We start from the raw sequence: 57,671 nt of genomic DNA on the forward strand, positions 1-57,671 counted from the left end.
TTAATGGTATCCAGCCATTGTTCTGCTAGTTCAGATACGCTGGCAATAACCTTGAGTTGCTTGCAAACTTGGGCTCCACAAAACGTTGAATTTAAAATGGTAAAGTCAGCAATCAAATTTAGTGGTTGTAAGCAAAAAGAATACTTAGCTGCTTTGAACCAACCTTTAACTGAAAATTTTCTGCTTGAAATGGGTTTTGGTTATGCCAAAGGCGCACATTATTGGGGTATGTTTAATCAAGAAATCTCCGTTAAAGAATTTTCTTTTATTCCTAGGTATCAATTTGGCCATGATATTAGCATTGGGTTCGGTGTGATTGCCCAATCACAAACTGAGTTTAAAACCAGCCAAGGATTTGAATTTAATTTACCTAAAAACACAGAGTGGCTGCTCAATACACGTACGGATGGTTTTGCTAATAATCATTATTGGGAATGGACCGCTTCAAGCCAAAAATGGAGCGCTTCAAATGACCTAGGAGGGCTGTTAGAAAACGGCGCTACAAATAATAAGATTGGCTTAAGTTACAATGGGTATTTTTAAAACATGGAAACCACAGATTTAAACCGCACCCCCTGCCGTACTTTCCTTATTCAAATGCCGTGCATCGCAGAATCGTAATATTGTTTTTTTATCTGTTCCATTTACTTGAGTAATACATGTATTTTGAAAGTCTGACAGTGGTGACATAGCGTCATCAACGATCAAGTGTTGCTTAATCAGTTCACGCAGTACTAAGCCATGAGTCATAACAACTAGACTCCCTTGCATGTTCTTATAGGTCTCCAAAACAAATTTCCACACAAGATTAACTCGCTCTATAAACTGGTGCTGGGTTTCACCGTTGGGTGGGGCATAACTTTCATCAAAAATGTCAGCATCAATATCTGCATAAGCCTTGCCCCGTAAATCGCCAAAACTTCTTTCCCTAAGCAACGGTTGTAGGCTAAACGAAGATTGTTGTATTGCATGAAGGGGGGCTGCTGTTTGTTGGGTGCGTATATAGTCACTGCAGATTATATTCTCTACAGAAATATCCTGAAACGCCTGAGCAAGTTGCTTGGCTTGTTGGTGTCCCAGATTTGAAAGAGGGGTATCAGGCGTTTGTAGAATTCTATCTCTGTTGCCGTTTGTTTGGCCGTGGCGGATCAGATAGATAGACATCAAGCAAATACCACTGTTTTGCTCTTGTGAATAATCACACGATCTTCTAGATGGTAACGCACACCATTAGCTAATGCGGTTTTTTCACAGTTTTTACCTTTACGCACCATGTCGGCTGACGTATCGCTATGGCTAATACGCATAACTTCTTGTTCGATAATTGGGCCTTCATCTAAATCGCTAGTCACATAATGGCAGGTGGCTCCGATTAACTTAACGCCACGGTTATAAGCTTGCAAATAAGGTTTAGCACCGGCAAAAGAAGGTAAAAAGCTGTGATGAATATTAATTGCTTTGCCCGCTAACTTCTTGCAAAGGTGATCGGGGATAATCTGCATAAATCTAGCAAGAACGGTTAAATCAGCTTGATAGGCTTCTATGAGTTTCTCTACCTCAGCAAAGGCCTTTTCTTTTGGTTGGTCTTTAAAATCTACCCAGTGAAAGGGAATATTGTGCCAGTCTGCAAATTGTTTCATTTGCGGATGATTAGAAATAATACAAGGAATATCGCAGTGTAATTCACCACTGTGCCAGCGGTGTAAAATATCCATTAAGCAATGAGATTCGTGGCTTGCCAACATCACTACTTTTTGTTTTTTGTGTGAATCAGCAATTTTCCAATGCATTTGAAATTTTTCAGCAATAGGCTCAAAAGATTGCTTTATGTTTTGCAAACTCATACTCATTGATTCGGCTTTGATCTCGTGGCGCATAAAAAATCGCCCCGTTTGCTGATCAGTATGATGGTTAGCCTCGACGATAGTGGCATTTTGTTGAGCCAAAAACTGACTTACTGCTGCGACTAACCCTATTTGATCTGGGCAATCAATGACTAACCTAAACGTTTGTTGCATAACTCATAAAACCTTGATTTACATTACTGCTCATTGTTACCCGCTAAAGCCAATGGGGTAAAGAACAAAAATGGCTATATCAGAATAAACCCAATATTTGCCAGTTGTATGTTAGCTCAGTCAGCATGAAGTAAGCGCTCAAACTCAGACTGTTCTAAAGGCAAACAATTTAGCCAATGGCCATGTATGCCTAATATGATAAGACACGCCTTTGTTACCTGATACTGATTCGTATAGATGAAACTCCGCGTTTCGCCAGGTAAATGCTGGTTCGATTAAAGCTGCTGGTGGGTTCACCGAGCACTTTCTGGCAAGAGTAAGGTGTGCAATATAATCTTGTTTAGGTAGTTGCAAACCTATTGAATTAGCTATTTGAGACAGATTCTTTACAAGTTGTAGATGTTCTTTTTGAGTTTCTTTGCAGCCCAACCAAAGGGCTTTTGGTTTTGACCAATAACCTACTTGGTTAAGCGAAATATCAAAAGTGTGTATCTCAGAAATATGCTCGACGGCCTCACATAATGCGTCAAGCTGTTTAGGGGAAACCTGGCCTAAAAATGCTAACGTGACATGAAAATTAGCAGCAGGTACTGGTGCATTAAAGTGAGGGAAGGCTTTATTACGCCAAGCCTGTATCGCTAACTTAGTGTTAACGTCGGGTGATAAACCAAAAAATGCCCGCATACTGTCACCCCTTATGTTTGTTATAATATTATGTAGATACTCTACGCAACATTTTATTTAAACCCAAAGAGATTTTATTTGTTACCTGTTCAACATATTTTAGCTGCGCTACATAAACAACTAATTAACGGTGATGCCATAGTTGTGGCTCCCCCCGGTGCGGGAAAGTCTACGTGTTTGCCTTTGTCCCTACTTAAATTAGATGCGTTTAAAGATAAAAAAATCATTCTATTACAACCAAGGCGTATCGCTGTTAGAAATATTGCCGCATATTTAGCCAGCCAATTAGGTGAGTCTGTTGGACAAACGGTAGGTTATCGCATAAGAGGTGAGGTGAAGGTAAGCGCTAACACACGCTTGGAAATAGTTACTGAAGGTATTCTAACCCGAATGTTACAAAATCAACCTGATTTACCTGATGTAGGTTTAGTGATTTTTGATGAATTTCATGAACGCAGTGTACACGCCGATTTTTCACTGGCACTGTGTATTGAAGTGCAACAAACACTTCGAGACGATTTACGTTTATTAGTGATGTCGGCTACGCTTGATGTTGCAGCGCTAATAGAATTGTTACCCGCAGCTAAATTGTTAGAGTCTAAGGGTAAAAGTTATCCAGTTGATATTATTTATCAGCCCGACAATTCAAAGCTACCTCTGTTTGAAAAAATCAGTCGGCTGGTTATCCAGGTTTTTCCTAATCATCAGCATGACTGTTTGGTGTTTTTACCCGGTGCTTTTGAGATTAACAAAGCCGCAGAGCGTTTGAGCCAGCATTTCGCAGATGAAGTTGAGGTCTTTAAATTATTCTCTGAATTATCTAAAAGTGAACAGCAGCGCGCATTGTTACCCCACCCAGCAGGCAAACGAAAAATTGTCTTAGCGACCAATATTGCTGAAACCAGTTTAACCATAGAAGGCATTGAATTTGTCATCGACAGTGGTGTTGAGAAAAAAGCTATTTTTCAACTGAATCGCGGTATTAACCACCTGCAAAGCCAAAAAATATCCCAAGCATCGGCTACTCAGAGGGCCGGAAGAGCAGGGCGACTTGCCGCCGGCAGTTGTTATAGGCTCTGGAGTAAAGAGCAGCACGGTAGGTTAGCTCAACAAATTATGCCCGAGATCATGCATAGTGATATGAGTAGTTTTATTTTGGAAAGTGCAGTTTGGGGGGCAGAGGTTAAGGCGCTTGCGTTGCAAGACCATCCCAGTGATGCGCAACTATCTCAAGGCTTTGCACTTTTAAGCCAGCTTGAATTATTTGATAACAACAATAAATTGACTGCTTTAGGGCGCAAAGCACATGGTTTAGGTTGCCACCCCAGTCTCGCTGTTATGTTAGTGAAAAGTAAGCAGTTGAGCCCAGAACATTTGAGTATGGCCTGTGCTATAGCGGCATTAATAGAAAACAAAGACCCCATGGGCAGACACGCTAGTGGGGCTAGCTTATCTGCCCGATTACATTTTGTTCTACAGCAAAAAAATCATGTTATTTGGCAAGCAATTCGCCAATGGCATGCAAAACTGGCGTCTAGACTTTTGGCTTGGCCAATCGAGGATACAGCTGTGTTAATAGGTTTTGCTTACCCGCAATGGTTGGCAAAACAGAGAAAAGATGAACGATATCAGCTGGTAAATGGAAGTGGTGCGATATTGTATCAAGATGATGCGTTAACCATACAACCTTGGTTAGCTGTCGCCAATATGCAAACTAACGATCGACAACAAGACAATGCCCAAATCCGTTATGCGGAGTCGTTAACGCTGTTGCAGCTTGAACAACATTTTGATTATTTGATTGAAAAAAATGAGCGAGTTGACTGGGATCCTCAAAACCAAAGAATAGTATCAGAACTTCAAAAAACTTTAGGCAAGATAGTTATCCATAAACAACCCATCAAACGGCCTTCTGAAAAGCATATTTTGAGTATTTGGCAAGATGTAATACATGACAAAGGTATAACAAATCTTCCTTTCAATGACGAAGTGCAGCAACTTATTTATCGTGTTCAATTTGCGGCGAGTTTTTCTGGTGCAATAGCATTTCCAGATTTCACTGAATCAGGATTACTCACATCCATTGATAGTTGGCTGATGCCCTACTTACGGGATACATTGACTTGGCAACAATTTTCTCAATGTGATTTTCTTCAACAACTGCTAAATGAATTGGATTACGCACAGCAACAATATTTGGACAAACAGTTTCCTAAAAGATTAGCGTTACCTAGTGGCACGAGTGCGCAGTTGACTTATAGCGCCGACAAAACTGTGATGTTATCAGTACGTATGACTGAACTATATGGCTTGAAGCTTCACCCAACGGTTGCACAACAACAAATTCCTATTATTGTTGAGTTACTTTCTCCTGCAGGCCGACCCATACAAACTACCCAAGATCTGCCGAGATTTTGGCAAGGAAGTTACAAAGAAGTACAAAAAGATATGAAAGGCCGTTATCCTCGCCATTTCTGGCCAGATGATCCGGCGAATGCACAAGCCACAACGCGCACAAAAAAAGGATGAACAGTAAACCATGAGCAGTAAATCATGAGTAAAATCCCCGCAGGCAAACCTAAAGCTGCAGCGGTAAAAACAAAATCAACCACCAACGCATCGAAGGTGTCGAGATGGATACTGTTTAACCCTTTTAGCTGGTTTTGGCGACATTGGGGCAAGTTACTGTCTATTTTTATCCTAGTGATTGCAGCTTATACCGTGTATCTCGATGCACAAATTAGCGCAAAATTTGCCGGCAATAAGTGGCAAGTCCCAGCCCAAATCTATGCCCGTCCGATGTTTTTGAGTCTAAAACAAGAAATAAGCATCAAAGAGATTGAAGAAGAATTACAACTCTTGGGGTATAGAAGAGTGACCCGTGCTGATAGTTCAGGCGAATACCAATTATTGAGAAACAGTATTCGTATCCAACGTCGTAAATTTGATTTCTCTCATGGCACAGAAGATTTACGTAACATTGAAATAAGTTTCAAAGATGCGCGCATCAGTCAAATACAAGATCTCAATAGTCGTCAAAGTATCAATAATATCTACCTCGAACCATGGCTTGTCACTCGCTTGGTCAGCAGCGGTCGGGAAGATCGTATGTTGGTACAAATCAACGATGTCCCGCCTATTTTGACTCAGGCATTAGTCGCAGTGGAAGATCAAAATTTTTATCAGCACTTTGGTGTGGCGCCGCTTTCTATCTTGCGGGCTCTAATGGCCAATATTTCGGCGGGACGGACCGTTCAAGGCGGCAGTACCCTCACTCAGCAGTTGGTGAAAAACCTGTTTTTAACCCGCGAAAAATCGTTGGTACGTAAAGCTAAAGAAGCCATGATGGCGCTGATCATAGAAGTCAGATACAACAAAGATGTGATTCTCGAGGCCTATTTAAACGAAGTGTTTTTGGGGCAAAACGGTGATACGGGTGTGTATGGGTTTGGTTTAGCCAGTTATTTTTATTATGATCGCCCCTTAAATGAACTGAGGATTGACGAAATTGCCACATTGGTAGGCATTATCAAAGGCCCTTCATATTACAATCCTCGTAAATACACAGAGCGAGCCCTAAAAAGGCGCAATATAGTGTTGCGTTCGATGTTTGAAAGTAATCAATTGTCACCCAATGAATATCAAGATTTAGTTACGCTGCCCATTAAACTAGCTAGCGGCGCGAGTTTGAAGAAGGGTAAACATCCGGCTTTTATGGATCAAGTACGACGTGAACTACGTTTGGTATTGGATAATCCAGATATTCGCCAATCGGGTTTAAAAGTGTTTACGACTTTAGACTCAAACGCACAGATGAAGGCCGAGCGTGCAGTCTCTGAGGGAGTGGCAACACAGGAAAAACGTATAGGCAATAGCGGATTTGAGGCAGCCATGATAGTGACCGATATTGATTCTGGGGAAATTCGTTCCATTGTAGGTGGGCGCAATGTTGATTACGCAGGTTTTAATAGGGCGCTTGATGCCAAACGCTCTATTGGTTCATTGATTAAACCGGCTATTTATCTTACTGCCCTAGAGCAGGCTGCAGACTATAATTTAGCCACACATTTAATAGATGAACCCATAAAGCTAAAAAGCACCTATGGAAAAATGTGGGAGCCACAAAATTCAGATAAAAAATTCCGAGGTGAAGTGCCCTTGTTGACTGCTTTGAGTCGGTCGCTGAACGTACCCACTGTCTCGTTAGGTATGGATTTAGGGTTAGGCAATATTGCTGATACTATCTGGCGCTTAGGGGTAGAAGAAGAACTCGACTTGTATCCTGCACTTACCTTGGGAGCGGTAAATTTTTCGCCGCTGCAAGTGAACCAAATGTATCAAACTATCGCTAATAATGGCCGCTACATCCCATTACATTCTATTACTGCGATTATGTCTGCAGATGATCATTTATTATGGCACTTTGATGTTGTCGAAGAACAACGAGTAGATGAACAAGCGACTTACTTACTTAATTATGCACTCCACAAAGTGACACTGGAAGGTACAGCAAAAGACGTTCGAGCAAAATTTCCTGATATTAATATGGCTGGAAAAACCGGTACTACCGATGATTATCGCGATAGCTGGTTTAGTGGTTTTGACAAAAATATTCTGGTGACCAGTTGGATCGGCAAAGATAACAACCAACCGGTTAATTTAAGTGGTGCCAGTGGCGCTATGCAATTATTTATTGCTTATCAGCAACAACAAGAGCCTAAGTCATTGGTGAGGCGTTTCCCCGATGGTCTGGGTATTGCTCATTTTGACAATGCAACAGGTCACTTAAGCAAAGCAGGATGTGCTGACACCTTTAGTGTGCCAGCCATCACCTCAGCATTACCCCCAGTGCCTAGTAAATGTTTTGGCAAATCTACTGTGCCAGATAAACCCAAAAGTTTGTGGGAAAAAATATTTGGTTAGCCGTTGTTATATGTAGTGTGGAGTGGTGAATTGTATACACGTTTATTAAGCATTATTTGCTGATTAAAAAGTGCAATACACTGCTCCAACATTCTGTTTTATGGTAATTATCTATTATATAACTTACCGCGTTTACCTCTTAAGGTGTCTCCAGCAATATTGGCAGTTTACTGCCGCGAGTGTGACTTTTGAACTCACACCCGTGTAAGGCTTTGCCACGAAACAGCACACCTTAGTATTGGTGCAATGCATAACCCCCTTTTAAGTGTCCGACATGTTCAAATCCTAAGCGCAGTAGAGTCTGCGCCGCCAATTGAGAACGGCTACCAGTTCGACAAACTAATACTAATGGTTGTTGTTTATTATGTTTATGCTGGTGTACAAATTCTACTAATTGAGTCAAGGGCACATTATTTTTGAAGTGCTTGTCGTGCCCAAGTGTGTATTCATAAGACTCTCGAAGGTCGATTAATATAATATTATTAGGTTGTGCCAAAGCCTCGGTCAAACTACGACTAGTATATTCACGCACTAATATTTTATGGCAATCACCGATTAAAGCGCCACACATAATTTCACTACCTGATTGGTCAATAATATGTGTGTCCATTAATGTTTTTTGAATCAAGAATTTTTCGATGTTTATTTGGTGAGTTATAACTTGTGCAAGTAACGAGTTGCGTGATATTTCTGCGGTAATACTCGTAGTAAATTCATTGTTATAATCATGGCTGGGGCAAATAAGGCTATCAGTGCCGATAAGTGCTTTTAATAACTGCAAGCTAGAATACATTGCCGTTGCACTACTAGTTGAAAAATTCGTTCTACCAAGACTACCCATCAAGATCAAATCGCCACAAAACGCATAGTGAACAAGCAAGTCGTCGGTTGAGGCCTTAACCGGGTCACAAAGTAATAGGCTAGTGCTATCAGTGGTATGGCCGGGAGTGTTTAATTTAATTAGCCACTTATCACCTAAGACAATATAGGGGTAGTGTTTACCATGAACGATCGTTGTGTTTGAGTTAACTGGCCATCCAAGCATGTCTGTTTGTTGCTGGGCCAAATAATCATCAGCAAGACTTCCACGACAAGACTGGTGATCGCCATGGCCATGAGTGTCGATAACGGCAACTAAATTAAGCCCCTGACAGGTCAGTAGTGTTTTTAAACGCTCGGTTAACTCGGGTAACGGGTCGATAAATATTGCAGACTGCGTTTTTTTATCCACATACAACCAGCTGCAGCTTCCGCCTACCTTAAATTGTAATAAACCTTCTAGTGCTGTTTTCTCAGTAATGATATTTGTGTCTGTGGTTAAACAGCTTTGTCCTAATGCTTGAGCTGCAAAAACTATCCGAGTACAAGCTTCGTCAATTTGCTGTTGTGTCATCGCTGGGCCAAAAGACATTCTAATTGCTGATTCACTTTGCCATACAGGAAGCCCCATAGCATCTAATACAAAACTGCGGGCTACCTTTGAACTGCAAGCAGAGCCAGAGCTGACACGTATATTCGCAGCGTCAAATAAATCCATGATTTCTTTAGAGCTGAATCCAGGGATAGCAAAGTTAATAGTAGTCGGTACTGAATTTTCGAAACTATGATTAAACACAATTTCGGGGAATGCTTGGGTTAAGGCTGCGGCAATTTGCTGGCGAAATATATGAAGCGTCTTTAACGTGGTAAAAATAGTTTTACTGTTCCCGTTGAGCATACTAAATATAACATTTAATGCCGCTAAACCTGGCAAGTTTTCAGTACCTGAGCGCAAACCACTTTCTTGGCCGCCACCGGCAATAAAGGGGGTGAATAGCGAATTTTCTTTAACGTACATAAAGCCGATGCCTTTAGGCGCATAAAGTTTATGGCCACTAAATACTGCATAGTCAATACTGGTATTGGCCAGGTTTAAATCTGTTTTACCTAATGCTTGCACACAATCAACCATCCACGCAGTATCTTTATTATTGGCACGTATGGTCTGGTCCAGTAAATGGATGTCTTGATACACCCCGGTTTCGTTATTAACCGCCATGGTGCAAATCATCAAGGCATTGGGTACCTCTTTTGCTATGAAGTCCATATCAAGCTGACCCACTTCATTCACCGGAATTGCTTTTACCTCGGCGTTTATTTCAAGAATTTTATTCCAGTGTTTGAGCGACTCAGGTACTGCTTTATGTTCAGTTGCCCCATATAAAAGGCAATATTCTTTACTGCTATCAAGGCTTTTTTTAGCATGATGTAAGGCCGATAAAATAGCAGTTTGAATTCCTTCAGTCGCACCACTGGTAAAGATAACGTTACCATCGCCAGCACCGATAATGTTTTTTGCTTGTTGACGTGTTTCATCTATTATTCGTTTAGCTTGTAGCCCGGTTATATGGCTGCTACTAGGGTTGCCAAAGAGTGTTTCCATTGTTGCTAAAGCTGCCGACGCCGCTTGAGGTAATACCTGAGTAGTTGCATTTGCATCTAGATAAATTAGGCTGAGTGGCTGCTTTAGGCCGTTAGGTAAATTAATCATAAAACTCTCTCACATTATTTTGTTAATCGTTGCAGCAAACTGAATAGATTTAACAATTTAAAACACGATAGAATTTTTTCACGTCTCTAAAGGTTTTTCTTTGCGTATTATCTTTTAAAGAAGTTAATTTGTAGTATTTTTTTTCTAATTTTCATTGTAATTTAGAAAAACATTATTTAGTTGCCGAGAGGCAGCTAAATTTTTATATCAGTATGATTAGATATGAAGGTAAATATTCGATGGCAAATTAATCAACAGCTCATATATTGAATGACTTTCCAAAATATGTTGCGTTAATAGTAGGTAGACTTCTATTACAAGGCAGAATTGACCGCTGCCTTTTTATAGGAAATTACCAAGCCCACCTTGTGGCCGGAAACACTTTTTTGACAATAGTAATCCATCATTTTCTATTTGTGTGCTCGGGAAGACCTAAGCGCGGTTTTACCAATATTTGACAGAGTAAAAAACTAAATCCACTCAGGGTTAAAGCATTGAGGTCGTGCACCTGAATGATAAGCAGCTTTTTGAACTTTAAAGGATTGATTGTAAGTGATTTATGCTTCAATTAAGAACTGTTGGCTTAACTGCTTATCCACACGAAACTACATGAAATATTATTATCTTTGTGTCCCAAGTTGAAAACGTTTAAGCACGCTATTAGTAATTATTGTTATGAGGATTATGGCTACGATATGTCTAAACAGAGTATCAGTAAGTTGTTTGCCCCATTTTATACTTCTAAACGAGACCAAGGAGGCAGCAGCTTAGGGGCTTCTCGAGTGTATAGCGAAGCGATACAAAGGTTAGGTGGACATATAACAACCAGCAGTGAAGTAGGCTAGGGATTGAAATACAATATTGAATTTCGCATTAATGAAACTGAATGTGTGGGCGAAGTCGTGATGTAAAACTACAGCTTTGACTCAATGTTGAAACTACCGGTCCGACACTTTCATGTCGGAGGTTTATTAGTGACTCATGCCCCAAACGTATAGCAGGCTCGACGGATGATTGAGGCATCATTCTATTCTTTTTTATTTTCCAAATTTTTTATTTGCAAGCTTTTTTGTAACTGTTTTTGAAAAAGGTTTGAATCGATAACGAGCTTAATTTTCAACATTATTTCATTCACATATTGTTGTGCAGCATACTCTTTCGAAAAAGCGATATAAACGGGTGTTTCATGCTCTAAATATGTCATCACAGCAATTTTTCTTGAAACCCTATTTGTTTAATCAAGGATTACCCAATAAATTCATTTCCTACCACTAAATCTATTCTTTTCATATTTAGTATTTTAATTGCAGAATTAAAGCCTACCACCTCAATCACCCTGTTCTTTCCTTGAGTCATCATGTTATGAAAAGGTTCATTCAATTGCATTGAACGCACCGTGGCATAGTTAATTTCAACAAAGGATTATTCACATCATCTAAATCAATATTATCGTCTTTTCGTTTGAATAATAGAGTTTTGAAAGTCATGAGAGGCGAATTAGTTTAGCCCAAAAATAACACTCTTTCTTCACTGTATCGTGCCCCAAATAAAGCATCAATCTTACCATTTTGGACTTCTTTTAATGCTCTTGCCCAAGGCATAAGAACGCTATCAATTTTAATGTCAGATTGACTTTCCACTAAAATAAATAGTGTGTGAATAACACCCTGAGGATTTTTTTCGTCATCCAAGTATTAAAAGGGTGGAATACTTGGAGTGGCAATAGTGAACGAATTTCCTCAGAAAAGCAGGTAGATTGTATCGCTGCCCAAATAACTAAACTAGCAATTGTGAGTAATTTAACTCTAAAAGATAAATAGTCAAACAGCTTCATCCGAATCACCCATATGAAGTATTTGTATGGATTTCCTTAAGAGTTTCAAGTTTTTGGTGGTAGTTTTTAATCCTACAAAATACTACACCTTGGCCAATCTTTTGGAACAACAAAAGAATTCGAGGTATGGGGAGGCTAAAAGATGACTATGTGTCAGTTAAACCAAAACGTCTGTGGGGGAGGATATTTGCTTAAGGTTGTTTCTTAATTACAATTGATTGGGGTGTTTTTTGATCTTCTTGCTGATATTTTCCAGGTAAATGGGAGCCTTTATTTATCCTGTCTTGGATAAAACCACTAATGGGTGGAGGTTGTGAACAGTCAATCTGACCACCAAATAAACCTAATAATGCTGCGGCTGTTTGTTTACTGGTACTACTGCAATCGGCGCGCACTTTTAGGGTGTCTCTTAGCTTTTCACCTTCTGTCATAAAAGGATCTTTGACTTCTGCATTGATTACCGGTGAATTTTTATGTTGCTGGTAATACCGGGATGCCTGTTCTGCTACCCTATTTAGTTGTTGTTGTTGAAAACTGTTTAGGTGACGTCTTGCCATGCTTGTTGCAGCAGTGTGGATATCTGAACTATGTGTTGATGTACTCTGTATTTCTATAATATTAATGTCATCATCTTGCTCAGGCTCTTCTAGTATTTCTGCTTCGCGTTTGGACGCGGGTACTTGAGTTTGTGGTGATATTGGAATTGTTTGTAATGCTGGCTCTGTTATAGGTTCCATTTGAATATCCACAGGTGATTCGACGACGGGAATGTTTTCTTCTGGCTCAACAGGTTGAGGGTTTTCGTCCTCACTTGATTCAAGAGCGGGTTCCTGAGTTTTTGGGAGGGAATCAAATATTACTGTTGCTTGAATGCTCTTTGATTTTTTCTGTGGCGCGTCTGATACCGAAGGAAACATAACCGACTGAGCAACCACGTAAATGACAATCAGATGAAGAAATACTGATATATATATAAACTTATTTTTTTTAAACACTGCTGCTTGCGCATGTCCTTAATGGATGTTTAGGGTTAAGTAGAGTACTCGGTATGAAATTAGTTCAAAATGCTAATGCTGCCTATATCCAGCATCAACAACAGCCCATGGTTAATTTGAAAACAATATTTTCATGGCGCTACTTTTAGAGTCAGTAACCAATACGTCTGACTCGCTATCAAAAAAGATACTTTGAGTGACTTTTTCCATCACATTACGTTCGTTTTCATTTACGGCAGTTACAATGGTTATTTTGCCTAGATTTTCCATACCCATCTTCCCTAGCATAGCGATAGCTATGACATCTTCTCGGGTCAGTGCTACGCCAGAAATATTGGTGTAGTCGAACAGGATTTTTTTATATTGATTAATTACATCATTGTAGTCTTTACTTTGAAGCATAAATATCAAATCTAAGGCGGTAAGATTACCCTCTATCGTAATGCAAGTAATGTTTTCAGTAATAGAAATGTCGTACTGCATTTTCTTATTATCCACCGTGTTAATTGCACAAGGATAAACCAGAACTTAGTTTTTCGCATTGATAGATTTGCTTCAAACCGAGATTATGTGTTGCTGAAAAGGTATGTTTTGAATTTGCGCACCAAGTTGATCCTATTTTGACCTAATGCACCAATAAAGCGCAAAGAAATGTGGTTAACAGTCTCCTTGACGCATTAACTATATGATTTTGTTGATAAAAAAACATGGCATAGGTTTTGTTGTAGTTTTATTGAATACTTGCAAAACATAACAATAAACTGGGAGCTACACCATGAAATTAGTTACTGCGATCGTCAAGCCTTTCAAGCTTGATGATGTGCGAGAAGCCATCTCTGAAATTGGCATAGACGGTTTGACGGTTACCGAAGTGAAAGGCTTTGGACGTCAAAAAGGTCACACTGAATTATATCGTGGCGCGGAATATCAAGTAGACTTTTTACCAAAAGTGAAACTTGAAGTAGCCGTTCAAGACGAACATGTGGAGCGTCTAGTTGAAGCCATTGTTGGCGCAGCTAAAACCGGAAAGATCGGTGACGGTAAAGTATTCGTGTATGACTTAGAGCATGCCGTTCGTATTCGTACTGGTGAAACAGATGGCGAAGCCATTTAGATTTTGAGGAGAGTAACGTGGAAATAACATTTGAGTTGGGCTACGCCCTAGATACCTTTTATTTTTTGATGTGTGGTGCGTTAGTTATGTGGATGGCAGCTGGCTTTACAATGCTAGAAGCCGGTTTAGTTAGAGCAAAAAATACGACAGAAATATTAACTAAAAATGTCGCGCTTTATTCAATTGCTTGCATCATGTACATGGTCTGTGGTTATTGGATTATGTACGGTGGTGATGGAGGAATAAGCACTGCTACTCCATTTTTGGAAGGAATTTTAGCTGATGGTGCAACGGGTGTAACTGCAGATGCAGCTACTTACGCACCTGCTTCTGATTTCTTTTTCCAAGTGGTATTTGTGGCTACTGCTATGTCTATCGTATCTGGTGCAGTTGCAGAGCGTATGAAGCTTTGGGCATTTTTAGCCTTTACAGTGGTTCTAACTGGCTTTATTTATCCTATGTCAGGGTCTTGGACGTGGGGTGGCGATTCGGTGTTCGGTTTGTATACCTTAGGCGATATGGGTTTCTCTGATTTTGCGGGTTCGGGTATTGTGCACATGGCCGGTGCTTCTGCAGCTCTTGCTGGCGTATTGTTGCTAGGCTCACGTAAGGGCAAATATTCAGCAGATGGTAAAGTAAATGCTATCCCTGGTGCTAACTTACCTATGGCAACCTTAGGTACCTTTATCTTATGGATGGGTTGGTTTGGTTTTAATGGTGGTTCAGTGCTAGCACTAGCCAGTGTTGAAAGCGCTAACGCTGTTGCAGTGGTATTCTTAAATACTAATGCTGCCGCAGCTGGTGGTTTAGTTTCTGCTCTCATTTTAGCACGTATTTTGTTTAAGAAAGCTGACCTAACCATGGCCTTAAATGGCGCTTTGGCAGGCTTAGTTGCTATTACAGCTGAGCCTTCTACACCTAGTCCTATCCAAGCTACGTTATTCGGTGCTTTGGGTGGTATTTTAGTTGTGTTTAGTATCCTTGCTTTTGATAAATTGAAAATTGATGATCCAGTAGGTGCTATCTCCGTTCATGGCGTAGTTGGTTTGTTAGGTCTGTTATTAGTACCTTTCACAAACCCTGAAGCGGCTACTTTCAGTGGTCAGTTGTTAGGTGCCGCCACTATATTTGTTTGGGTATTTGGTATTAGCTTTATAGTCTGGGCAATATTGAAAGCTGTGATAGGTATCCGTGTCACCGAGGAAGAAGAGTTCGAAGGCGTAGATATGAGTGAGTGTGGCTTAGAAGCTTACCCAGACTTCACTGTTTCACGCAATTAATCATTATTTGTTAAGGTTAAGAGGCGAATAAAAGATAAGTTAGCTGTAAAAATCACGTTAATTTAACTTATCGACTAGATATTTATTAGCCCCGCATTCGCGGGGCTTTTTTATTTTGGAATAACGTGTTTTGAGTCACTTTTCCGAGGTTACAATTATATTGTTGAGGGGCACTATCTTATAAATATTATGAGTCTTTTTTGCCTTCTAAAGACTAAATTAGGAATGCCAAATATAAAAAGGGTCATTGTCGTATGTATTTTTGTATGCGGCTAACACTTCACAACTCGTTTCTTTGTGCAATCTCATTGAATAATCAAGTTCCAACAGTTTTACTCAGTGCATTGAACTACAAAATCAGAGTATCCTAATTACATTATTAACCTTAAATTCGTGGCCAATGAAAATATCTATATTAATGAGTCTGTTAACCCTGATGTTAGGTAGCTCTCAAAGTTTTGCTTATGACCGAATAACGGGCGAACCTTTTGCCTCTCGTTCTGAAGTGATTGCCCAAAACGCTATGGTGGCTACCAGTCAGCCATTAGCCACTCAGGTAGGTTTGGAAATCCTTAGACAGGGCGGTAATGCCATAGATGCTGCTATTGCAGCCAATGCCATGCTAGGACTAGTTGAGCCAACTGGCAGCGGAATAGGTGGTGATTTGTTCGCTATTGTTTGGGATGCAAAAACCCAGAAACTATATGGACTCAATGCATCGGGGCGCTCACCAAAGTCGCTCACCTTAGAGCATTTTAAGTTACAAGGGCTAGACAGTATTCCTTCCCATGGGCCTTTGCCCGTATCTGTTCCCGGTGTGGTAGATGGTTGGTTCGAACTGCATACTAAGTTTGGCAGCTTACCCATGACCAGCATTCTTTCGCCGAGTATCGAATATGCAAAAAAGGGTTTCCCTGTTAGTGAGTTGGTGGCTTATTACATGCAACGCAGTGTGCCTAAGTTGCAGGGATTTGAGGGGTTTAAAGAAACCTATATGCCTAACGGAAAAGCGCCAGTTAAAGGTCAGATATTTAAAAATAAAGGTTTGGCTGTCACCTATGAAAAAATCGCTACTGGCGGACGAGATGTCTTTTATAAAGGAGATATTGCGCGCTCAATTGCGGCTTACATGAAAGGGCAGGGCGGCTTCTTAAGTTATGAAGATTTAGCCAGTCATACCTCTGAGTGGGTCGAGCCAGTGTCAACTAACTATAAGGGCTTTGATGTGTGGGAATTACCGCCAAATGGCCAAGGTATCGCCGCCCTGCAAATTTTGAATGTGTTGGAACAGTTTGATGTTGAGGGCATGGGATTTGGCTCTGAGCAATATATTCATACTTTTGTTGAAGCAAAAAAACTGGCCTTTGAAGACCGTGCGAAGTATTACGCGGACCCTGCTTTTAATGACATTCCTGTCGATTGGTTAATCTCTAAAGAATATGCCCAACAGCGCCGCAAGTTAATTGATAATGATAAAGTCGCCAAACGAGTTGATGCGGGGTTAAATAGGGGAGACACCATTTACCTCACTACGGCAGATAAAGACGGCAATATGGTATCACTGATTCAAAGCAACTACCGTGGCATGGGATCGGGTATGACCCCCGCTGATTTAGGTTTTATTCTGCAAGACAGAGGCGAGTTGTTTAGTTTAAAAGAAGGACACTTTAATGTGTTTGCGCCAAATAAACGCCCTTTTCATACTATTATTCCTGCCTTTATCACGCGTAATGGCCAACCTTGGGTTAGTTTCGGTGTAATGGGTGGTGGTACGCAACCACAAATGCATGCACAGATTGTGGTGAATTTGATAGATTTTGGGATGAATTTACAAGAAGCAGGAGATGCACCTCGAATCTTACATTCTGGCTCTAGCCAACCTACGGGTGAGCTAATGATAGACGGTGGTTATGTCAGCTTAGAGTCAGGATTCGATCTTAAGGTAAGGAGAGAGCTGACTAAGAAGGGCCATATACTCCGTGATGTAGTCGGTTCATATGGTGGTTATCAAGCTATTATGCGTGATCCAAAAACAGGAGTATATTACGGTGCATCTGAAAGTCGAAAAGATGGGCAAGCGGCGGGTTATTAGCTTTTAATGACGGTGAATGCGTTACAATCTGATTGCGGTTAGTGTAACTGTCAATTGAAAATGTGGTTTAAATCTCTACTACATGGAAAATTAAATAATGAGAATATTATTGTTCTTGGGTACAAATATCGCCGTTATGGCGTTATTAGGATTAACATTTAGTCTGTTCGGGATCCAAGGGTTATTGGCTGATAACGGTGTGGACCTAAACCTTAACGCTTTGCTGATGTATGCTGCAGTGATAGGTTTCAGTGGCGCGTTTATCTCTTTGTTTTTATCCAAGTTTTTGGCTAAGCGCAGTATGGAAGTACATATCATTGTAGATGCTGAAAATCAGACCGAACGCTGGTTAGTTGAGACCGTGCAAAAAATGGCTAAAACAGCAGGTATTTGGATGCCAGAAGTGGGCATTTTTTCTCATTCATCGCCCAATGCTTTTGCCACCGGTTGGAATAAAAATAATGCACTAGTTGCGGTGAGTACCGGGCTTTTGGATGCGATGCCCAAAAACGAAGTTGAAGCGGTGCTTGCCCACGAAGTCAGTCATGTGGCAAATGGTGACATGGTCACCATGACCCTTATTCAAGGTGTGGTGAATACGTTTGTGGTGTTTTTATCACGTATCATTGGCCATATTGTTGACCGTGTTGTATTTAAAGTGGAGCGTGGCCATGGACCCGCATTTTGGATTGTGTCTTTTATAGCTGAGATCCTACTTGGATTATTTGCCACTGTGATTGTTATGTGGTTTTCACGATACCGAGAATTTAAAGCGGACGCCGGTGGCGCTAAATTAGCAGGCAATCATAACATGTTAGCCGCACTTCAACGTTTGCAGAGTTTTAAAGGTGCGCCTAAGTTACCAGATGAAATGGCAGCATTTGCCATTAATGCAGGTAAGGTTCAGGCCATTTTTTCGAGCCATCCACCATTAGAGCAACGCATTGCTGCATTGCAGAATTTAAGGCTTTAGCACTATGACTCAGGCCCAAAAAGGTATCTGCGCCGAACCTAATTTACACGGCTTATTTTTGACTTTTACCGTGGTTGACGATGACCCTCAAGCTATGCGCGTGAAATTAGTGCGGATTTTAGAGTTATTGTCTTATTTCGATGATGAGTATTACGAAGCTATGGTGTCTGGTGTGCTCGCCATAGGCACTAATTATTGGTATGAGCTGTATCCCGATATTATCCCCAGAGAGCTCGCTCCCTTTCCAGATATACATTGCGAGGACCGCAATGCCCCTAATTCTCCCGGTGACTTATTTATTCTGATTAAGGCCGACCGTATTGATATTTGCCATGCTATTGGGGTTGAGATTATCCAATTGTTAAAGCCTCATGTAGATTTATATGAGGAAGTAAGAGGATTTAGGTATTTAGATGGTAGAGACTTAACTGGTTTTGTTGACGGTGCTGAGAATCCCAGAGGCATGCAGAAATTTTCTGTCGCTATCGTGGGTGATGAAGACCCTGATTTTGCTGGCTCAAGCTATGTGCATATTCAACGTTATCAGCACAATATGCACAAGTGGCAACTATTACCTATCCCTAAGCAGGAGCAGATTATAGGCCGAAAGAAAGCCGACAATGCTAAATTTGATAATGCAAATTTAGCCGCAGATTCCCATACTGCCCGGGTTCAACTTGCCAGCCAAGCTGGAAAAAACAGCACAATGCTCACACAGAATATGCCATATGGAGACATGTCCACTCAGGGCTTATATTGTGTATCTTGTGCAAATAGCCCGCAACCTTTTACTAAGCTACTTAAAGCTAGGGTTGTGATTGATGAAGAAGGGAATTACGACAAGTTACTTGACTACACTAAAGCCGAAACCGGTGGTGCTTTTTTCGCGCCATCTATAACCTTCTTAAAACAACAAGCTAAAGACTAATTTGTACTCAGCGTTATGAACCACTACTCCGGTAAATGTAGCTGTGGTGAAGTGGCTATTCAGTTCCCCAGTCCACAAAAGATAAGCAATTATAAATCAAGACGCTGTGACTGCGATTATTGTATGCAGCGAGGCATTAAATATTTATCTGATCCGCAAAGTCAGATCACTTTATATTTACAAGGGCCTTGCGCCATGAAAAACAAGGCTCTGAGCAAGCTACTTTTCTGCTGTGCCTAAATTGTCATAACGTTGTGGGTGTTTGTTATATTTACAAAAAATATGTGTCGGTAGCTTAAATTCAAGGCTTTTAGAACAATATGATCATTTGCAGGATACCGTTACCGTTTCACCAAAAAAATTGAGTAATGTCCAAAAGTTAGGCCGTTGGACTGATATGTGGTCATAGGTTAATATTAATGTGGATTAGCTTTTGTTGTAGTGAATCTCTTACAACAATATCGAACCATCCCAATCTGCAGCGAGTTCAGTATTTTGTAGTTTGGCGCATTGGTCTAAGTGATGGATGGCGAGGGTGTCTTCAGGGTTAATCATAAGGGCCTGTTGGAAATGGGCCATAGCATCCTGCCATTGTTGTTGTTTTCTATAACCCAGGCCTTGTTTAATTAATTCAGCGTTGGCTAATTTTAATTGTTTCACCTTTGGGTCTTGGTGATCGATAATTTCATACACTTCTATTGGTGATTTTCTGCCTTTGACTCTTATCCAATCCAGTAAGCGGTATTCAAACAAACCTTTAGCATCTGCTTGCTCAAGAGTCTGTGCACTGATGACGATGTCGGTATTGTATTTTGGGGCAAGGGCTTCGAGTCTAAATGCGATGTTAACACTGTCACCTATTACTGTAGTGTCCATGCGGTCGTCTGAGCCTACAGTGCCGATAATCACTGGGCCAAAATGAATGCCAATGCCAATATTTACTGGCGGATAATTACAATTTGAGCGATGTTGATTGTATAGATTAATGGCATGACGCAAATCGAGTGCAGCACGGATAGCGTCTTGAGCTTTGTCAGTATTGGTGCCAGTTGGTCTATCAAATAGCGCCATGACAGCGTCACCGATAAATTTGTCGATGAATCCATTGTTTTTATGAATTGGTTCGTTCATACGTAAAAAGTATGAATTTAGAAAATTCATTAGTTCTTGTGGGGTCATTTGTTCAGATAAGCTAGTAAAGCCTCGAATGTCTGAAAATAAAATCGCCAATTCATCTTCGTCAGCTCGGCCTAGTTCTAGAGTCTCTGAGCCATGTTTGGCAAAGTGATCAACAAACTGTTTAGGTACAAACTTACGAAAGGTTTGGTTTAAACGCATCGCCTCGTCGGCTTTGTCTTTATATTGCTTAAGTACCTCTTCGCTTTGTGACTGATACGCACATTGTTGGGCATTTTCGATGCTGGTGGAAGCACTGACCGTTAAACGCGCTGTTTTTCTAAGAAGCACTACTAACACTATTGTGTAGAGCGCAATAATCACTAATAAAAACAGCGGTAATGGTTGTAATACTTGCTCAAGCATTAGGTGTATTTTATCTCTTTGTAACTTGATAATGATTTATAATATGTTTATAAATCATTATCAATTGCTCATTGCTTAACTGCAACGGGCTGCAACATTAGCCAATACTTTATCGGCAATAGTTAATGTTTGTTGCACAATTTCGTCGGTATGTGCTGCGGATACAAAACCACCTTCGTATGAAGCAGGAGCAAAGTACACGCCGTTTTCTAACATACCATGATAAAAGTGATTAAATTGTTCGATGTTGCAACTAGTGGCTTGTTGATAATTAATGACGCGTTCTGCGTCAGTAAAAAACAGCCCAAACATACTGCCTGCATAGTTAACTGACATTGGAATACCATGCTTGTTGGCTATTTTCTTAATTCCTTCTGCTAAGGTCTGAGTTGTTTTGGTTAGTTGCTCGTATAAGCCCTCTTTCTCAATTTCGCCTAAAGAAGCTAAACCAGCAGCCATTGCGACGGGGTTACCCGATAATGTACCTGCTTGATATACCGGTCCATCTGGAGAGATATGCCTCATGATTTCGGTTTTTCCACCAAATGCGCCTACTGGCATACCACCGCCGATTACTTTGCCTAAACAAGTAAGATCGGGTTTGATATTGTATTTTTCTTGAGCACCACCTCTTGCTACACGAAAGCCAGTCATGACTTCATCAAAAATAAGTAAAGCACCGTATTGGTCACAAATATCTCTCAGTCCCTGCAAAAAACCATCAACAGGGGGAATACAGTTCATATTTCCAGCTACTGGCTCAACAATGATACAGGCGATATCGTCAGGATATTGCTCAAATGCTCGAGTTACAGAGTCGAGATTGTTAAAATCTGCAGTGAGGGTATGTTTAGCATAATCAGCCGGGATACCCGGTGAACTAGGTACTCCAAAGGTTAATGCACCTGAGCCGGCTTTTACCAGTAATGCATCAGCATGGCCATGGTAACAACCTTCAAATTTTAGAATTTTATCGCGACTTGTAAACCCGCGCGCTAAACGAATAGCGCTCATTGTCGCTTCTGTGCCTGAGTTCACCATCCGAAGTACTTCCATCGACGGAACTAACTCATTGACCTTTTCAGCCATGAGCACCTCTGCTTCGGTCGGTGCGCCAAAACTTAAACCATTGGCTGCAGCATCAATCACGGCTTGACGAATAACAGGATGGTTATGGCCTAACACCATAGGTCCCCAAGATTGCACATAATCGATATAACGTTTGCCGTCTACGTCAAAAATATAGGGACCATCAGCCTTGCTGATAAAAGGTGGGGTACCGCCCACTGCCTTAAAGGCTCTAACTGGTGAATTAACGCCGCCGGGAATATGTTTTTTGGCACGAGCGAAAAGGCTTTTTGATTTTTGCATAATAAGACTTCTTTAATTAAGTGAATTTATGTACTGATAATTGCTATTAACTATTTACGTGCCAAAGCACTTCTCGATCAAACTGGGTGACAATATTTTCTACACCTAGAGTCATGGCAAACAATGCCATGCGGACTAATACACCATTATCAGTTTGGCGGAAAATAGCGAGATTAGGGTTAAGATTTAAATCGTTATCCAGTTCATTCGCTTCTGCTCGAGAATCACGGGGTAAGGGGTGCATGATAACCGTCTTCGACTGAAAATGTTTGGTGTAAATGTGTTGATTCAAACGAAACTTGCCTCTGTATAGATTGGCTTCTTCCTGAGATGGAAAACGTTCTTCTTGAATACGAGTTTGGTAACAAATATCGGCATCTACGATGCCTTCAAACTGATCCGTAATCTTGCATTGGTGACCTGCGTTTTCGATAGCATCTATTATTGAAGCCGGCATGGCTAACTCTTTAGGTGATATTAAAGTAAATCGAACATTGTTAAATAGACATAATAACTTAGATAATGAATGCACGGTTCTTCCGTATTTTAAAATCACCAATCATAGCGATGTGCATACCATCAATACTGGTTCCATGACTGAGCAATTCTTTTTGGATAGTATACAAATCCAGTAATGCTTGAGTAGGGTGCTCATTAGCACCATCGCCACCGTTAATAACAGGTATGCGACTACCTTCTGCAAATTCTGCTACAGAGCCAGAATCGGGATGACGCATTGCTATGATGTCGGAGTAACCACTTAAAACTCGTGCGGTGTCATATAAAGACTCTCCCTTAGCTAAGGCTGAGTTACTTAGTCCTGTGGTTTCCCTTACTTCACCGCCTAACAAATTAAATGCAGTGCCAAAACTGACTCTGGTACGGGTACTCGGTTCAAAGAATAAGTTACCTAAAATAGCGCCATCTAATACGGTTGTTCGTTTTTGCCGCTTCGCGTAGGGCAACATTTGATGAGCGACATTAAATACACTCTCAATCGCGTCGCGGTTAAATTGATTGACCGAGAGGATATGATTACCTTTGAAATTCATCTGCTGCGCAACTTATACAACCTTAATATACTCATTATTTTACCAAAGTTAGTCAGTACTCCCTAATACCAATGTCATAAATTTACTATTAGGGTCATATTTATAGTCTGCAAAGGGTTTACAAAACGTAAAACCATAGGTTTGATAAAGGCTTGTGAGCCAGTTTCTAAACTTAAGTGTTGTAGCTGGCGAGTTTTTGCTTGCAGAATAATGTGTTCAAGAGTCTGTAACAGATTCTGTGTAACTGCCATTATTTAAGATGTTTCTCGAGGCGGTCCCCGAACTCGATAATAAAGCGAACCATCGCCTGCCGCCAGTTATGAATTGGCATAGACCATTTTTTTGATGCTTCGGTGATGGCTAAGTACACCATTTTCTTAGCTGGATCGTCGCTTGGAAATATCTTTCGTTTCTTAAGTGCCTTGCAGATAACGCTGTTGAGAGACTCAATGGCGTTGGTCGTATATATCGCTTTTCGGATGTCCGCAGGATAATTAAAGATAGTATTTAAGTTCTGCCAGTGTGTTCGCCATGACTTACTAATCTGCGGATATTGCTCGTCCCAGGTGTCGCTAAAACGCTCCAGTTCAAGTAAGGCTTCTTCCTCTGTACTTGAACGATACACACTCTTTAAATCAGTCGTCACAGCCTGTAGTCTTTCCAAAAAACGTATTTAAGTGAGTTACGCACCATGTGCACGATACACGGTTGCACATTGGTTTGTGGAAACACTGCATTAATCGCGTCAGGAAAGCCTTTGAGGCCATCTACGCAGGCAATTAGGATGTCTTCTACACCCCGATGTTGCAGCTCCGTCAGCACACTCAACCAGGACTTAGCGCCTTCGTTCTCGGCTACCCACATGCCCATTAGCTCTTTGTGGCCTTCGATATTAATACCAAGCGCAAGGAAGATGGATTTATTGATAACACGCTTATTTTGGCGAATTTTCACCACAAGACAATCGAGATAAATAATCGGATAAATGGGGTCGAGCGGTCGTGATTGCCATTCAACGACTTTGTCGATGACGGCGTTCGTCACTCTTGATATAAGCGTGGGTGAGATGTCTGCCCCGAACTATTCATCAAAGGCTTGTACGATTTCACGTGTGCTCATGCCTTGCGCATATAGCCAAAGGATTTTTTCATCCATGGACGTAAATCGAGACTGATTCTTTTTGACCAATTTAGGCTCAAAAGAGCCATCACGATAACGTGGTGTGTCGAGGTCGAACTCACTGTCTAATCTTCCCCCAATTTATAGACACTTAGCTTGCCTGTGAATACATGATTTCTTATTCATCTGGAGACACATGTCCAAGATGGCTATGCAGTCGAGTTCGATTGTAAAACACTTCTATGTAATCAAACAAATCTGCTTTGGCTTCACTTCGGGTTGCGTACACTTTTCGCTTTACACGTTCAGTCTTAATAGAGTGAAAAAAGCTTTCTGCCACAGAGTTATCTAGACAATGTCCTCGTCTGCTCATACTCGGGATAAGATTATGCGCTTTCAGGAAATCTCGATAATCACCGCTTGCATATTGGCCTCCTTAACCACTATGAACAATCACCTGTGTTGCTTTGGGTCGCCGTCATACTGCCATCAGTAGTGCTTTAATCACAATATCTGATGTCATAGTCGGGTGCATTGACCAACCAGCGCGAGAACAAGTCCAATACGATAGCCAGATATAACCAGCCCTCATAGGTTTTGATGCAAGTAATATCTCCAACCCAAGCCGTATCAGCTCGCACACCACAAATTGCTGCTGTAAGTGGTTATCTGCTGCAATATGGGGCGTAGAAGACTTAAAGTAGCGCCGTTTATAACCAATATTAGCTCTGAGTTTGGCTTACTTCATCAACTTAGTCACACGATTTTCACCGCATGTTTCACCCGAACGGCGCAGCTCATGTGTGATGCGTGGACAGCCATACACACGCCACTTTGTACATAACTGACTTTAATCTGTTCATGCAATCGTACATTGTCTTTTTTGTATTAGATTGAGGCTCTTTCAACCAGGCGTAAAAACCGCTGCGGTGAACATGTAGCACTTTGCACATGGTGTTAACACGATAAACATGGAGTCGTGATTTTATGAACGTGTACTTTTCTTTGACTCGATTGCAAAGTACACGGTGGCCTCCTTTAGGATGTTACGCACTTCTGTGACGCACCTAAGCTCAGCTTTAAGCTTGTGGATTTCTTCTTGCTCTGCGGATTGACTAGCAGTTACTTACGCCTTATTCACCCAGTAATAGATTGACTTATCGGATATACCTATACGCTTGTAAACATCGGGTACGGAATAGCCTTTTTCAACCACTTGGCGAACGGCTTCTTGTTTAAATTCATCGGGATATTTTTTATTCATAACACTTTTTACTTAGGTTTCTAAGTGAAAAGTGTCTACAGAGTTAGGGGAAGATCAAAGTTCATAAAATTAAAGTTAATAATTCATGACTTTATGGGGCCAAGCTTTATGTATATGGTGAATTTCTAGATTTTGATAAGAGCCTACCTCCAAATGGAAAAGTTGCACTTTTATCTGCTACCTAGGTGACTTTTGTATTTTATAAATATTTCCTGTGGCATTTTTACTGAAGTGATAGATGCTTATTTAGTATTTGATAATACAAAGCAGCATATTTTTAGATCTCATAAACGCTTGAGTTTAACTGAACAAAGAACAGCGTAATAAACTTATAACAATAACTTCAAAGAGAAAAAATACAGTTGACTATTTACACTCTGTTCAAAATTTATTCAGCTATATTTTACGCTTAAATAGGCATGATGATTATTTACTTAGAATAACCAAGTTAAGTATGGAGATTTAGAATGTTTGGTCAGATATTTATTTTTATTATTGGAGTTTTTGGTTTAATCGTAGGGCTTCAGACAGGTGATTGTTTTTTGGCCTTTTGTGGTTTAATAACTTCACTCTCTGGTATTCACCTTATTTACAAGGTAAAACATCTGGGATAAATCAAACATACAAGTCGTTTAACGAATGCGCCAATAAACAACGTTCGTCCGCTAACGCGGCGTTAATGTCCGCCTTAGAGCTATAGCTCAATCATAAACCGAATATCCCCTATGTGTGCAATTTACTCATTCCCGCCCGTCAGGTTTAATTTTGGGTTATTGATCAGAATTGAGTGTTTCAGTGAAACCGCAATTTTCTTTTCTCGGTGGTCTCTGTGGTCAGAAGCTTTAATCTTTTGTTTATAGCTAGTGTCTATTTACTCGCTAATGCTTCTAAGCAAACATATGCGTCGGTAATGTTTTCTGAATACCTACCACAGTATCTTTCTTTAATTCTTTTTCGATTGGGTCGTCTTGCCCAGATATCCAGATTTTGAGTTCTGCGTCTAGATCAAAGTGTCCGGCCGTTTCGATTTTAAATTGGGTAATGGCACGGTAGGGAATAGAGTGATAATAAACCTTACGGCCAGTCATACCTTGTTTATCAATTAGGATAAGACGTTTGTTAGTGAATACATACATATCTCGTACAACCTTAAAAACCTCCTGTATACTTTCAGTTTCTCCGATAATTGGGGCCAATTCTTCTGCCACTTCAGTGATATCAATTTCAGATGCGTTGCCGAGTAATGCATCAAGCAATCCCATTTCTATTCTTTCAAGTATTTAGTGTTAGTGAGAGAACAGCATAATTGTTGATGCGAAAATAGCAACTACAGGCTACCATCTTAATTCTTTTGATGCCCTAATGAAGGTGATGATAAATTCATGTCTAGTGTAACCTTTGCCGATGTGCGAACTGCCGAAAAACGTATTCGCCCTTTTATCAATAAAACGCCAGTGCTTGAATCACAGTTATTGAATAGCTGGTTAGGCCACAAGTTGTTTTTTAAAGCCGAGTGTTTTCAGAAGACAGGGGCTTTTAAATTACGTGGCGCACTGAATATGATGTTAAAAGCCAAAGAGGAAGGGCGACTTGGCAATCATGTGGTGGCAAGTAGTTCGGGTAATCATGCACAAGCCGTGGCTTATGCTGCTAAAATATTAGGTGTTAAAGCCACTATTTATAGTGCACATAACCTATCTAAAGTAAAAGCAGCGGCAACCAAATATTACGGCGCGACACTTGATTTAAGTGCGACTCGTAAAGAGGCGGATGAAAAGGTCGCCGAGGCCGCGAGTCAATCAGGGATATTATGGATGCCACCCTTCAATCATAACGATATAATAGCCGGCCAAGGTACCGCTACACTCGAGGCCATTGGGCAAACCGGTGAAGTTAACAGTGTGTTTGCACCAGTTGGCGGTGGTGGATTGGTGTCGGGTTCGTTAATAATCACTAGAGCTTTGCTTCCTAAGGCAAGCGTTATTGGCGTTGAACCTTTGGTCGCAAACGATGCTGCAGAGTCGCTGCGTACTGGCGTCATTCAATCGTTACCACAGCAGCCTAATACTTTGGCTGATGGCGCTGCAACGTTACAGGTGGGTGAAAAAACCTTTCCTTACCTTAAAGCATTAGATGGATTTTATGAAGTGGATGAAACACACATTGCCTATTGGACTCAGTGGTTGCAACACTTGCTTAAGATACATGTTGAGCCTACTTGTGCTATGAGTATGGGTGGGGTGGTTGAGTGGCTTAAATCACAGACTAGCGAGCAAAAGGTATTAGTGATGTTATCTGGAGGCAATATCGATCAACAAAAAATGCGCCAAATATGGCAAGATGATCACTTGCAACAAGTCCCTAGTTTGTTGATTTAAATACTAAATCTGCGATAAGTAATTGTAATATAAGCTTCGGCATTATCATTCTTATGAAAACGTTTTGGGAGGAAACAATACATTGCGGATTTATTCAGCAAGCATGCTACTAAGTCTATTGGCGTTAATACCCCACACAATTTTTGCTCAAGAAACGCTTTTTTCTCAAGCAAACTGCACTATTGTGTATTCTTTAGAGAGATCAGCGGAACAGTATTTTAATAACGAAATTGCCCAATTAATTGTGCCAATTAACCATAAAAATATCCATTTTATCGATTTAAACAACTGGGGTAAAACACCACCACATGTAGAAGTAAGTGGTCGTTTACGTAATCAATTGCGCCAGCAATACGCTCTGAAAAAAGGTGTTAATCAAGCTGTTTTAGTGAATGACCAAGGGAAATTGTTAAGCCGTTATAGTAGTTCAGTCACCTTGGTGAACGATCTAATTGATTGTCGCTAGATATGATTTTTAAATAAGGGATGAGCTTTTTTCGATATGGATACGCATTTCATCATCATAAGTGCCACAGATTAACTCTAGATCTACAAATTTTCCCTTTCATCTTTAAGTTGTAATAACGCTCATTAATATACAACTATTGCATCAATTAAAAATCTAGTGCAGATTAAGCGAAATTTTATACGGGATCTGTTGTGAAAATTATATCTATTGTCTGTCTGTTTGTTGTCAATTCTCTGGTGTTTGCTGCTCCTAGCCATATTGGGAATGTAAAAGGCTATACTCTCAACAATGCTGGGGAGCTTATTCGCTTTTCAAATATGGTGTTTGATGCTGGAAAAGTAGTGGCAATCGGCACTGAAGAGCTTGGCCAAAAGTATCCCAATGCAACCTTTATAGATGGTAACAATAAGGTAATGTTACCCGGGCTCATTGACGCTCACGGACATGTAATGGGATTAGGTGAAACCTTATTGCAAGTTGATTTACGCGAAAGCAAATCAGCTTTAGATGCAGCAAAAATGGTGCAGGCTTATGCTAAAACTCAGCAAAATTTGGCTTGGGTAACAGGGCGAGGCTGGAATCAAGTACTTTGGCCTGGTAAGGCTTACCCCACTGCCAGTTTGTTAGATGAATATGTCAATAATAAACCTGTGATGTTGTCTCGAGTGGATGGCCATGCCAGTTGGGTTAACTCAAAAGCCCTTGAAATAGCCGGTATTACTAAAGATACTCTTGATCCACCGGGTGGAAAAATTGTACGAGATGAACAAGGCAATCCCACGGGAGTCTTAATTGATAATGCAGAAAGCTTGATGCTTAAACACTTGCCTAAAACCTCTGAAGCAACGTTAACCGCGCAATTAAATGCTGCCGGCGAACATTTGCTATCTGAGGGCGTAACCAGTGTGCATGATGCCGGTATTGGTAAAGTAGTATACAACTATTACAAAAAACGTGTGGCTGAACACTCATTACCATTACGCATCTATCCTATGATTGCAGCAACCTCAGTGGATTTGAGGCAACTATTAGAAACAGGCCACGTGCAAGACCAATACGACTGGTTATCTATCAGAAGTGTTAAAGCATACGGTGACGGTGCCCTAGGCAGCCGAGGAGCTGCCTTGTTGCAACCTTATTCTGATGCCCAAGATAACAGAGGTTTATTGGTAACCCGTGAGCAAGATTTAAAACCACTATTTGATTTGGTTTTAGGCAAGGGGTTTCAACTTAACTTTCATGCCATAGGTGACAGAGCAAACCGTTTAGCCCTAGATCAGTTTGCGGATAGCTTTGAGCGAATGGGGGGAAAGTCACTTCGCAACCGTGTTGAACATGCTCAAGTGGTAAATGTGGATGATATTCCTCGTTTTAAAGCTCTGAATATTATCCCTGCTATGCAACCAACCCATGCTACCAGTGATATGAATATGGCAAAAGACAGAGTCGGTGCCGCAAGATTAAAAGGCGCCTACGCTTGGCAAACCTTCTTGAACCAAGGGTCCCCAGTGGCTTTCGGTTCTGATTTTCCGGTGGAGCTCTCAAACCCATTTTTTGGTTTACACGCTGCTGTCACAAGGCAAGATCGTAACAACTCACCAGACAGTGGGTGGATACCTAGCGAAGCGGTGACACTCAAACAAGCCTTCCGTGGTTTTACTTTGGATGCCGCTTATGCTGCTCATCAAGAACATATTTTAGGCGGTTTAACCGAAGGTAAATGGGCTGATTTTATCTTGATAGATCAAGATATTTTTACAACACCATCACAGAACATTTGGAAAACTCAAGTTCTAGAAACGTGGATTGCTGGTGAAAAGCGCTTTACAAAAGCGCCTTAGTTTCGATAGTAAAATTAAGAGGCCAGATTGATTTGTACAAATCCGATCTTGGCCTCTGCAGCAGATAAAACCATATAAGCACAATTTTGCACGTTATCTGGAAAGCGTTCTTCAGGATATTGTGTTTCAATAAAACCGAGTGATTGATAACAGTTGTAAGCGACTGTGTTGTCTTTGAATACAAACAAAGACGCGCCTCTAGCTGATTGAGCTAAAAAGGCTTGTTCAAGTATTTTGTAATTAATACCTTAGCCAATCCTTGAGCGCGATATGTGGGGTTAACGGCGAGTCGGCTAAGATGCTGATGTTCTAAGCGCCTATAGTATTGGCCAAAGGCCATCAGTTGCTGCTCATCGTTTAGCAGACAAAACGACTTGAAGTGATTTGCTGTTAGATGTTTAATAAAGTCTTTGTCAGACATGGGGTAGGTCATATTTGGCCCACCCCATGTGTAAATTTTTGCATAAGTGTTAAACCAACTTTTTACCTGTATATAATGATGTTCAGTAGGTTTATCAGTTAGCGTCATTGGTTCAACTTTTCTGGTTACTGCGCGGTTTGAATTATAAGCCTTTGTAGAGAGTGCTGATCCACTTTTCTTCAGTGATGAAATTCCACGCCCAAGCAGTGTATTTTTCACCTAAACCTTGTTCTACCGCATCGTCAAGACTGATACCTTCTGCTTTCATGCTTTTTACCATGGCAGTAGTATCAACCAGCATATCCAATGCTTTTTGATAATCGGCTTTAGTGGCTAATTTACCGTGTCCAGGTATTATTTTAGTATCGTCTTTCAGCATCCCAATCAATTTAGTTACGTTATTAATATAACCGGTAACCGTGCCTCCGCCATCTAAATCAATGTAGGGGAATCGCCCTTCAAAGAATAAATCTCCGGGGTGTAAAACATTGGCTTCTTCAAACCATACTACGCTATCACTGTCGGTATGACCTGCAGGCATATACATTACATTGATTGTGTCGCCATTAAAATGAAACGTCATACCCTGTTGATAAGTAACAACAGGTAATTCGGCATGTGTATGATCTTCTTTATCGGCTAAACGTTTACGCACATTGTCATGTGCAAAAATGGTACTACCTTTGGCTTCAGCAAAGTAGGCATTGGAACCTGTGTGATCACCGTGGTAGTGAGTGTTCACAATATATTTAATCGGTTGTTTTGAAATATCACCAATAGCCATCGCTATTTTTCTGCTAGAGGAGCATATTGGTCATCAATGATTAATATACCTTCAGGACCAGCAGATACACCGATATTACCACCCATTCCCTCTAACATATGTACAGATCCACTCACAGGTTGACTGGTTATTTTGGCATCAGCCCACCTGTCTTGGGAAATAGCAGAGCTAGCTGAAAAAAGAGCGGTGATTGCAGTAACTAAAAGAATTTTTGAACGCATAAATGTTGTCCTTTGATTAAAATTAAGTTAAGCCTAGACGTTTGCTACAACAGACTACAAACTATGAAACATACAAGACCGTTAAGATAACCCGCATGTTTCAATTTACAAAACGTATCAGTTTTATTTTCTTTGTGCTCAGCCTGGTGACTGCGTTTTTTATTAACTTCAATGTCAGCCCGACTTGGGTTGAATCCCAGTTGCAATATCAAACATACGACAATGAAATCGGACAGTTGGTTTACCGCGCCAGCGGTCAAGAGAGCGTGATAGAAGACCTTGTACCATACTCCGAGTCTCCTTTAAGACAATCAATGCTAAATATCCAACAAAGTAAACCTTCCCTGTTACAACAATGGGTTTATAAAAATACTACTGAGGATGTGGTTTTACTTAAAGCAGACTTCCATTTTGGTATTTGGTCATTATTGCCTGCTTTAGTCGCTGTTGCATTGTGCTTAATGACACGTGAGCCTTTGGTTGCTCTATTTGGCGGAATAGTGATCGGCGCAGTGATGTTGGGACGATTCGATATCACTCATGAGGTATTCATACCTAACATAGGCACATCAAGTGCAGCATCCATATTGATATTATACTTATGGCTGCTCGGAGGTTTGATGGGCATGTGGGCAAAAACAGGTGCGGCTAAGGCTTTTGCCGATCATATGAGTCAACATTATGTAAAAGGACCACGTTCAGCCAAGGTTGTCACTTGGTTTTTAGGTTTAGTGTTTTTCCAAGGAGGCACTATGAGTACCGTATTGGTAGGCACAACGGTTAAACCCATCGCAGACAAGGCTGGGGTCAGTCACGAAGAACTCAGTTATGTAGTTGATTCTACTGCATCACCCATTGCGTCTATTATTGCATTTAACGCTTGGCCAGCCTATATACAAGCCTTCTTGTTCATTCCTGGGGTCGCATTTTTAGCCACAGAAAATGATAGAATCGCGTTCTTTTTTGCCAGTATTCCTTTTAGTTTCTATGCAATATTTGCAGTTTTAGGTACTTTGTTACTGAGTCTCAACATTACTACTTTTAGTGGCTCCCCCCTTAAAAAAGCAATGAAACGAGTGACTGAAACCGGTGAATTAGATGCGCCTGACGCTTCCCCTATTAGTGCTAAAGAATTACATCAAAGTCAAGTGCCAGAGGGATATACAGCTCATAGGTTAGAGTTTATTTTACCTTTAGTGAGCTTAATTATTATCGCCGTTGGTTCATACTTTGTAACGGGTTCGCCACAAATTCATTGGGCCTTTTCAGGGGCCTTATTTTTGTCTATTTTCATGGCACTAGCAAAAGGTATGGCACTTAAACAAGTGTTAGACGGCTTTGGAAATGGTTTAAAAGGAGTGGTGGTTGCGTCGGTCATATTAATGTTTGCCTTAACCATAGGTGTGCTAAGTAAACAGTTGGGTGGAGGCATTTATTTGGTCGAATCTTTGGGCGAGCACATTCCATACTGGTGTTTACCCATAATCTTACAACTTATGACCATGGTTATCGCTTTTTCAACCGGTACCAGTTGGGGCACTTACGCCATCGCTTTTCCCTTAGGTTTGCCTCTGGCATGGACTATCGCCCAGAGCCAGGGCTTAGGTAATCCCGAACTGTTTATGATGGTGTGTTTCGCTACCATTTTGAATGGCAGTGTATACGGTGATCAGTGCTCACCTATCTCAGACACAACTATTTTAAGTTCTATGACCACGGGTTGCGATTTAATGGACCATGTAAAATCGCAGATAGTGCCTGCCACTTTCGCGGCATTGTTAGCTGCGGTATTGTGGACCTCCACAGTTTTGTTTTTTGCATAGTCTGATTTTAATTGTGGCTTGTTGGTCAAAAGCCACAATATTTTTGTGCTTATGATGCGAAAGGTCATTTTGCAAAGGGGATGATGGGATAAAGTATTATGGGCTAAAGATAATTGTGAAACAGTTAAAAGATAAAATGAGAGCACGGATATTAAACCTTTTTAAATAATACCCAGCTCCATTCGCCAACCTAATTTATCATCCAATATACATAAACCTGGGTATTGTTTCGCCGTTCACTTTTACAGTTTCGATAAACATACTCAAGGGTCGCACCCATAGAGCTCTTTCACCGTATAGAGGCCGATAAACCACTAATTCAGTTTCGTCTTCAGAGTGTTTAGCAACACCAATCACTTCGTATTCATTTCCTTTGTAATGACGGTAACGCCCAATTTCCAATGACATATTTTTTCCTTGTTGTTAGGGGATTCTATTGTTGTGTCGCAGACTGTTTTTTCCTGAACTGCTGCCATGTGATGATAAGTAATTGCACCGCGATGATAACAAAGCTAGCAAGCAATAAGCCGCGCCAATTAATTAGGTTGAGAAATACGCCTGCACTTAACGCTGCAGACGCTTGACAACCAAACACCAAAAATTCATTGAGACCTTGGACTTTAAATCTTTCGGTTGGCTGATAACTTTGAGTCAGTAAAACCGTGCCCCCAACAAACAAAAAATTCCAGCCGATGCCTAATAATACCAAAGCGATCCAATAATTCAGCCACTCGCTGCCAGTTAATGCGATTAGAATAGTGGCGATATAGGCGGATAACCCTAAATAGATTATTTTTGAAGTGCCTAATTTACTGATCAACCAACCACTGAACAATGATGGGAAAAACATTGCGAAAATATGGCTTTGGATTACCCACTTTGTATCCTGCAAAGAATAAGCTTCATGGACGTGCATATGCACAGGGGTGGCGGTCATAATAAAGCTCATCAAGGCATAACCTACAACTGATGCGGTAACAGCAAGTATAAAGACTGGTTGCCGTGCTATCACATTTAATTCACGTCCTGTATCCACAGATTTTGCTGTGACAACATGTGTATTATCAATTTGAGTAAAAAGTAAGCTGCATAGCAACAGTAAGGCTGTTGTTAAATAAAATCCACCGACAAAAGCTTGATCTGTGACCAGCTGACCAAGAGTCACTAACTCTGGACCTAGGATAGCCGCAACTAACCCCCCCAATAACACAGTCGAAGCTGCCTTAGGTATCAACTCAACAGAGACTGATTCCATAGCCGCAAAACGAATTTGCTGAATCGCAGACATCATCATACCCAATAAAAACGCAGATATAACCAGTCCCCCAAAACTGTTGTCGGCGATACTCGCAGCGGCTAATAGCGTGACCAGAGCACCCAGAATGGTTGCTGTAATAAATACAGGCTTTCTACCAAATTGCTGCATCAAACGTGTGATAGGCATCACACCACAAGCGGTACCTACAATACTCATGGCAAGAGGCAAGGTGGACCATTTGGGATCAGGGGTAAGCTGAGCACCCAAAACACCACCCGCTAATACCAGCATAGTGCCAGCGCTCATCGCTAGGGCTTGAATGAGAGTTAATAGCCAAACATTGACGGGCATTCTTTGCACTAATACGCTTCCTTGTTAACTTGAGGCAGAAATATCTGTTTATAGTGTAACGATTTGGAGGGATTTAGTCTGCTGTATGTGAAAACGAAAAAGCTAATTGTTGACTGTTTTCAGTTTCTGCTAAGGCAACATGTAGTCCCACCAATCTAATGCCTCTATTTGCTTGACGTGAAAGCCCTTTAGTTAATAATGTAAGAAAGTATTCTCTGTTTAATCGTTGGCATCTATGTTCAACGGTGGTTTGTTGAAAATCGTTGAATTTTAATTTTATGCCCTGACTTTGAATTTTAGATTTTGTTTTAGCTAAACGTTTTTCCAATAACGGAAATAGATCGTCGATCATTTTTATACAGTCTTCTTCTGTGCGAATGTCTTCGGCCAAGGTTCGCTCTACTCCTACAGATTTGCGCTGTCTGGCAAGACTTAGGTTTCGGTTATCGATACCATGGCTTCGATCCCAAATAACAGAGCCAAATTTACCAAAACGTTTGATTAAGTCCTCAAAGGGAAACTGACGCACGTCAGCACAGCTATACAAACCAATATTGTGTAACTTAGCTAAGGTGACTTTGCCCACACCAGGGATCTTACCTAGGGGTAACCCAATCACGAAATCGTCTAATTTTTCAGGAGTGATCACACATATGCCATTAGGCTTATTTTCATCACTGGCGATTTTTGCTACAAACTTACATGACGCCACGCCCGCTGATGCAGTGAGTTGAGTCTCTTGAAAAATAGTACGTCTTATATCTTCGGCAATTAATGTTGCGCTGCCTGAAAACAAGTCGCAATCAGATACGTCTAAATAGGCCTCGTCTAATGACAGCGGTTCTATTTTGTCGGTGTATCTACTGAATATTTCACGAATTTGTTCAGATATTTCACTGTATAAGGCCATCCTTCCTGGGGCTAATACCAAATCAGGGCAGAGCTTTATGGCGTGTGAAATGGCCATAGCTGAACGCACTCCAAATTTACGAGCTTGATAATTGCAGGTAGATATAACACCGCGCCTATCAGAACTACCGCCTATGGCTAACGGTACATTCCGATATTCTGGATTGTCGCGCATCTCAACGGCTGCATAATAGCAGTCCATATCGATGTGGATGATTTTCCTCAATATTGACCTGACAAAATAACTGTATGTATATTCAGTATTTTGCCGGATTGCTAGAATATATCAATATAAAAAAACGCCAGACTAGCTGACGTTTTTTTATATTGATTGTCAGTGCTAGTTTATAAAATTTGGTCTTTTTTCCATTCATCCAATTTTGTTTGTCTAGCTTGTTCTTTTTCCAAACGCATTTTTTTGCGATCGCACGGCTCAGGACAATCACAAGCTTTAGCAATACCCAAAGCGCCTAAACCACCACAACTACCGGCTATTGTTTTTTGCTGGAATATGTAACCGACAGACATAGCTACGACTACGACTAAAAAAAATACAAATGCGAGAATAAAGGTACTCAAAACTTGACTCCAATACTGTTTATTACGTTAATGATATTGTCTCAGTGAACAGTCACAAGCTGCGCAAACTTATTACTAGTATACTCGTTAAATCCGTCTTTTTCTTTAGTAATCAGTAATACTGCAATATCGTATTTGTCTGCTAATGCTAATGCCTTTTCCTTACCCATTACTATAAGAGCTGTGGCTAAACCATCAGCAGTCATTGATGACGGATGGATCACTGTTACAGATACCACGTTGTGCGTAATCGGGTAACCTGTGTTTGGATCAATCAGGTGAGAATAACGCACTCCGTCTTGTTCGTAATAAATTCGATAATCGCCAGACGTTGCCACCGCATTATCGCCAATACTAATGATTTCTTGTGCCGTGCGTTGTTCGGCTTCGGGTTTTTCAATAGCAATTTTCCATGCTTCACCTGAGGCTTTTACTCCTGACAACCGCATTTCTCCGCCTATTTCTACAAGTAAGTTTTCAATCTTATAGGTCTGTAAAAGCAGTGTAATCTGATCTACTGCGTATCCTTTAGCTATAGTCGATAAGTCGACGTATAGATTAGGATTTGTTTTACTGGCCCAAGTCGGCCCTATTATTAGTTTCTCTAGTCCAACTAATTGTCGAGTAGCCTGAATAAGTTTATCTGATGGAATTTTTTCAGGTCGGCTTTGCGGTCCAAATCCCCAAAGGTTGACCAAAGGACCTACTGTTACATCTAATAATCCACCACTTATTTTCCCTAAGCGTTTTGCTTCTTTTAATACTTCAATTGTTTGTAATGACATCGGAAAAGGTTCAATACTTTTCCATTGATTGAACTGACTTAGCTCAGAGTCTTTAATGTACGTAGACATGAGTTGGTTTATATCTAGCAAAAGTTGGTCAATTTGTTCTTTTAGAATCTTTTCATCCAGTTTATCAACTGTTACAAACTTAATGTTATATGTGGTGCCCATAGTTGGGCCTGTTAGATAGCTTTCTTGCACCACGGCGGGTGAGCAGGCTATCAATATTGTGCTGAGAAAGATAATTAAAAGTCTGACTTTTAAGAATGTGTACATGGTGTATTTTGACTCTATAAAAAAAGGGGCATAAAGCCCCTTATAAACTGTCACTAGATTAAGAATTTAGTGTTATTAACCGCCGAAGTCATCCAACATAATGTTTTCGTCTTCTACGCCTAACTCTTTAAGCATATTTATGACTGCTGCGTTCATCATTGGTGGACCACACATGTAAAATTCACAATCTTCTGGTGCCGGGTGGTTTTTTAGATAATTTTCCAAAAGGACATTATGTATAAAACCTGTATCACCTTTCCAATTATCTTCAGGTTGAGGATCCGACAAAGCAACATGCCATTTAAAGTTTTCATTCTCTTTCTGAAGCATATCGAAATCTTCAACATAAAACATTTCACGCAAAGAACGAGCGCCGTACCAAAATGTAATGGGACGAGTTGAACGTATTCTACGAAGCTGATCGAATATATGCGAACGCATAGGTGCCATTCCCGCACCACCACCAACAAATACCATTTCAGCAGAGGAGTCTTTGGCGTAGAACTCACCAAATGGACCTGAGATAGTGGCTTTATCGCCTTCTTTCAAGCTCCAGATATAAGATGACATTTTACCTGCTGGTAAGGTTAGGTTATTAGGTGGCGGCGAAGCGACTCGCACATTCAACATAATAATCCCTGCTTCCTCAGGGTAGTTGGCCATTGAATAAGCGCGGATAGTCTCTTCTTCAACTTTAGATTCGATGTTAAAGAAACCAAAGCGTTCCCAATCGCCACGATATTCTTCAGGAATATCGAAGTCTTTGTACTTAACATGGTGAGGTGGCGCTTCAATTTGAATGTAACCTCCGGCTCTGAAAGGAACACTTTCGCCATTAGGTATCTTCAATACAAGTTCTTTGATAAAAGTGGCTTTGTTGTCATTCGAGACAACTTCGCAGTCCCACTTTTTGATACCAAAAATCTCTTCTTCTAACTCAATATCCATATTTTCTTTAATAGACACCTGACAGGACAAGCGACATCCCTGTTTAGCATCTTTCTTGCTAATGTGATCAACTTCAGTAGGTAAAAGCTCTCCGCCACCGGCTTTAATATCAACTCGACATTGACCACAAGTACCACCTCCGCCACATGCAGAAGAAACAAAGATACCTGCATTAGCCAAGGCACCTAAAAGCTTGTCACCAGGTTGAGCTGTGATTGATGCTTCAGCACCACCATTAATTGTAATAGTGATTTCGCCTTCTGGCACCAGTTTAGATTTTGCAAACATGATAATAAATACTAACGCTAAAACGATAGCGATAAACATACCTACACCAAGATAAATTTCATTCGGATTCATTTAACTATTCCTCAAAGTGCCGTTTACAGTGCTATGCCGGTAAATGATTGGAAACCAAGCGCCATCAGTCCAGTAATCATAAATACTGAACCCAAACCTCGAATGCCTTCCGGCATGTCTGCATATTTAAGTTTTTCACGTACTGCGGCAAGTAAGGTGATAGCTATCGCCCAACCTAAACCACTGCCCACACCGTAAACAATGCTTTCACTGAAGTTATATTCACGTTGTATCGCGAATGCAACACCACCAAAAATCGCACAATTTACTGTGATAAGGGGTAAGAATATCCCAAGTGCGTTATACAACGCAGGGAAAAACTTATCCAACGTCATTTCCAATATTTGTACTAACGCAGCTATTACGCCTATAAAGGTCAAAAAGCTCAAAAAGCTTAAATCTGCTTCTGGGAAACCAGCCCAGCCGAGTGCTCCTGGCGCTAAGATATTTACAAATATGACCTGATTGACAGGAACTGAAATTCCTAAAACAACGATTACTGCGACTCCTAAACCCATGGCTGTTTTAACTTTTTTGGATACTGCCAAAAAAGTACACATACCTAAGAATAAGGACAAAGCCATGTTTTCAATGAAAACAGATTTTACAAAAATACTAATATAATGTTCCATGAATTATCCCTTTGGCTCGACTTGTGCTGGACGTATAGTTCGGATTACCCAGATTAGGCCACCAATCAAAAAGAAAGAGCTGAAAGGTAAAATCAATAAACCATTGCCCTGATACCAGCCTCCATTTTGAATTAAAGGTAATATTTCAAAACCTAACAACGTACCAAAACCAAATAACTCTTTGATAGTTCCAATGATGATTAACACCACGGAGTAACCTATGCCGTTGCCAAGGCCATCGAGAAAAGACATAAAGGGAGGACTCTTCATCGCGTAGGCTTCTGCTCGTCCCATAACGATGCAGTTAGTAATAATCAAACCAACAAACACCGAAAGCTGTTTCGATATCTCATATGAGTATGCTTTCAAAACTTGATCAACCACTATTACCAAAGAAGCAATAATAGTCATTTGAATAATGATCCTTACGCTCGAGGGTATATGATTACGGATCAGAGAGATAAACAAGTTAGAAAATGCGGTTACTGTCGTCAATGCTAACGACATGACCAATGCAGTTTCCAACTTGGTAGTTATCGCCAAGGCCGAACATACGCCCAGTACTTGTAATGCTATTGGGTTATTGTTCAGAACGGGTCCGAACAATACCTTTTTCATTTCTTTAATTTCAGCCATTGTGTGGATCCCTTACGATTTCCAAGTTTGGTTTTTAAGATATGGCCCGAAGCCATTCTTGCCCGCCCAGTAAGTCAATGTGTTTTGTACACCGTTACTGGTTAGCGTAGCGCCTGAAAGTGCATCAACCGCATACTGGTCGTTTGAGTTGTCACCTTTATTAACTTCAATAGCTACTTTTCCATCATCAAAAAGCTTTTTACCGTCCCACTTGGCTTTCCAGCTAGGGTTTTGTATTTCACCACCCAAACCTGGAGTTTCCTTGTGTTGGTAATAGATCAGTTCGCGTACGGTGTTTCCATCGGCATCAATCGCTAAGAGCCCATACATTAAGTCCCAGAGGCCACTACCGTGAACTGGTAGTACCAATCGAGTGACCTCACCTGCATCATTTTTTACTAAATAAATATTAGCAACGCTGGCTCGCTGTTTAAATCCTACGTTACTGTTAGTCACTTCAACTGAAAACTTAGGATTTTTGGCTTCTTTGTACATGTTGTAGCCATCTTTAGGCTCATCTACATATTCACCTGTTTCAAGGTTAATAAAGCGTTCTTCAATATACTTATTAAATGTTCCAGAGATATCACCCGCAGCCAAATCAATTAACCCTGCTGCTTCTACAATATTAGATTGTTTGTCTATTGCTGCGTTAGTTTCTTGTAAGTCACGCAAGCCGACAGCTGCACTCGATACAATAATTGAGCAGACTAAACATACTGCGACCACAACACCTACGGTTTTACCTAGCGTTTCTTTTTTAGCCGACACGTGCGATCCTCCGTTTTATATTGCTTTGGGCAACAAAATAATCGAATAAAGGTGCCCACAAGTTAGCGAATAATATTGCTAACATAATACCTTCTGGAAATGCCGGATTCAGAACACGGATCATTACTGTCATACAACCAATCAAAATACCGTAAGCCCATTTACCTTGGTTAGTAAAGGCTGCTGACACAGGATCAGTTGCCATAAAGAACATACCAAAGGCCATACCTCCAATTACCATATGCCAATACCAAGGCATCGCAAACATCGGATTGGTCGCACTTCCTACAAGGTTTAATAAGCTAGAAAATAAGAACACACCCAAAGCCACACCTAACACAATCCGCCATGAAGCTATTCGCATGTAGATGACAAACAGTCCGCCAATCAGAATTGCTAACGCAGACACTTCGCCCATAGAGCCAGGAATATTTCCTAAGAAAGCATTAAACCAATTAGCATTAAGGCTCCAGTCTGTTATCGAGCCATTAGCCGCTTGGCTTAACCAAGTTGCGCCTGTGTATCCATCTGCAGCTGTCCAAATAGCATCACCTGAAATTTGTGCAGGGTAAGCAAAATATAAGAATGCTCGACCAGATAAAGCCGGGTTTAAGAAGTTACGCCCAGTACCACCAAATATCTCTTTAGCTATAACGATACCGAAGGTAATACCTAAGGCCGCTTGCCATAAAGGAATTGTGGCGGGTAAAGTAAGCGAGAATAAAACTGAAGTAACAAAAAAACCTTCGTTGATTTCATGTTTTCTCACAGATGCAAACAAGACTTCCCAGAACCCACCTACAGCAAATACAGTGGCATAAACGGGCACAAAGAAACAAGCTCCATATAACAACAAGCCAATCCAACCAGTGCTGGCATCAAGTTGACCGCCAAGCATTTCATATAGACCCGCTTGCCAAAACGCTGTAGCTGTATCAGCCCACAATGCGCCTTCCGTAACTATGGCAATCTGTGCTTGTTGACCAATATTAAACATGCCATAAAACATGGCTGGGAATGTTGCCATCCACACAAAAATCATAATACGTTTTAAATCGATACTATCTTTTACGTGGGTGTTCGCCTTAGTGACAGTTCCAGGGGTATAAAAAATAGTCGCTGCCGCTTCATATAAGGCATACCATTTTTCATATTTTCCACCCGCTTCGAAATTAGGTTCGATTTTCTCTAAAAATACTTTTAAGCCCATGATTAACCCTCTTTCTCAATCTGATCTAAACATTCTCGCAGAATTGGCCCATAGTTATATTTACCAGGGCAAACATAAGTACATAGTGCTAAGTCTTCTTCGTCTAGTTCCAAACAACCCAAACTTTGAGCGCCATCTGTATCACCAGAAATCATGTCTCTCAACAATAATGTTGGTAAGATGTCTAATGGCATAATACGTTCATAGTTACCTATGGGAACCATAGAACGATCAGAACCATTAGTTGTGGTAGTCATACCAAATAACTTTTTAGGGCTTAGGTGCCCAAAATAAGCACGGGTCACTGAATGTTGGTTAACACCCGGTTTAATCCAACCAAATAACTCTTTTTCACGACCTTCACGCAAAATAGACACTTGGTTGTGGAACCGGCCTAGATAACCGTGCACGCCATGAGCATGATTACCCTGTAACACAGATCCAGACAACATCCGCATATCACCATCATTGGCTTCGTTTACCGTTAGTTCGGTAATATCGGCACCCAACAATGTGCGCACTAACCGTGGGTTTTTTGATTCAGGACCACCAATAGAGATCACTTTACGGTTATCTAATTCACCCGTTGTGAACAAACTACCAATCGCTAATACGTCTTGGTAGCCGACATGCCACACTTTTTTTCTTTGGCCTACAGTATCTAAGTAATGTATGTGAGTACCTACTAAGCCTGCAGGGTGAACACCAGCAAATTCGTTGACCTCAACATTGGCATCGCCAGTAGCAACATCAGCGCCTGGGGCTTTGTTAACAAATACTTTACCATCTGTTAAGCGACTAATAACCTGCAAACCGTTAGCAAAATCTTCGCTACGCTCAGCAATGACTATCTGAGGATCGGCAGCCAAAGGATTGGTGTCCATGACACTAACGAAAATCGAGTGTGGTTTTGAGTCAAGTGCTGGAGATTTACTGTAGGGACGAGTTCGAAAAGCCGTCCACATTCCAGAGTTAACTAAGTTCTCCTGTACTTTAGCCGCATCCAATGATGCTAGTTCGGTACTGCTATATTTAGCAAATACTTCACTTTCGTCACCTTCAAGCTGAATCACCACTGATTGCAAAACACGTTTTGCACCACGGTTGACTTGAATAACATTACCGGCAGCAGGAGCGGTGAATTTAACGCCAAGATTCTTTTTATCCTCAAAAAGAATCTGACCCTTCTTCACTTTATCCCCTTCTTTTACATGCATAGTCGGACGCATGCCAATATATTCTTCACCCAAAATAGCAACTCTGGTGACAGAGTTTCCATCTTGGATACTTTGTTTTGGCGCTCCCTGAATAGGAAGATCTAACCCTTTCGTGATTTTTATCATACGCAATAACACTACTCTAAATTAATACACAGCACCGTTAGACTCTTTAATTTCAGATGTCCATACAGTGTAAATCAGTAAATAAAAAATCTAATGGTGATGAGTATCGTCAATCAATGACTAATTAATAAGCTACAAGCAAATCTTTGTAGCTAGATAGAAGTGTCCGAACTTCCTGATATTTATGCGTTTAGCAAAATTTATATACGAATCTAAATGACACTTACGCTTAGAAATGGAATTTTAGCATTAACCAGTGTATTTCTTCCACGCAAATTGTTGTTTAAACATATTTAATTTGTGGTTTTTAGTCATTTCTAGTCAATTTGGCTATTTCAAAGGTAGTCTAAATTACATAAATAAAAAAACCGCTATGCCGCGGTTTTTATTTTATGCCAGTTTTATCCTCACTTTTTACCAATCTATTAAGGTTTCAACTTCAGCATCATAATCGACTCCAGCCATGTCAAAACCAAACAGCCGCAAAAATTCATGGTGATAACCTGCATAGTCACTTAACTCATGAAAATTTTCTTGTGTAACTTGATCCCACAAGGCTTTGATTTTTGCCTGAGTCACATCGTTGGTCTCTTTGGTATTCATATACAAGCGACCCAATTCATCTACCTCTGGATGCGCTTGAGTCAGTTTATCAGTAAACAAATCGTAAATTTGCTCGATACATCCCTGGTGTGTTCCTTCCTCTTTCATCACTTTATAAATCAGAGAAATATACAAGGGCATAACTGGAATGGCCGAACTAGCTTGGGTTACCAAAGCTTTTAAAGACGATACATATGCCTGAACATTTTTAGCTGCTTGGGTCTTCACAATAGCGGCAGCAGCACGATCTAAATCTTCTTTAGCCTTACCGATGGTCGCCTGTCCATAAATGGGCCAAGTAAGTTCTTTACCTACATAGGTATATGCAGTAGTTTTACAATTGTCTGCCAACAAGTCTGCCTTGCCTAAAGCTTCTAACCATAATTCCCAATCTTCACCACCCATAACCTTAATAGTTTGTTGAATTTCATCTTCGTTAGCGGGGTCTAGTGCAATCTCATGAATGATGTTTTTATCGGTATCGTAGGTTTTTGTTGTGTATGCTTGGCCCACCGGTTTTAAAGTCGATTTGTATACTTCACCAGTTTCAGGATCCGTTCGTCTTGGTGACGCTAGGCTATAGATAACTAAGTCTACTTTGCCCATATCAGCTTTTAATGTATCGATAACCTGCTGCTTTAGCTCTTTTGAAAAGGCATCACCGTTTAAGGTTTTTGCATACAGCCCTGCTTCTGAGGCTTTAGCATGAAACCCCGCCGTATTATACCAGCCAGCCGTGCCTGTCTTACGTTCAGTAGGAGGCTTTTCAAAACACACACCTAAAGTGTTAGCACCTCCAGCAAATGCAGCAGTGATCCTAGAAGCCAGTCCATAACCAGTAGAACTACCAATAACCAATACGTTTTTAGGCGTATTGTTCAATGCTCCCTGGGCTTGAACATAATCAATTTGTTGTTGAACACTAGTGGCACATCCAATCGGATGCGCATTAGTACAGATAAAGCCACGAATTTTCGGCTTAACAATCATATAAAGTTCCTATTTAAAAATTATAAGGCATTGTAATGCTAGTCAACGTTTAAACACATCTGAACAGCTGGTACAGATACAATAACATAGCTATAAATGTGCTGATTATTAGTTATGGTCAGCACGATTTTTGTAATATTCAAACTCTGATATTTGGTGGTACTTCATCACCTTGGTTTGAAAATCTGCATAAGACTCATATACTTTTTTGAACATTGGGTCGGCGGCAGACTGTTCTTGCATTACCACAGCCGAGGCCTTTTTTAATGCTAACATCACATCTCTTGGAAGAGGACGCATATCAACACCATGTGTTTCTACTAAGGCTTGCATTGCCGCATTGTTCGCAGCAGTGTATTCATCCCACATATCTTGATTGACCGCACGGGTTGCCACTTCAATAATAGCCTGCAAGTCGTCTGGCAGTGCTTCGAATGCTTGTTTGTTGACCATGAATTCTAAGTTTGCGCTGGGTTCATGCCAGCCAGAGTAATAATAATATTTAGCCGCTTTGTATAAACCAAACGCTAAATCGTTATAGGGGCCGACCCACTCAGTGGCGTCAATCGCTCCAGATTGCAGTGAGGTAAAGAGTTCACCCCCAGTCAGTGCTACAGGAATGCCTCCGAGTTTTTTGAGCACTTCGCCACCTAATCCGGGAATGCGCATTTTTAAACCTTTTAAGTCTTCAACACTGTTAATTTCTTTTTTAAACCAACCCGCCATTTGTACCCCAGAATTACCACCAGCAAAAGGGATCAAATTAAACGGCTCATATACTTCGCGCCATAGCTCTAAGCCACCGCCGTAATGTAACCATGCATTCATTTCGGTAGCGTTCATACCAAAGGGTATCGCGGTGAAAATTTGTGATGCGGGTGCTTTACCTTTCCAGTAATAAGAGCCTGCATGACCCATTTCAGCGGCACCACTGGAAACGGTATCAAATACCTCAAATCCTGGCACCATTTGACCTGCACCAAATACTTTTACTTTCAGCCTGCCGCTAGACATACGTTCAACATATTTGGCAAAAGTTTCTGGACCTTTACCTAAGCCAGGAAAATTTTTTGGCCAGGATGTCACCAGTTTCCATTCATAAGTTTGCTGTTCTACTTGTTCGCTAGGAGCATGAGAAGATTGTTCTCCACAGGATGCCAACAAGATGCTGAAAGTAGCTAAAACAGATAATTGAAGCAATTTCATATATAGACTCTCGAAAGTATTATTAAAGTAAAGAAGGTAACCAAGTTACCAGATTTGGCCAAATTGCCAAACAGGCTAACAACAATAGTTGTATAAAAATAAAGGGGGCTACACCTCGGTAAATATCTGAGGTTTTCACTTCTGGCGGCGCTACACCTCGTAAATAAAATAAGGCAAATCCAAACGGTGGGGTTAGAAATGAGGTCTGTAAGTTAACCGCTATCATAATTCCAAGCCAAATTGGATCAACCCCCATAGCCAATAATACTGGGGCAACTAGAGGAACAACTACAAAGGTGATTTCGATAAAATCTAAAATAAAGCCAAGTAAAAATATCACCACCATCACCAATAAAACGGCAGAAAATACGCCACCAGGTAAGCTGGCAAATAATTCTTCAATTAATTCTTCACCACCAAAACCACGAAAAACCAGTGAGAAAATAGATGCGCCAATGAGTATTAAAAATACCATAGACGTGACTTTTGTCGTCGACATCATCACATCTTTCAATTTTTGTAGATTAAGTTTTTTGTTGATGAGCGCTAGCACCAATGCACCTGCTGCACCAACACCAGCTGCTTCAGTGGGAGTAGCAAAACCTCCCAAAATTGAGCCGAGCACCATAAAAATTAGCAATAGTGGAGGAAAAAGAGCAGCAAACAATGCACCAGCAGAAATAGGTGCTTGGTCACTTTGTTCGAGCGAAGGGTCTATCTGCCTGCTAGCAAACACTAAAACATATAAAAGATACATCGCTACTAATAAAAAACCGGGGACTAAGGCGCCTACAAACAAGTCACCCACTGACACAGAGCGTGGTGAAAATATACCCATGTTCAATTGTGCTTGCTGAAACGCACTAGATAAAACATCACCTAACAAAACCAAAGCTATCGATGGAGGGATGATTTGCCCCAACGTTCCTGTTGCGCATATTGCCCCACAAGCAAAAGACGGTGAATAGCCTTTTTTAAGCATCGTTGGCAGAGAAAGTAAGCCCATAGTGACGACTGTAGCACCAACTATGCCCGTACTGGCGGCTAATAACATGCCAACAAGCACCACCGATATAGCGAGCCCTGACTTTAATCTACCCAGTACTTGTTCCATGGCGAGTAGCAAATCTTCCGCGACTCGGGATTTCTCTAACATTATCCCCATAAAGACAAATAACGGCACGGCAATTAAGGTTTGGTTAGACACTATGCCAAACAAGCGGCTGGGTACTGCTTGTAAGTAAGAGGTGTCAAATACACCCAAAAAAGCACCTATGCCAGCAAAAATAAGAGCGGTGCCAGCCAATGAATAAGCAACGGGATACCCTAGTAACAACACCAAACATACGGCTAAAAACATCAATAGCGAGAGATATTCCATTACTTACCTGCAACGACTGATGATTGTTTATGAAGTGACAATTTTGCAACATTGCTTATCACTTCAGCTATTCCCTGAAGCAGCATAGTAAACGAAAATAACAAAATTAAGCTTTTTAACAGAAAGACTGCAGGAATACCCCCGGCTTCTTGAGAAGCCTCCATGACTCGCCAAGCCCGCATCACGTAATCGTAACTCACTATGAAGATAAAAATATTCACTGGCATTAATAAAAATAGGCTACCAAAGATATCTACTCTGGCTTGCTTTTTAGTACTGAAGCGGCGATAAAAAATATCGACTCTTACATGCTCATTGACGCGTAAAGTGTGTGCCGCGCCTAATAAAAAGACCATTCCATGCAGGTACATTACCGACTCTTGCATGGCTATCCACCCAAGATTAAATCCATATCTGAGCACTACAATTAGAAATGTCAGTAAAACCATAAACAACGTAAACCAACTGACCAATCGACATAACGCGTGATGAAACACATCGATTTTTTTCTGCCAAAAGGCAGCTTGGTGCCAAAAAATAGTGCGGTTTAACTGCATCGTTGTTTCTTATTGTTGCGAATGATAACTAAAGGCCATCTTTAAATAGCCTAATATTGGAGTCGTTTTTACCAAAAATAAACAACAAATGGAAGGGGGGCAGCGCAGAGACGCAAAAGCACCGTCTGATAGGTGTTTTGATTTACACTAAGCAATCAAGTTGGTTGCTTAGTTCCGCCTAAACAGTTGGGTGATGTTGGAAATTCTCCAAACAAATTTTTCCATTCCTCTTGAGTGTAAGTATGTAGAGCTAAAGCGTGGATGTCGTTTGCTAATTCTTCTTTTAGTACTGAATTAACCGCTCGGTGACGTTTGATTAGGCGCTCGCCACTGAATATAGGCGTCACGATAACCACTTTAAAATGGCTCTCCGATCCCACAGGAACATTATGCATAGAACTTTCATTAATGACTTCAAGGTGCTGAGGATTGAAGTGACTGAGTAACTTTTTTTCAATATTATTTTGAATCTTCATTTATTCTCCAAGCTAGAATCATCTTTTATTTTAATCACGGCAATTTTAGCTTTAAAAAGACAATACAACATATTGCTTTTGACTAATCCCGAGACTGTGAGCATAACTCATTGACTGTTGACGATATATTTTTTGTCAGCTTAACCTGAATTTTTATACGATTTAGTGCTAAAGATGCTCAGTTTTGTATATATCTGAAAGTAAGGTTGATCCTCTGTGCTAGCGTTTTCTTGGTTTTAGCTACGCTGTGTTGCCAATATTTTTGAGTATCGCCGCTCATTACCAATAGACTGCCATTGTGTAAAGGTAGCCTAACTTTGTTTTTTGTGACGTTGTGATAAAAGTCTAAATTGCGTTCTTCTCCAAAGCTTAGTGAGGCAATCACTGGTTGCTGACCTAGTTCAGGCTCATTATCTGCATGGCGGCCCATGCCATCTTGACCGTGACGATATAAATTTGCCAATACAGAATTGAAATGACTGTTGCTAGCGTTTTCACATTTTTGTTTAAGTGCAAGTAATAAAGAGTTCCATGGCAAAGGGCGCAAGCTTAAATTCGAATATTGATAACACGCATTTTTGTCGCCGTACCATGCTTGTAATCTTGGTACATCAAAGGTTTTTCCGTATAAAGTGATTCGTTCTTGGCGCCAGTCTAACGACTGATGTAATGCCTGCATTAAGATTGCCGATTCAGACGCAGCAATAAAATTAGGATAATATTTTAGGTCTGCATCTGGCATATCCAGCTGTATTGGCGTGTTATCATATTGTGATTCAAACAGTGACTGCTGCATAACCCATCAAATTTGGAAAGAAATGAACACCAGTTTAACGCTTTTAGATAGAAATTTGCAGTTAGTTAGGTATCCACAAGACCTACAACATCCAAGCTGGCAGGCATGGGATGCTGCCGATGAGTATATAATTGAATATGTCGAGCAAAATGTTCAAGGTTTACAACATCAATCTATTAGTATTTACAATGATGATTTTGGTGCCTTAGCTTGTTGGTTTGCTGATTTTAAACCTCTATGGGTGAGTGATTCTTACGTAGCTAAACAATCTTGTTTGGTTAATCTGCAGCAAAATAATATCCCAGTCGAGTCAGTAATATTTTACGATTCAGTTACATCAGTGGACTCACCAGCGGAACTGGTGTTACTCAAAATCCCTAAAACTACCGCTTTACTTGAACAACAATTGATAGATCTACAAGCAAGGGTTATCCCTTCAACGACCGTGATAGCAGCAGGCAAAGCGACATTCATACAGAAGTCGACCTTGGCCTTGTTCGAAAAGTATTTAGGGAGCACCACTACTTCATTGGCGAAGAAAAAAGCACGCTTGATTTTTTGCCAGCCTACAGGCTGTAAATCACACGCAAGCCCTTACCCAACTATTTGGTTTACTGATAAGCCCCGGTTTGAAATCAGTAATTTAGCTAACGTGTTCGCACGTCAGCAATTAGATATTGGCGCAAGGTTTATGCTCGAACATTTGTCAAAATTAGCTAATATGGATAGTAAAACAGTGATTGATTTGGGCTGTGGTAATGGTGTGTTGGGATTACATATCCTTAATCAAAATAAAAAACAAAAGTGGTGTTTGTTGACGAGTCATATATGGCGGTTGCCTCTGCCAAGCAAAATGTATTGGCTAACTTGCCTGAAAAAGAGTCAGGATCAGAGTTTATAGTGAATAACTGCTTGGATGACTTTTCTGAAAAATCTAAATTTTCTGAGGTAGACATAGTATTGTGTAATCCACCTTTTCACCAACAAAATGCCATAACTGATCATATTGCTTGGCAAATGTTTAAGGATGCCAAGTCGTTGCTTCAAAGTGGTGGGCAATTGTTTGTGGTGGGTAATCGCCATTTAGATTACCCAAGTAAATTAAAAAGACTGTTTGGCAATGTAACAACAGTTGCAACCAATCAAAAGTTCAGTATTTTGTCTGCTAGTAAACGTTAGGCTCTAGGAATATCAACATGTTAAGAACAATGTTTATCGCGATTTTTGTCAGCTTTTTTGTTAGCACCTCCACTTCTATCTTTGCAAAAGATAAAGATGATGGCTCAAATATTCAACCTGACAACTATTACCCTCGTGTGAAAATGGTCACCAGTATGGGGGATATCATCGTTGAATTAGACCGCTCCAGAGCACCTATTACCGTTAATAACTTCTTGCGTTATGTAGATAAACGCAGTTACGAAGACACTATTTTTCATCGTATTGTGCCTGACTTTGTTGTGCAAGGTGGCGGCTACGACACCCAATTTATTGAAAAACCAGCATTCGGAAAAATATTTAACGAGTCTGGCAATGGCTTAAAAAATGTAATGTACAACATCACCATGGCTAGACAGAAAGACCCACACTCTGCCACTCGCCAATTTTTCTTTAATATGAGTAATAACGACAGCTTGGACCCCGGTAGAGATTGGGGTTACACCGCATTTGGTTCAGTTGTTGAAGGTTATGAAGTGTTGGATAAAATGGTCGCAGTGAAAACAGATTTCGACCCTAAATATGGCTGGTCAGACGTGCCGGTAGAGCAGGTTATTCTGATAAAAGTGATGGTATTACCGCCCGTGTAGGAAAAGTGCCTTTTACAACTTTTTTGCGACATTCATACTAAACTTAATTAGATTAATAATTGTTAAACTAATATTAAAGCTAGCACCACTTCTAAAGATAGGTTTGATACTAGCAATTTAGTGTTTGAATAAACATCACGAGGAATAGAGTGGGATATTACGCTCTACTGGTATTGGTCGCTTTTTTGGTTATGTTATAGCGCTTTGTAAAACAGAGTTGATACGGGATAAAGAAAAAAAGAAAATGTTAAGGATTATTTATGACAGGCGCTCAAATACATATTTGGTGCCATTTGAAAGACTGATCCTGAGTAGTAGAGCCTGTTCCAGGGTTTTTGGCTGGTGGAGCGTAATCAGGACAACAAGATGAATGTGATTATTCTTCGAGTTTACCTGCAAAATCTTATATTGATGATTGGTGTAGTTATTCAACCAATGAGGTCACCATCAATTGGAATACCCCTTTAATTTATGTATTAGCGGGCTTGCATGCAATGCAGTAAATATAAATTAGCACACCTTCATTGCGATTTGGTAACCTCAATTTAAATGAAGTTATAACGTTCAACCATCTTTTTCTTGGCGATATTTCAATACTTGATGTTGTTCTAACAGTCGGTCAATTTGTTGATGTTGCTGTTGCGTAACTATCGCAGGTCTAGCATAAAGGCAGTTTTTGCGGTCATTTATCCAACCATGCTCCCAAAAGTGTGTGTGTTGGATAAACTCCGCAGCAAAATCGACGACACCCATATCGAAACATCCCACTAGACAAGTATCTATGTAGGTTTGATAAATAGGGTATTGGCTGTTGGCTGGTATTTTATTCAGGTTGGCACATATATATATTTTACAGGTGTCTGGGTTAGCTCGAATATTGGCAAGTTCAGTCTGTGCTAGCTCAGACTCTTGGGCGGCCACTATGCTGTCAGGGTCGACTTCAATAAATTGATAGTCTTGCTCACGGTCGCGAAGTTCAGGTGATATCTGTTCTATGCGTAATAATACTGCGTTCAATCTGGCCGTTTCAACTTGCGACACGCCTAAAGCTGTCTGCAAGTGTGCCATACCTCTTGCTAACCACTCTCGCTGCCATCCATTTACAGTAATTGGCATGTTGGGGCAAAAAATATTTGAATGACGTGAGCGACTATCATGGCTCAGTAAACTGCCATAACCCACAAGATAATGTTTTTGGTTAGTTGCCATAAAGTTGTCCCATCACTAAAAAAATTAAAACTACATATGGATAGGCTACCGTAGGTTTAAGTGATTGTTTGATGTACTCGCTAATCAAATAAATGGCACGTGGCCTAGACTGGTTCCATGCAAGGTTAAATTGCATACCCATATGTAATAAGTGTTCTGGAAGGTGGTGTGGATTGTCTTGAATAGCCTGCTCAACGACTTCAAGGCGTTGACCTATCCTATTTTGAAAGGTTTTCCAAATAGCGTCTTGTAGCCACAATATTGCAATAACTAACAACGACCATAAACCTGCATCTAAAGCAAAAACTAAAATACAGCAGATTAAGATACTAAAAAGTTTGATGGCTAAAGAACATTTTTCATAACTATCGAATTGATTTTGTAAGGTGATCCACTCACTTTGGAGTCTGGGCAGTTGTTCATCAGACATAGATTATTCATTGGCCTTTTATTAATAACTTTCGACCATTTAGTAGAAAGTGTTGAGACTATTATGCGGCATAAGCTAATAACTTACTGACTTGACGCCCTACCCACAAGTGATACAGGGTATTGAGCGAAAATGTTCAATTTAAGCATAAACTAGGCCCGACTATTTTCAAAAGCGATGACCTTGTCAATCTCAGAGTAATTTAATGCAAGCATTAAAAGCCTATCAATTCCAAGCGCTACACCTGCACATGCTGGAAGGCCATAGTCTATTGCGGCTATAAAGTTATGATCGATGGGCATGATTTCCAGCCCTATATGTTGACGTTTAACATTATCTTGTTCAAAACGTCTCAGTTGCTCTGGCCCGTCGGTCAGTTCATGAAAACCATTGGCTAATTCTATGCCTTGAAAATACAACTCAAAGCGTTCGGCTACTAAAGAATTAGTGGGACTTAATCTTGCTAAAGCAGCTTGGCTAGCCGGGAAGTCCATCACAAAGCAGGGGCGGTCTTGCCCAATGTGTGGCTCTACGTGTTGGCTAAATAGCAGCATGAGTAATGTGTCTTTGTCGTTTTCATTGGCTGCCAGTTCAGCATAACCATATTGGCTAGCCAAGGTTTTAATATCAGTCAGAGTCGCAGTTAATGGGCAGTAACCTAGATATTGTTTAAATACATCTTGGTAGGTGACGCGTTCTGCAGAGTCACAGCCTACAACCATCTGAATTAGTTCATCAATTTCGGTCATTAACTGCAAGTGATCAAAACCCGGTCTATACCATTCAAGCATGGTAAATTCAGGATTGTGAAAACGTCCAGCTTCTTCATTTCTAAAAGATTTACAAATTTGATAAATCGCGCCGCTACCTGCGCAAAGTAATCTTTTCATGGCAAATTCTGGTGATGTCTGCAGATACAAGGTGCTCGCTTGTGGCGAAAAGGGATGAGTAAATTGGGTACAGAAAGAATGCAAATGTTCATCTGTAACGGTAGCGTGACTTAATGCGGGAGTGTCTACTTCAAGCACATCACGGACTGCAAAAAATTGTCTGATTTCTTGCAGTACTAAAGCGCGTTGTCTTAATGCTTTAATCGAAGCACTGGGCCGCCAGTTGTTTGTTTGCATTGTTATCCATTTTATAAATAATAAAAAAGCCCACTGACGTGGGCTTTTTGAATTTTCAAGGGTTAACTATTTTTGTGCTCTAGACACATATTCGCCGTTACGTGTATCCACTCTAACAACTTCCCCGGTTTGTACAAATAAAGGCACTCTTACAACGGCACCAGAAGATAAAGTGGCTGGTTTGCCACCGGTACCTGCAGTATCGCCTTTAAGACCAGGGTCGGTTTCAGTAATTTCTAGTTCCACAAAGTTAGCAGGCTGCACCACAATTGGGGCCCCGTTCCACAGCGTAATAGTGCATGTATCGTTTTCTACTAACCACTTAACATTTTCACCTACGGCTTTTTCATCTGCGGCAATTTGTTCAAATGTTTCATTATTCATAAAGTGCCAAAACTCACCATCTGTGTATAAATAGGCAAGTTCAGTATCTATCACATCGGCACCTTCTACCGAATCACCTGATTTAAAGGTTTTCTCAATTACTTTACCTGAGATAAGCTTACGAATTTTAACCCGACTAAAGGCTTGACCCTTTCCCGGTTTAACAAATTCATTCTCAAGAATGTTGCAAGGTTCGCCGTCGAGCATTATCTTTAGGCCCGATTTAAACTCATTTGTGCTGAAATTCGCCATGTGTCCCCGTAATATAACTATGCTGAGTCTGTAATTGTTACAAATAATACCTAAAAAACTGATGACTGTGGAGAGTAACTGGCAAAAAGAACTGGCGATGTCTTTTTCTGACCCTGTTTCGTTACTCAAATATCTAGAATTGCCCCTAGAAAACTTCACAGATGACATCAAAGCGCGGCAGCTTTTCCCTATGCGTGTACCCCGCCCTTTTGCGGCCAAAATGAAAAAAGGCGATCCCCTTGACCCATTGTTTATGCAGGTGTTCACGAGTCGTAAAGAATTTGACTTAGCATCAGATTTTTCCACTGATCCGCTGCAAGAGCAAAATAATAAGCAGTCTGGTATTTTGCACAAGTATCAAAATCGTCTGTTATTGCTGGTAAGGGGCGGCTGTGCTGTAAATTGCCGTTATTGTTTTAGACGGCACTTTCCCTACAGTGACAACCATTTAAATAAACAACAGTGGCAACAAGCGTTAGAGTATATTGCAGCTAATCCACAACTCGACGAAGTCATTTACTCAGGCGGCGACCCGTTGATGGCCAAGGATGACTTTTTGGCGTGGTTAACAACTCAGATTGAGGCCATATCACATATTAAACGATTACGTATTCATACTCGTTTACCTGTGGTTATCCCTTCTAGAATAACCACAGAGTTAATTACATGGTTCTCCCAGTCTCGATTAAAACCGGTGATGGTATTGCACGTTAATCATGCTAATGAAATTGATAATGCGCTGGCAGTATCAATGCAAAAATTAAGACAAGCTGGGGTAACATTACTAAATCAGGCGGTGTTGTTAAAAGGTATAAACGATACTGCAGACCAACAAATAGCGTTAAATGAAGGATTGTTCAATATTGGCGTGATGCCTTATTATTTACATGTTTTAGATAAGGTACAAGGGGCTGAACACTTTGATTTACCTGATAGTAAGGCAAAAGAACTGATGCGGGAATTGATAAGGCGTCAGCCAGGTTACCTGGTACCTAAGCTCGTTAGAGAAATAGGTGGCCAGCCCGGCAAAACACCACTTGATTTACAGCTTCATCCCTAGGGCGTCCCCCACTTATTCTCAAACAAAAATGTCGATATTAGACCCAATTGCTGAGTTAGCAGACGAAGTTTGAGGTGCTACAGCTGCCTCTAATAGTTCTAATGTCGCTTGACCCTCTATTTTTTGCTGTGATTTAGCGAGTTGTAGAGACTTTATTTCAAGCGTCGAACTAACTGACGAGGAACTTGCTCCTGAAATATCCATACAGTGCTCCTTATTACTTGTAGCAAGGTACAAAAACGGGCAATATCGCCCGCATCAAAATTATATCGACAACCTTGAGTAAAACTTTAACTATGCAGACAATTATTCAAACTCTCAGTGAGAACGTTCAAGTTATTTATCGAAAATCTATCGATGCCGACCAAGTTATTAGCCGCTTACAACATGATGGTAAGGGCAAGTTTAGTGCGGTTTTTGCTGACGATGCTGGTTTTACTACCAGTAGTCGATTATTTAAACCCTACGTAGAAGAACTCGCGAATGAAGTGCTGGCTTTGGAGCAAACAACCCAAGAATCGTTAAAAAAACAGCTGCCTAGTTTGGTAATAAAAATAGAGTTAATGCTGAAAACGTTAAATAAATTTCAAAAATCTGCTCGTTAATTTTACATTTTGTGGACTCTTAGCGCTACCGATGTATGGGTAATACAGCAATTCTTTGTTTGATACTTTGAACCATTTCGAGGTATTCAGGGCTGTCAACTTTAGTGAATATTCGAGTGAAATCCGTTTTACTTAAGCCTTCAGGTAACCCGGTAATGTTAGGGAAAAAGGCATTTTCGTCGCTGATGCCAGCTAATATATTCTGCACGGAGCTTGCACCTGAAGGATTGGTAGCAGCAATAGCGAACTCCACACCGGCAAAATCAGCGGCCAAATCTACAAAGCTATAGCCACTGCCATCATCGCTTCTGTCCATTAATTCTTTGAATTCGCCGATGGCTATACTTAAACCCTGCTCCGATAAGATTTTGATAGCTGCGGAGAAAATAAAATGCTGATTGAGGTCGGCTCTAGATTTTAAAGTAGGCCTGACCCTCGGTAATGCTACCTTGCCCTTTTGGGGTTGTACGTCACCTATCAAATTGGCAAACCTATGATGTCCTGCATATATCGCGAGGGCCAAAATCGCTGCTTCGTTTTCTTTTGGGGCCGTATCGTAATTGGAGCGATTTTTTGCCCAACTAAAAACAGGCCCAATATACTTAGCCAAGGATTGTGGGCTTGGCTTGTCGCCTACATCTAATAAAGAAAGTTGTTTCAAATAATACGCCGTTCTAAGTCGCATCTCCTCATCACTGCTTCCACCTACACCTTGTTTTACATCATTCAGTTCTCTGAGAAATTGATCCAGTGGTAATACAGAAAGTTGTATCTGTTGTTCCGTCATAGCTACCGATTCAACCTGCTTCACAAATTGACTGGCGATATTACTGTTGGTATACCAGTTAGCTAAATAGACGAGGCTGTCTAAAGCTAAACTACCGGGCACGTTAATAGGTCCAAATTTCACATGACTGACATTAATGCCAGGACCAGGTAGCAATAAAATATCAATATTCAGATATTCACCAACAGGATTTTTAGGCAACTGGTAGCTAGCTAAAATAATGGTTGAATTTGAGTTAATAAACACTCGGCCATTAATTTTTCCATGAGCGCGCTGCGCAAAACCC

55 protein-coding genes and 6 pseudogenes (2 of these 61 cut by a window edge) are annotated in these 57,671 nt (G+C 40.7%); 18 read left to right on the plus strand and 43 right to left on the minus strand.

All coding sequences use genetic code 11. The features are described 5' to 3' along the window. Positions 1-543 carry the 3' portion of a hypothetical protein gene (locus C427_RS01720; protein ID WP_015430312.1) on the plus strand. It extends 27 nt beyond the left edge of the window, so only the last 543 of its 570 coding nucleotides appear in the window; the start codon falls outside the window, past its left edge; the stop codon is at positions 541-543. Between the two features lie 18 nt (positions 544-561). Here C427_RS01720 and C427_RS01725 read toward each other — a convergent pair whose 3' ends face one another. The 3 genes from C427_RS01725 to thpR all read right to left on the minus strand — a co-directional run bounded on the left by C427_RS01725 (position 562) and on the right by thpR (position 2,702). Further along, positions 562-1,164, minus strand: a complete 603-nt coding sequence (locus C427_RS01725; RefSeq protein WP_007642861.1) for a histidine phosphatase family protein — start codon at positions 1,162-1,164, stop codon at positions 562-564. Next, positions 1,164-2,018, minus strand: a complete 855-nt coding sequence (purU, locus tag C427_RS01730; RefSeq protein WP_007642862.1) for a formyltetrahydrofolate deformylase — start codon at positions 2,016-2,018, stop codon at positions 1,164-1,166. The genes C427_RS01725 and purU overlap by 1 nt, the downstream gene beginning before the upstream one ends. Positions 2,019-2,162: 144 nt before the next feature. After that, positions 2,163-2,702 carry an RNA 2',3'-cyclic phosphodiesterase gene (gene thpR, locus C427_RS01735; protein WP_007642864.1) on the minus strand — a complete coding sequence of 180 codons (540 nt, stop codon included), beginning with the start codon at positions 2,700-2,702 and terminating at the stop codon, positions 2,163-2,165. A 78-nt stretch (positions 2,703-2,780) separates the two neighbouring features. Here thpR and hrpB point away from each other — a divergent pair, with 78 nt between their 5' ends. Continuing rightward, positions 2,781-5,231 (plus strand): ATP-dependent helicase HrpB, encoded by a 2,451-nt coding sequence (gene hrpB / locus C427_RS01740; protein WP_015430313.1) that lies wholly within the window; start codon positions 2,781-2,783, stop codon positions 5,229-5,231. A gap of 24 nt (positions 5,232-5,255) precedes the next feature. Further along, positions 5,256-7,625 (plus strand): penicillin-binding protein 1B, encoded by a 2,370-nt coding sequence (gene mrcB, locus C427_RS01745; protein ID WP_007642870.1) that lies wholly within the window; start codon positions 5,256-5,258, stop codon positions 7,623-7,625. Between the two features lie 232 nt (positions 7,626-7,857). On the opposite strand, the gene C427_RS01750 is transcribed toward mrcB, so the two are convergent. Next, positions 7,858-10,155 carry an aminotransferase class V-fold PLP-dependent enzyme gene (locus tag C427_RS01750; RefSeq protein ID WP_007642871.1) on the minus strand — a complete coding sequence of 766 codons (2,298 nt, stop codon included), beginning with the start codon at positions 10,153-10,155 and terminating at the stop codon, positions 7,858-7,860. 638 nt (positions 10,156-10,793) lie between these two features. Here C427_RS01750 and C427_RS24425 point away from each other — a divergent pair. Continuing rightward, positions 10,794-11,000, plus strand: coding sequence for an ATP-binding protein (locus C427_RS24425; protein WP_226991286.1), 207 nt, complete (start codon positions 10,794-10,796; stop codon positions 10,998-11,000). Positions 11,001-11,182: 182 nt separating this feature from the next. Here C427_RS24425 and C427_RS25750 read toward each other — a convergent pair whose 3' ends face one another. The 4 genes from C427_RS25750 to C427_RS01765 form a co-directional block, all read right to left on the minus strand. After that, positions 11,183-11,362 carry a hypothetical protein gene (locus tag C427_RS25750; RefSeq protein ID WP_148285877.1) on the minus strand — a complete coding sequence of 60 codons (180 nt, stop codon included), beginning with the start codon at positions 11,360-11,362 and terminating at the stop codon, positions 11,183-11,185. Positions 11,363-11,657: 295 nt separating this feature from the next. Continuing rightward, positions 11,658-11,846 (minus strand): type 2 periplasmic-binding domain-containing protein, encoded by a 189-nt coding sequence (locus tag C427_RS26140; RefSeq protein ID WP_034900274.1) that lies wholly within the window; start codon positions 11,844-11,846, stop codon positions 11,658-11,660. Between the two features lie 334 nt (positions 11,847-12,180). After that, a complete protein-coding gene (locus C427_RS01760; RefSeq protein ID WP_226991287.1) occupies positions 12,181-12,984 on the minus strand; it encodes a hypothetical protein in 804 nt (267 codons plus the stop codon). Between the two features lie 111 nt (positions 12,985-13,095). Then, a complete protein-coding gene (locus tag C427_RS01765; RefSeq protein ID WP_007642881.1) occupies positions 13,096-13,467 on the minus strand; it encodes a hypothetical protein in 372 nt (123 codons plus the stop codon). Between the two features lie 292 nt (positions 13,468-13,759). Between C427_RS01765 and C427_RS01770 the strand changes: the two genes are divergently transcribed. The 5 genes from C427_RS01770 (at position 13,760) to C427_RS01790 (ending at position 19,371) form a co-directional block, all read left to right on the plus strand. After that, positions 13,760-14,098 (plus strand): P-II family nitrogen regulator, encoded by a 339-nt coding sequence (locus C427_RS01770; RefSeq protein WP_007642882.1) that lies wholly within the window; start codon positions 13,760-13,762, stop codon positions 14,096-14,098. A gap of 17 nt (positions 14,099-14,115) precedes the next feature. Beyond that, positions 14,116-15,378 (plus strand): ammonium transporter, encoded by a 1,263-nt coding sequence (locus C427_RS01775; protein WP_007642883.1) that lies wholly within the window; start codon positions 14,116-14,118, stop codon positions 15,376-15,378. A 400-nt stretch (positions 15,379-15,778) separates the two neighbouring features. Further along, positions 15,779-17,470 carry a gamma-glutamyltransferase gene (gene ggt / locus C427_RS01780; RefSeq protein WP_015430314.1) on the plus strand — a complete coding sequence of 564 codons (1,692 nt, stop codon included), beginning with the start codon at positions 15,779-15,781 and terminating at the stop codon, positions 17,468-17,470. A gap of 94 nt (positions 17,471-17,564) precedes the next feature. After that, entirely contained in the window at positions 17,565-18,443 is an 879-nt protein-coding gene (gene htpX / locus C427_RS01785; RefSeq protein WP_034900276.1) for a protease HtpX, read from the plus strand. Positions 18,444-18,447: 4 nt separating this feature from the next. Beyond that, on the plus strand, positions 18,448-19,371 hold the full coding sequence (locus C427_RS01790; protein ID WP_007642887.1) for a Dyp-type peroxidase: 924 nt from the start codon (positions 18,448-18,450) through the stop codon (positions 19,369-19,371). Between the two features lie 450 nt (positions 19,372-19,821). On the opposite strand, the gene C427_RS01795 is transcribed toward C427_RS01790, so the two are convergent. The 9 genes and pseudogenes from C427_RS01795 to C427_RS01820 all read right to left on the minus strand — a co-directional run bounded on the left by C427_RS01795 (position 19,822) and on the right by C427_RS01820 (position 26,981). Next, on the minus strand, positions 19,822-20,913 hold the full coding sequence (locus C427_RS01795; protein ID WP_007642890.1) for an adenylate/guanylate cyclase domain-containing protein: 1,092 nt from the start codon (positions 20,911-20,913) through the stop codon (positions 19,822-19,824). Positions 20,914-20,988: 75 nt separating this feature from the next. Next, positions 20,989-22,284: a glutamate-1-semialdehyde 2,1-aminomutase gene (gene hemL / locus C427_RS01800; RefSeq protein WP_007642896.1), complete on the minus strand. Its 1,296-nt coding sequence runs from the start codon at positions 22,282-22,284 to the stop codon at positions 20,989-20,991. A 46-nt stretch (positions 22,285-22,330) separates the two neighbouring features. After that, a pseudogene (locus C427_RS01805) lies at positions 22,331-23,336 on the minus strand (aspartate carbamoyltransferase). Positions 23,337-23,586: 250 nt separating this feature from the next. After that, positions 23,587-24,566: pseudogene (locus C427_RS01810) on the minus strand (IS256 family transposase); the annotation flags it as partial. Between the two features lie 67 nt (positions 24,567-24,633). Next, positions 24,634-24,828 carry an IS3 family transposase gene (locus tag C427_RS28655; protein WP_407636109.1) on the minus strand — a complete coding sequence of 65 codons (195 nt, stop codon included), beginning with the start codon at positions 24,826-24,828 and terminating at the stop codon, positions 24,634-24,636. Positions 24,829-24,955: 127 nt separating this feature from the next. After that, positions 24,956-25,096 (minus strand): DDE-type integrase/transposase/recombinase, encoded by a 141-nt coding sequence (locus tag C427_RS28660; protein ID WP_007635062.1) that lies wholly within the window; start codon positions 25,094-25,096, stop codon positions 24,956-24,958. A gap of 98 nt (positions 25,097-25,194) precedes the next feature. Beyond that, positions 25,195-25,287: pseudogene (locus tag C427_RS28665) on the minus strand (IS3 family transposase); the annotation flags it as partial. Positions 25,288-25,581: 294 nt separating this feature from the next. After that, positions 25,582-25,719 (minus strand): transposase, encoded by a 138-nt coding sequence (locus C427_RS28670; protein WP_007635065.1) that lies wholly within the window; start codon positions 25,717-25,719, stop codon positions 25,582-25,584. An 887-nt stretch (positions 25,720-26,606) separates the two neighbouring features. Further along, a complete protein-coding gene (locus C427_RS01820) occupies positions 26,607-26,981 on the minus strand; it encodes a PH domain-containing protein (RefSeq protein ID WP_007635071.1) in 375 nt (124 codons plus the stop codon). A 120-nt stretch (positions 26,982-27,101) separates the two neighbouring features. On the opposite strand from C427_RS01820, the gene C427_RS01825 reads away from it, so the two are divergent. The 3 genes from C427_RS01825 to C427_RS01835 all read left to right on the plus strand — a co-directional run bounded on the left by C427_RS01825 (position 27,102) and on the right by C427_RS01835 (position 30,407). Next, positions 27,102-28,097, plus strand: a complete 996-nt coding sequence (locus tag C427_RS01825; protein ID WP_007635073.1) for a serine/threonine dehydratase — start codon at positions 27,102-27,104, stop codon at positions 28,095-28,097. 82 nt (positions 28,098-28,179) lie between these two features. Further along, positions 28,180-28,563: a hypothetical protein gene (locus C427_RS01830; protein WP_007635076.1), complete on the plus strand. Its 384-nt coding sequence runs from the start codon at positions 28,180-28,182 to the stop codon at positions 28,561-28,563. Positions 28,564-28,757: 194 nt separating this feature from the next. Then, complete coding sequence (locus C427_RS01835) at positions 28,758-30,407, plus strand: amidohydrolase (protein WP_007635078.1); 1,650 nt, start codon at positions 28,758-28,760, stop codon at positions 30,405-30,407. 14 nt (positions 30,408-30,421) lie between these two features. Here C427_RS01835 and C427_RS26145 read toward each other — a convergent pair whose 3' ends face one another. The 3 genes and pseudogenes from C427_RS26145 to C427_RS01845 form a co-directional block, all read right to left on the minus strand. Continuing rightward, positions 30,422-30,595: a hypothetical protein gene (locus C427_RS26145; protein ID WP_007635080.1), complete on the minus strand. Its 174-nt coding sequence runs from the start codon at positions 30,593-30,595 to the stop codon at positions 30,422-30,424. A gap of 23 nt (positions 30,596-30,618) precedes the next feature. Next, entirely contained in the window at positions 30,619-30,936 is a 318-nt protein-coding gene (locus C427_RS01840; RefSeq protein ID WP_007635081.1) for a GNAT family N-acetyltransferase, read from the minus strand. A gap of 34 nt (positions 30,937-30,970) precedes the next feature. Then, positions 30,971-31,833, minus strand: a pseudogene (locus tag C427_RS01845) (MBL fold metallo-hydrolase). A 95-nt stretch (positions 31,834-31,928) separates the two neighbouring features. Here C427_RS01845 and C427_RS01850 point away from each other — a divergent pair. Then, positions 31,929-33,656, plus strand: coding sequence for a Na+/H+ antiporter NhaC family protein (locus tag C427_RS01850; RefSeq protein ID WP_007635085.1), 1,728 nt, complete (start codon positions 31,929-31,931; stop codon positions 33,654-33,656). 198 nt (positions 33,657-33,854) lie between these two features. Here the strand turns inward: C427_RS01850 and C427_RS01855 are convergent, their stop codons facing one another. The 17 genes from C427_RS01855 to C427_RS01935 all read right to left on the minus strand — a co-directional run bounded on the left by C427_RS01855 (position 33,855) and on the right by C427_RS01935 (position 49,723). Continuing rightward, positions 33,855-34,064 (minus strand): DUF1653 domain-containing protein, encoded by a 210-nt coding sequence (locus C427_RS01855; RefSeq protein WP_007635087.1) that lies wholly within the window; start codon positions 34,062-34,064, stop codon positions 33,855-33,857. Between the two features lie 25 nt (positions 34,065-34,089). Beyond that, complete coding sequence (locus C427_RS01860) at positions 34,090-35,274, minus strand: MFS transporter (RefSeq protein WP_007635089.1); 1,185 nt, start codon at positions 35,272-35,274, stop codon at positions 34,090-34,092. Between the two features lie 64 nt (positions 35,275-35,338). Next, positions 35,339-36,400 carry a DNA polymerase IV gene (dinB, locus tag C427_RS01865; RefSeq protein WP_081602653.1) on the minus strand — a complete coding sequence of 354 codons (1,062 nt, stop codon included), beginning with the start codon at positions 36,398-36,400 and terminating at the stop codon, positions 35,339-35,341. Between the two features lie 119 nt (positions 36,401-36,519). After that, positions 36,520-36,753, minus strand: coding sequence for a (Na+)-NQR maturation NqrM (nqrM, locus tag C427_RS01870; protein WP_007635112.1), 234 nt, complete (start codon positions 36,751-36,753; stop codon positions 36,520-36,522). Between the two features lie 41 nt (positions 36,754-36,794). Next, positions 36,795-37,814, minus strand: coding sequence for an FAD:protein FMN transferase (locus tag C427_RS01875; RefSeq protein ID WP_034898589.1), 1,020 nt, complete (start codon positions 37,812-37,814; stop codon positions 36,795-36,797). A 75-nt stretch (positions 37,815-37,889) separates the two neighbouring features. Continuing rightward, complete coding sequence (nqrF, locus tag C427_RS01880; RefSeq protein WP_007635116.1) at positions 37,890-39,122, minus strand: NADH:ubiquinone reductase (Na(+)-transporting) subunit F; 1,233 nt, start codon at positions 39,120-39,122, stop codon at positions 37,890-37,892. Positions 39,123-39,145: 23 nt separating this feature from the next. Then, positions 39,146-39,754, minus strand: a complete 609-nt coding sequence (gene nqrE, locus C427_RS01885; protein ID WP_007635118.1) for an NADH:ubiquinone reductase (Na(+)-transporting) subunit E — start codon at positions 39,752-39,754, stop codon at positions 39,146-39,148. Positions 39,755-39,757: 3 nt separating this feature from the next. Then, positions 39,758-40,390 (minus strand): NADH:ubiquinone reductase (Na(+)-transporting) subunit D, encoded by a 633-nt coding sequence (locus C427_RS01890; protein ID WP_007635120.1) that lies wholly within the window; start codon positions 40,388-40,390, stop codon positions 39,758-39,760. Positions 40,391-40,402: 12 nt separating this feature from the next. Beyond that, entirely contained in the window at positions 40,403-41,161 is a 759-nt protein-coding gene (locus C427_RS01895) for a Na(+)-translocating NADH-quinone reductase subunit C (RefSeq protein WP_007635121.1), read from the minus strand. Further along, positions 41,151-42,371: an NADH:ubiquinone reductase (Na(+)-transporting) subunit B gene (locus tag C427_RS01900; protein ID WP_007635123.1), complete on the minus strand. Its 1,221-nt coding sequence runs from the start codon at positions 42,369-42,371 to the stop codon at positions 41,151-41,153. The genes C427_RS01895 and C427_RS01900 overlap by 11 nt, the downstream gene beginning before the upstream one ends. 2 nt (positions 42,372-42,373) lie before the next feature. Then, a complete protein-coding gene (locus C427_RS01905) occupies positions 42,374-43,714 on the minus strand; it encodes a Na(+)-translocating NADH-quinone reductase subunit A (protein ID WP_007635124.1) in 1,341 nt (446 codons plus the stop codon). A gap of 414 nt (positions 43,715-44,128) precedes the next feature. Beyond that, complete coding sequence (gene fabV, locus C427_RS01910; protein WP_007635125.1) at positions 44,129-45,307, minus strand: enoyl-ACP reductase FabV; 1,179 nt, start codon at positions 45,305-45,307, stop codon at positions 44,129-44,131. 108 nt (positions 45,308-45,415) lie between these two features. Beyond that, on the minus strand, positions 45,416-46,513 hold the full coding sequence (locus tag C427_RS01915; protein ID WP_007635126.1) for a TRAP transporter substrate-binding protein: 1,098 nt from the start codon (positions 46,511-46,513) through the stop codon (positions 45,416-45,418). A 22-nt stretch (positions 46,514-46,535) separates the two neighbouring features. Further along, entirely contained in the window at positions 46,536-47,894 is a 1,359-nt protein-coding gene (locus tag C427_RS01920) for a TRAP transporter large permease (protein ID WP_007635127.1), read from the minus strand. Next, positions 47,894-48,451, minus strand: coding sequence for a TRAP transporter small permease subunit (locus C427_RS01925; protein ID WP_007635128.1), 558 nt, complete (start codon positions 48,449-48,451; stop codon positions 47,894-47,896). The genes C427_RS01920 and C427_RS01925 overlap by 1 nt, the downstream gene beginning before the upstream one ends. Positions 48,452-48,606: 155 nt before the next feature. Next, complete coding sequence (gene bolA / locus C427_RS01930) at positions 48,607-48,927, minus strand: transcriptional regulator BolA (protein WP_007635129.1); 321 nt, start codon at positions 48,925-48,927, stop codon at positions 48,607-48,609. A 178-nt stretch (positions 48,928-49,105) separates the two neighbouring features. After that, positions 49,106-49,723: an alpha-ketoglutarate-dependent dioxygenase AlkB family protein gene (locus tag C427_RS01935; protein ID WP_007635130.1), complete on the minus strand. Its 618-nt coding sequence runs from the start codon at positions 49,721-49,723 to the stop codon at positions 49,106-49,108. Positions 49,724-49,745: 22 nt separating this feature from the next. Between C427_RS01935 and C427_RS01940 the strand changes: the two are divergent. From C427_RS01940 to C427_RS26895, 3 genes and pseudogenes are all read left to right on the plus strand, one after another. After that, positions 49,746-50,902 (plus strand): annotated as a pseudogene (locus C427_RS01940) (methyltransferase). A 17-nt stretch (positions 50,903-50,919) separates the two neighbouring features. Beyond that, the gene (locus C427_RS01945; protein WP_007635132.1) at positions 50,920-51,531 is read left to right on the plus strand and encodes a peptidylprolyl isomerase; all 612 of its coding nucleotides are present in this window, start codon (positions 50,920-50,922) and stop codon (positions 51,529-51,531) included. A 404-nt stretch (positions 51,532-51,935) separates the two neighbouring features. Next, a pseudogene (locus C427_RS26895) lies at positions 51,936-52,034 on the plus strand (hypothetical protein); the annotation flags it as partial. Between the two features lie 61 nt (positions 52,035-52,095). Here the strand turns inward: C427_RS26895 and C427_RS01950 are convergent. The 4 genes from C427_RS01950 to efp form a co-directional block, all read right to left on the minus strand. Beyond that, entirely contained in the window at positions 52,096-52,740 is a 645-nt protein-coding gene (locus C427_RS01950; RefSeq protein ID WP_007635133.1) for a hypothetical protein, read from the minus strand. Beyond that, on the minus strand, positions 52,730-53,170 hold the full coding sequence (locus tag C427_RS01955) for a hypothetical protein (protein ID WP_007635134.1): 441 nt from the start codon (positions 53,168-53,170) through the stop codon (positions 52,730-52,732). The genes C427_RS01950 and C427_RS01955 overlap by 11 nt, the downstream gene beginning before the upstream one ends. Before the next feature lie 152 nt (positions 53,171-53,322). Further along, positions 53,323-54,297, minus strand: coding sequence for an elongation factor P--(R)-beta-lysine ligase (gene epmA, locus C427_RS01960; RefSeq protein ID WP_007635135.1), 975 nt, complete (start codon positions 54,295-54,297; stop codon positions 53,323-53,325). A 66-nt stretch (positions 54,298-54,363) separates the two neighbouring features. Continuing rightward, positions 54,364-54,933: an elongation factor P gene (gene efp, locus C427_RS01965; protein WP_034898594.1), complete on the minus strand. Its 570-nt coding sequence runs from the start codon at positions 54,931-54,933 to the stop codon at positions 54,364-54,366. 34 nt (positions 54,934-54,967) lie between these two features. Between efp and epmB the strand changes: the two genes are divergently transcribed. Beyond that, positions 54,968-55,993 carry an EF-P beta-lysylation protein EpmB gene (gene epmB, locus C427_RS01970; protein WP_007635137.1) on the plus strand — a complete coding sequence of 342 codons (1,026 nt, stop codon included), beginning with the start codon at positions 54,968-54,970 and terminating at the stop codon, positions 55,991-55,993. Positions 55,994-56,011: 18 nt separating this feature from the next. Here the strand turns inward: epmB and C427_RS01975 are convergent, their stop codons facing one another. Further along, complete coding sequence (locus tag C427_RS01975) at positions 56,012-56,197, minus strand: hypothetical protein (protein WP_007635138.1); 186 nt, start codon at positions 56,195-56,197, stop codon at positions 56,012-56,014. A gap of 92 nt (positions 56,198-56,289) precedes the next feature. On the opposite strand from C427_RS01975, the gene C427_RS01980 reads away from it, so the two are divergent. Continuing rightward, complete coding sequence (locus tag C427_RS01980) at positions 56,290-56,598, plus strand: hypothetical protein (protein ID WP_007635139.1); 309 nt, start codon at positions 56,290-56,292, stop codon at positions 56,596-56,598. A gap of 25 nt (positions 56,599-56,623) precedes the next feature. Here the strand turns inward: C427_RS01980 and C427_RS01985 are convergent, their stop codons facing one another. Then, a protein-coding gene (locus C427_RS01985) for a hypothetical protein (protein WP_007635140.1) crosses the window boundary here: on the minus strand, positions 56,624-57,671 show its 3' portion. Its footprint extends 233 nt past the window's final position; 1,048 of the gene's 1,281 nt are visible here — the last part of the coding sequence; its start codon lies beyond the right edge, outside the window — the gene reads right to left on this strand; it ends in the stop codon at positions 56,624-56,626.

This window comes from Paraglaciecola psychrophila 170 (assembly GCF_000347635.1).
GTDB lineage: Bacteria > Pseudomonadota > Gammaproteobacteria > Enterobacterales > Alteromonadaceae > Paraglaciecola > Paraglaciecola psychrophila.

Coding starts and splice junctions, on each gene's coding strand:
- C427_RS01935 (WP_007635130.1), bottom strand. CDS start 49,723: ATGCAGCAGTCACTGTTTGAATCACAATATGATAACACGCCAATACAG.
- C427_RS01725 (WP_007642861.1), bottom strand. CDS start 1,164: ATGTCTATCTATCTGATCCGCCACGGCCAAACAAACGGCAACAGAGAT.
- C427_RS01840 (WP_007635081.1), bottom strand. CDS start 30,936: ATGACGCTAACTGATAAACCTACTGAACATCATTATATACAGGTAAAA.
- C427_RS01770 (WP_007642882.1), top strand. CDS start 13,760: ATGAAATTAGTTACTGCGATCGTCAAGCCTTTCAAGCTTGATGATGTG.
- C427_RS01980 (WP_007635139.1), top strand. CDS start 56,290: ATGCAGACAATTATTCAAACTCTCAGTGAGAACGTTCAAGTTATTTAT.
- C427_RS01875 (WP_034898589.1), bottom strand. CDS start 37,814: ATGTACACATTCTTAAAAGTCAGACTTTTAATTATCTTTCTCAGCACA.
- C427_RS01905 (WP_007635124.1), bottom strand. CDS start 43,714: ATGATAAAAATCACGAAAGGGTTAGATCTTCCTATTCAGGGAGCGCCA.
- C427_RS01915 (WP_007635126.1), bottom strand. CDS start 46,513: ATGAAATTGCTTCAATTATCTGTTTTAGCTACTTTCAGCATCTTGTTG.
- C427_RS01945 (WP_007635132.1), top strand. CDS start 50,920: ATGTTAAGAACAATGTTTATCGCGATTTTTGTCAGCTTTTTTGTTAGC.
- C427_RS01975 (WP_007635138.1), bottom strand. CDS start 56,197: ATGGATATTTCAGGAGCAAGTTCCTCGTCAGTTAGTTCGACGCTTGAA.
- C427_RS01790 (WP_007642887.1), top strand. CDS start 18,448: ATGACTCAGGCCCAAAAAGGTATCTGCGCCGAACCTAATTTACACGGC.
- C427_RS01920 (WP_007635127.1), bottom strand. CDS start 47,894: ATGGAATATCTCTCGCTATTGATGTTTTTAGCCGTATGTTTGGTGTTG.
- C427_RS01900 (WP_007635123.1), bottom strand. CDS start 42,371: ATGGGCTTAAAAGTATTTTTAGAGAAAATCGAACCTAATTTCGAAGCG.
- hemL (WP_007642896.1), bottom strand. CDS start 22,284: ATGCAAAAATCAAAAAGCCTTTTCGCTCGTGCCAAAAAACATATTCCC.
- purU (WP_007642862.1), bottom strand. CDS start 2,018: ATGCAACAAACGTTTAGGTTAGTCATTGATTGCCCAGATCAAATAGGG.
- C427_RS01750 (WP_007642871.1), bottom strand. CDS start 10,155: ATGATTAATTTACCTAACGGCCTAAAGCAGCCACTCAGCCTAATTTAT.
- C427_RS01795 (WP_007642890.1), bottom strand. CDS start 20,913: ATGCTTGAGCAAGTATTACAACCATTACCGCTGTTTTTATTAGTGATT.
- C427_RS01850 (WP_007635085.1), top strand. CDS start 31,929: ATGTTTCAATTTACAAAACGTATCAGTTTTATTTTCTTTGTGCTCAGC.
- C427_RS01925 (WP_007635128.1), bottom strand. CDS start 48,451: ATGCAGTTAAACCGCACTATTTTTTGGCACCAAGCTGCCTTTTGGCAG.
- ggt (WP_015430314.1), top strand. CDS start 15,779: ATGAAAATATCTATATTAATGAGTCTGTTAACCCTGATGTTAGGTAGC.
- nqrE (WP_007635118.1), bottom strand. CDS start 39,754: ATGGAACATTATATTAGTATTTTTGTAAAATCTGTTTTCATTGAAAAC.
- bolA (WP_007635129.1), bottom strand. CDS start 48,927: ATGAAGATTCAAAATAATATTGAAAAAAAGTTACTCAGTCACTTCAAT.
- thpR (WP_007642864.1), bottom strand. CDS start 2,702: ATGCGGGCATTTTTTGGTTTATCACCCGACGTTAACACTAAGTTAGCG.
- C427_RS28670 (WP_007635065.1), bottom strand. CDS start 25,719: ATGAATAAAAAATATCCCGATGAATTTAAACAAGAAGCCGTTCGCCAA.
- C427_RS01855 (WP_007635087.1), bottom strand. CDS start 34,064: ATGTCATTGGAAATTGGGCGTTACCGTCATTACAAAGGAAATGAATAC.
- C427_RS01950 (WP_007635133.1), bottom strand. CDS start 52,740: ATGGCAACTAACCAAAAACATTATCTTGTGGGTTATGGCAGTTTACTG.
- C427_RS01765 (WP_007642881.1), bottom strand. CDS start 13,467: ATGCAGTACGACATTTCTATTACTGAAAACATTACTTGCATTACGATA.
- C427_RS01890 (WP_007635120.1), bottom strand. CDS start 40,390: ATGGCTGAAATTAAAGAAATGAAAAAGGTATTGTTCGGACCCGTTCTG.
- C427_RS28655 (WP_407636109.1), bottom strand. CDS start 24,828: ATGAGCAGACGAGGACATTGTCTAGATAACTCTGTGGCAGAAAGCTTT.
- epmA (WP_007635135.1), bottom strand. CDS start 54,297: ATGCAAACAAACAACTGGCGGCCCAGTGCTTCGATTAAAGCATTAAGA.
- fabV (WP_007635125.1), bottom strand. CDS start 45,307: ATGATTGTTAAGCCGAAAATTCGTGGCTTTATCTGTACTAATGCGCAT.
- efp (WP_034898594.1), bottom strand. CDS start 54,933: ATGGCGAATTTCAGCACAAATGAGTTTAAATCGGGCCTAAAGATAATG.
- C427_RS01955 (WP_007635134.1), bottom strand. CDS start 53,170: ATGTCTGATGAACAACTGCCCAGACTCCAAAGTGAGTGGATCACCTTA.
- C427_RS01820 (WP_007635071.1), bottom strand. CDS start 26,981: ATGGGATTGCTTGATGCATTACTCGGCAACGCATCTGAAATTGATATC.
- nqrF (WP_007635116.1), bottom strand. CDS start 39,122: ATGAATCCGAATGAAATTTATCTTGGTGTAGGTATGTTTATCGCTATC.
- mrcB (WP_007642870.1), top strand. CDS start 5,256: ATGAGTAAAATCCCCGCAGGCAAACCTAAAGCTGCAGCGGTAAAAACA.
- C427_RS01825 (WP_007635073.1), top strand. CDS start 27,102: ATGTCTAGTGTAACCTTTGCCGATGTGCGAACTGCCGAAAAACGTATT.